A 57,671-nucleotide genomic window follows, 5' to 3' on the forward strand; every position below is an offset into this window, starting at 1 on the left:
GTCACACCCGTTCCCATGCCGAACACGGCCGTTAAGCTCTTCTGCGTCAATGGTAGTTGGGGGCTTCCCCCTGCGAGAGTAGAACGTTGCCGGGCTGTTATTATTCCACAGTAGCTCAGTGGTAGAGCAATCGGCTGTTAACCGATCGGTCGTAGGTTCGAGTCCTACCTGTGGAGCCATATCTGGAGAGCTGTCCGAGTTTGGCCGAAGGAGCACGATTGGAAATCGTGTAGGCGGTGTAGAACCGTCTCGAGGGTTCGAATCCCTCGCTCTCCGCCAGCTTACCTATATAAAGTGGCCCGTTGGTCAAGCGGTTAAGACACCGCCCTTTCACGGCGGTATCACGGGTTCGATTCCCGTACGGGTCACCAATAAACTTTTTATACATAACTATTACCCAGGAGGATTAGCTCAGCTGGGAGAGCATCTGCCTTACAAGCAGAGGGTCGGCGGTTCGAGCCCGTCATCCTCCACCATTTTTAAAAAGAATCATATAGTGACTTTATAACGACGCGGGGTGGAGCAGTTCGGTAGCTCGTCGGGCTCATAACCCGAAGGTCGGAGGTTCAAATCCTCCCCCCGCAATTACTATTGGTCTGGTAGTTCAGTTGGTTAGAATGCCTGCCTGTCACGCAGGAGGTCGCGGGTTCGAGTCCCGTCCAGACCGCCATTTTTATTTGAATAAGATAGTGTGGCTTAGTAGCTCAGTTGGTAGAGCAACGGACTGAAAATCCGTGTGTCGGCAGTTCGATTCTGTCCTGAGCCACCATTTGCCGGCCTAGCTCAATTGGTAGAGCAACTGACTTGTAATCAGTAGGTTGGGGGTTCAAGTCCTCTGGCCGGCACCACTACACATAGTCAAGTAGCTGTTGACTAAAAGATTGAACTTGTGTATCATTGTTATTGCTTTGGAGGGGTAGCGAAGTGGCTAAACGCGGCGGACTGTAAATCCGCTCCCTACGGGTTCGGCAGTTCGAATCTGCCCCCCTCCACCATTTAGGGGCATAGTTTAAAGGTAGAACAGAGGTCTCCAAAACCTCCGGTGTGGGTTCAATTCCTACTGCCCCTGCCAATTAAAACTTAAACGATATAAAAAATATGGCGATTGTGGCGAAGTGGTTAACGCACCGGATTGTGATTCCGGCATTCGTGGGTTCAATTCCCATCAGTCGCCCTTTTTGGGCTATAGCCAAGCGGTAAGGCAACGGATTTTGATTCCGTCATTCCCTGGTTCGATCCCAGGTAGCCCAGCCATTTTTTTTGCGGAAGTAGTTCAGTGGTAGAACATCACCTTGCCAAGGTGGGGGTCGCGAGTTCGAATCTCGTCTTCCGCTTTTCTTCTTTTTTTACGGCGGTATAGCCAAGTGGTAAGGCACGGGTCTGCAAAACCCTTATCCCCGGTTCAAATCCGGGTACCGCCTTTTTTATTTTTTTCTGCCTGCCGGGGTGGTGGAATGGGCAGACACACAGGACTTAAAATCCTGCGGTAAGTGATTACCGTGCCGGTTCAAGTCCGGCCCTCGGCATCATCTTTATATTTGCGCCCGTAGCTCAACTGGATAGAGTACTTGACTACGAATCAAGCGGTTAGAGGTTCGACTCCTCTCGGGCGCGCCATTTTTTGCCGGTGTGGCGGAATTGGCAGACGCGCACGACTCAAAATCGTGTTCCTCTGGAGTGCCGGTTCGACCCCGGCCACCGGTATTATATTGATAGCTAATAGGCTATTAAATCAACGTTTCTTACATTGTGTAGGAAGCGTTTTTTGTTTATTCTAAGACGATTGTTACTAAAAGATCGTATTCAAGAAATCGTGTGCGTTCCTGTCAAAACTTAAGGAGAGATCTAAAATGACGAGACGTTCAAATGAATTATCAGTAGAAGAGTTATCTGTTATTAAAACTGTAAAAGTAGTAAAAGATATAAATTTTAAAACCGCTCTTACTTTTTTTATTGATGATTGTGAAATAAGAAATTTAAGGCCACAAACTATTCAATATTATAAAAATGAGCTATCAGCATTGTACAAACTATTAAAAGAAAATGAAATTAATCCAGAACCAAGCCATGTTAATCGAGATGACATAAAAACAATAATCTTAACCATGAAAGAAAAAGGCTTACAAACAGTAACAATCAATACTAGGTTAAGGGCAGTAAGAGCATTCTTTAATTTTTTACATAGAGAGAGGCATATTAGCAGTAATCCTTTGAGTGAGATTAGCTTACTCAAAGATCGTAGAAAAGTAGTAGAGACATTTACAACGTCACAGTTAGATCAAATATTTAATCAGCCGAACTTACGATCATTTGTGGGTGTAAGGGATTATACTTTCATGCTCGTACTGCTAGAAACTGGTATACGAGTAAGTGAGCTTGAGGGGATATGTGTACAAGATATAATGTGGAATGAATCAAAACTTCATATTAGGAATACAAAAACATATAAAGAGAGGCTAGTACCAATCCAAAATAAAATGAAAACTCAATTACAGAAATATATTCAGGTTCGAGGGAGATTGGATAGTGATTCTTTGTTTGTAACACTTGATGGAAAGGCAATGTCTAAGAGGCAATATCAGAACAGAGTAACTTTCTATGGTAAGCAAGCTATAATAAAAGGCGTTAGATGCTCATGTCATACTTTTAGACATACCTTCGCTAAATTAAGCGTTAAGAACGGAGCTGGAATATTTGAACTTCAGCAGATCCTGGGTCATACATCTATGGATATGGTAAGAGTTTATGTTAATTTATTTAGCGATGATGTTATTGAAAAGCATAAGTCCTTCTCTCCACTAAAAAATATCCAACCTAGCAGGTAATTTCACTATCTATTAAAATTGGGGAAAAAGTAATTTATTGTTATATACCGGAGTAATATGTTAGTATATAGCTAATTAGTTGTTGTATTAGTAATGTTTTAAAATGATTCTAAATTCCTATGTTTGTATTTTTTATTTTTAAAGATTTAGAATACTTTACGGTGGTGAGCTAATAAATGGCGAGGATTACAGAAGCATTACTTAAAGATCAAAATCGATTCATATCAATTAATGATATTACTCCTGGCGAATATTCAGATCAATTTAAAGGTAACTTGTTTTGTACTACGCCAAGTTGTCCTGCTCAAGTGTCCTATGTTTATAAAGAGAATAATAGAAGCCACTTTAGAACATGGCCTGATAGTAAGCATTTAGAGCAATGTATGTTTTTCTTTGAAAAAGTTAATGAGCGTGCCAGTAATCGTAGAAATGGAACAATTGAAGGTACAGTTACAAGTACTCAAATAAAAAGATCTCTACAGGAAGCATTTGATAACGAAATTATGAGTGATATGGAGAGAGATTTAAGAAGACAAAAAGATAGAGAAAATAGAGCTCGTAGGCAAAGAGAACGTGTTGTTAGGGCAGAGACTCAGAGCCCTGAAGTAAGGGGAGTTACAGATCCTAACAGAATCAATGACGATACAAATAATGTAGGAACTCGTCTCTATATATGCTATGAGAGACAATGAAAACCAATAAAATACAGAAGGCGTAGTCTAGAAATAGATTACGTCTTTTTTATGAAAAATATAGACATAGAGCACTAAATTAAAAAAGAGAATGATATAAGTTAATATCAATTGCATTAAATGTATGTGCATCTAGACCATGATTTAAATGAACATATTATTATCTTTATATTTCGTTCAAATAAAGTTTAATTTATAATTAATGAACAAATTGCAAGTTACATTAAGGACTTTATATGAACATTATGGTAAAATATACTTAATTCTCAGAGGAGGCATGGCAATGCATAAAGGAAAGGTCATAAGCTATGTTAGGGTTTCAACAGTTGATCAAAATGATTTACGACAGATAAAAGCAATTGAAGAACGCTCCAATATAGACAAGTGGTTTATTGAGAAAGTAAGTGCAAAAGATAAGGGAAGAAAACAATTACAAGCAATGCTAGAGTATACTCGTGAAGGCGATACAGTTGTTATAAATGATTTCTCAAGACTAGCTAGAAGTACAAAAGATTTACTTGATTTAGTGGAGTTAATGAAAAAGAAAAATGTCACATTGATATCATTAAAAGAGAATATTAATACCTCAACACCACAAGGGAAATTAATGCTTACTATGATAGGAGCAATTAATGAGTTTGAAAGAATGAATATGTTAGAACGACAGCGTGAAGGAATTGCAATTGCTAAGAAGCAAGGTAAGTACAGAGGTAGAAAAGCAATCGTTATAGATGATAGATTCAAGGCATTACAGATAAAATATATGAACAGAGAAATTAATAAGACAAAGTTTGCTAAAGAATTAGGTGTTAGCAGGACGACTCTGTATAAGATGCTTAATGAGTATGAAGTAAGTGATTAACTTTAATAAAAGGATAATTTTATTCAATATACAGTGGTTAACTTTCTCTTATTACTATGATTACTCTTTTTGAAGGCAAATGTATATTGATACCTTTTTACACAAGCAATTGTAATTTGTTCGTACCTCAAAAATTAACAATTGTTGCGATGCAAAAAGGTAACGCCAAAAACATCGCTAACAGAGAGTTCTTGAATAAATTACTTAGAAAAATAATTTTTGAACAAAAATTGCTTCCTATTATATAATAGTATTCTTTTAATTATAGTAATCGATTCTTGTTCAAAAATAGTTAATAAAGGAATTGATAACTTGTTAAATAAAACACATATATATACCTTAGAAGAGGCTGTAAATAGTGCTTATAGTAATAGTGCACTAAGAAAACATTTTTATGAAAGAGAAGCTAAGAGTAAAAAAGGTAAAGGTAATTTAGGTGCAAATCAAACTAAACAGTTGCTCTTAAATTTAGATATTGATTGGACTGATGTTAAGATTTCAGGGAAAGGTGCAGATAGAATTATAAGCTGTAGTGGTAAAAGAGAACAGTCTATAAGAAAAAAAGATAATAGAAAAGATAATGGAAAAGGGCAAATCCTCTATGAAAGTGTTGTTAGAGATTTAGTTGTAATACATTTAAAACAAAACAATAAAACATTTTCCAACACAATTTCATCTTTTGCTCACAACCTTGAATTAACAAGTAATACGTTATATTACGCTAGCAAGGTTAAGGTCTCAACAGAGCAAAAAAAACATTACGATAATTTACTTTCGAAATATAAAATAGGCTACTCGATGTTTTGGCATATAGTTTCAAAAGAATCTAAAAGAATCCATGATAATTTAAATAGTATACTAAAAAGAATGTCTGAGGAAAATATAATTAGGTACAAAACTTTTTTGAATGCAGTTACCATGAATGCTAATAGAGAGCACTATGCACTAGATATTAAAATAGCTGATGAAATTAAAACTAAGATGAATGAGTTGCGAGAAAAACACGATGTGTTAATAGTCGACATCTTATTTAAACCTAACAAGTACAAAGTTTTACAGTACAGAAGAGAGGAACAAACCTATCTTAATTCAATAGGGATTATGTATGTGTATGAAACAAAAAAAATAGATCTAATTAGTGATGGTTATGAAGTTAAAGATGATATGAAGAGTAGCTTTATTAATGAATTTAAAGTGAAACATGTAGAAATTGTGAAGAACTTAGCTGAAAGAATACAGGATAATTTCAATAGTAAATTAATTAAACCTAAAGATAACTCTAAACTTCTTTTAGAACTTGGTGGCAAGAAGAAACCAGAACATGCAATATTTAAAGGAACAGAGTATCAATTAGTAATGGAGAATAGTACTAGACTTTTATACGATCGATTAGCACAAGCCAAAGTAGCCGGAACTTTTCCAACCGAGTACAGCGTTAACTTGAGGATTATTCAAGATATTAACTACGACTAGAAAATACAAGATACCTCTTAATATATTCTTAGAAGATCATTTTTTTGTCATAGCAATAAGAGCCTGTCACGAGATGGGTTCTTGTTTTTTATACTATTTTATATGGTATAATTGTAATAGTATTGAAAAAGAAATATGTTGTTTCACATATTACAAGCTCTGTAAAAGTAGCTATATATCTCACCTGCAAACGCTTATACTACATCTCAAATCAAAACTAAAAATGTAGGGGGTAGTTTTGACCTTATTAAAAAAGATACCCGTAATTATTCTTGTAAGCACTATCATCCGTCCAATCCATGTTAATTATACTACCGTGTGAATTAATAAATTATCTACTTAAAAGACAATAGTATGCGCGTGTATACATGCTATGATTATTTTTCTAAGTAATCTTATGAAATACGCTTTGAATAATATTACTATTTTTATTAAATTATTTGTACTTATGCATTAGGCATAATCTTAGGGTTTTGAAACTCTAAAATAGATAGGAGGTTTAATGATATATGAATGCAATTGAAACTTTAGAGGTTTCTAAGAACAACTTAAAAATGGCTATATCAGAGTATTTTAATAATGATGCTGACCCATTTAAAGAGACTGTCAAAGCTGATTCGTTATTTAAAGATTGTAGAAATATAATTAAAAGGTTAATACCACTTAAAGATAGCTTTTCCATGCCACTATTTCTAAGAACAAGCAGGAGTATTGAAGAAGCTGTAAATTACCTAACTTCAAATTTAGAATATGAGGAAAATCTTTATACAATTAATTCTCACATCATTCTTAGTTTTAATGAGTTCATAGACTATCTAGAAGAAGAACAAATAGATGTTAAAATTATTCATGTTGAATGTGAAGTACCTAAAGAATTAACCTTTATTCATATATTGGAATCTATCTCGAAGTGTGAAGATCGTATCAATATAGCAGATTATTCAGGGGCAGTTACAAGTGCTAAAACGTTAGTAGAAGGGGTTTGTAAAGAAATAATAAATAGGTTTCCTGAAGAAATAGACAAAAAAAAATATGATCTGCCTTCATTATTTACAGAGGTTAGAAAAAACTTGAATTTAAATCCACGTGACCCTCATTTAGATAAATCATTAAAAGAAGTATTAACTGGCCTTATAAAAATAGTTAATGGAATTTCTGAGATACGTAATATGCAAGGGGACTCGCATATACCGAAATATAAGATAGATAGACATCATGCATTATTAGTTGTTAATTCAGCCAAGACTTTGGTAACTTTCATATTCAATACATATGAATATCAATTTGAAAAAGGTAAGCTACTTAAAGCAGACTAATTTAACTTCAAAAATACGAATATAAAAATAATTAACTAGTTGGTTATGAAAGGGTGAAAAATAATGTATCTCAAAGAATTGGAAAAAGTTTTTGGTCATGGAGCAACTTATCGTAATGGTCAGGAAAAAGCAATAGATCGAATTGTCAAGGGGGAGCGTGTTCTTGTTGTCCAAAAAACAGGTTGGGGAAAGAGCTTAGTTTATTTTTTAGCCACTAAGATAATACGAGAGCGTGGAGATGGTGTCACCCTAATTATTAGTCCATTGTTGGCACTTACAAGAAATCAGATTGAAAGTACGGAGAAATATGGATTGAATGCAGAATGTATTAATTATCAATTTAACAAATCAATAAAGGCAAAGAAGGAAATTATAAATCGTTGTAATACTGGGGATTGTGATGTACTCTTTATTACCCCAGAACAGTTACAGAACAAGGGATTTGTTAACCTTCTATCAGAACTTAAAGTTGGTTTGTTTGTTGTTGATGAAGCTCATTGTATATCAGATTGGGGACATGATTTCCGTCCGGATTATAGACGTATCAAATCTCTTATTGATATTTTACCAATGAATATTCCTGTTTTAGCAACTACAGCAACAGCTAATGATCGAGTAGTTAATGATATAGTTACTCAGTTAGGAAGGTGTGAGGTTATTCGAGGCGATTTACAGCGAGATTCACTTTACTTGCACAAGCTAGAACTCCCAACATCAAAAGAAAAATACGCTTGGATTGTTAAGAATCTAAAAAATATGAATGGTTCTGGTATTATTTATGCTACGACAATTAAAGAGTGTGAGCGTCTCGCTATATGGCTTCGTTATAATGGATTTGATGCACATGCATATCACGGTAATCTTAAAGAAGAAGTAAAGATTGATTTAGAGAATCAGTTAATTAACAACAATCTTAAGGTTCTAGTGTCTACGATTGCACTTGGAATGGGGTTTGATAAAGAAGATATTGAATTTGTTTTCCATTATTACTCACCTAAATCGATTGTTGAACATTATCAGCAAATAGGTAGAGCCGGTCGAAATATAGAACAAGCGGTATGTGTTTTACTTTATGGTGGTGAAGATGAAAGTAAAATAAATGAGCATTTTATCTATAATTCTTTTCCAAAAGAAGTACATATTAATTTAATATTAGATTTCTTGAAAGAGAATGATGGTGTAAAATTATCGACAATTGAGGGAAATGTAAATATAAATTCTAGTATTATCAATCAAATTATAAAGTTATTATTAATTGATGGATTTATAGAAAAGGACTCTAAAAACAACTATTCTTGTAGTTTGAAGCTTTATAACTCACAACAAAATTATTATGAATCAGTTATTGAGAAAAAAATTCTAGAATATAACGAATTACTAGAGTTCCAAAGAACAGAGGAATGTCAAATGATGTTTCTTACAAGGGCACTTAATGATTCTAATTCTATTCGTTGTGGAAATTGTAGCACTTGTTTAGGGAGGGATTGGAGCTTTACTGAGGATAATCTAACGACAAATGAAATTAAAAATGTTTCCGATTTTTTTGAAATGAATTTTATTAAGATTGACCCTCGGATGAAAACATCTAAACAGGGTAAATTAGAATATACTTACCAAGTAGGACTAGCTTTAAGCTATTACCATGAGGAATTAGGTCGATTGGCTAGTGATGGTAAATACAGAACGGGTGAATTTTCAAATTTACTTGTGAAGGCTTCAGCAGATAAGCTAAAACGTTTCTTAAAAGAAAAGAATATTAATATAGAGAAATTAGTAATTGTGCCTATACCTTCGAATCGTAGACCACAACTAGTACCAGAGTTTGCAAATAGACTAGCAACCAAATTACAATGTTTTTATGCACATATACTAGCAAAGAGAGAGAATGAACCGGAACAGAAGACACTTTTAAATAGAACACTGCAAGAACAAAGTATTCGTGATTATTTATATATAAAAGAAGATATTGATCTAAGTAATTACCATGTACTTTTAGTTGATGATTTTGTAGATTCAAGATGGACTTTTACAGTAGCTACTGAACTTCTTTGTGAAAAATATGATATTATAACTGTTACACCGTTTGCGCTGGCAGACACTAGTGGTAGTGATTAATGTGAGGTGGTTTACATGAAGTTTTCAAATAATGAAATTGCTACATACTTATTTTGTGCGCAACTAGCTCAGACTAAAACAACACCTTTAACAATTATAGAGTGGAATACAGTTGTAAAATCATTAAGTGAGCAAGAAATGCAACCTGAAATACTGTTTAAAATAAATTCTAAAGAATTATTTACGTTACTAACACAAGCAACTGAGGCACAGAAAGATAGGATTATTAAAAAAGTTATTGCTCGTCAAAAGCTTGGACTTTCTATGATTGAGTTACAGGAAATTGTTAACCAAGGTTACGGTATTATGTTTCGTTCTCAAATGCCAGCTAGATTAAAAAAACTAACACAAAAATTTCTTCCATCTTTTTTCTATTATGCAGGTGATCCATCCATATTATTAGGTTCAACTATGGGTGTTGTTGGTGCTAGGGACGCTAATGAAACAGAATTGTTAAAAACAGTTGAAGTCGCAAAAGAATCTGCTCTAAATGGAATTGTAATTATATCAGGCGGAGCAAGAGGTATTGATACTACAGCTGTTGAAGCCAATTTGAAAAACGGTGGAAAGGCAGTGATTTTCCCTGCTGAGGGTTTAGCAAAATGGGTGAAAAAAAGTACGATACGTGATTATATCCTAAATGGAAAGTTACTTTTAATGTCTACTCAAAGGCTTAATGCTTCTTTTACAGGACATTATGCAATGCAAAGAAATAAATATATTCATGCACCGTCAGATGCATTACTAATTGCTTCTTCAAAGATATCTGGACAGAAGTTAAGTGGCACTTGGGAGGGTGTACTTGAGAATCTTAAATACAAATGGTCACCATTATTTGTCATAGGTAGTAGTGAAGGTGTAGTAAAACTAGAATATGAGGGAAAGGCGCGACGGTTCTCATCAATAAAAGAAATTTATAACGAGAAAAATAATGAATTTATTAATTCAGCGGACTTAGAAGACGAATTAGCTCAATTGGTTAAAAAATTTGTTTCGTTAGGTTTGGATAAAGAATCTTTAACAAAAAAATTCATGGAAGTCTCAGCACTTTACTATAAGGAAAATATCAATAGTAAAGTAAATGAAGAAAGAAATTTGACAAAAAATGCTTTGAAATATGAGCAATTGAAATTGGATTGATATCCAGTATATATGATGTTCATTTGATTTTTGAAAAAGAATATAGTAAATTTGTATGTTCAAACATGTAATTAATTTGAAACAAATAGTAGCTATGATGGAACTTAAACTAATAGGTCGTACGACACGATTTCAAGAGATTATTGATTAACAATATAATAGCAGTAGTTTTGGCTCTCAAAACTTCAAGCACGACTCAAAATCGTGTTCCTCTGGAGTGCCGGTTCGACCCCGGCCACCGGTATTATAGGTTAAAATGAAACGTTTCTCACTAAGTGAGAAACGTTTTTTTGATATTTAAATATTCCACTCTAAAGATTAAATATTAAAGACACAACACTTGTAGCAGCCGCAGCTAAGGCGATTATGAAATGGGCTGGGATCTCGACTATTGTTTCTTTTGTTCGATTGGTATTACCATCCTCCTTTTTAAAGTAGAACTTCATGAAGTCTGCTCCTCTCTAAATGGATTTTTGGTTCTTATTTTAGTTTCTCCATAAATGGGGTTGTCCTATTATATAAAATGAAAATTCACATGAAATTTTCAGGTGGAGAAGACTCTTATCAAGAGGGAATTATGTTATATCAAGGTAGATAGATGCTTTAGCAAGAGGGAGGCAATGTTATTAAGGGGTATTCAAGAATTAGTCAGACCGAATCAATATTTACTAAGGTCCTCTGCTGGTGACCAAGTGCTTTTCAATTATTAACAAGATAAAAGCAATGTTTAGCAAGACTAAGTTGCAGCATATCTTTAAGTTTCACTAACTATTACATTCATATTGTCTTCAACATCTTCTGTAATGTCTTTAAGAGCTTGTCTCAGGCTTGAACGTAAGAAAAGAGTGTCCAATTATCAATTGGACACTCTTTTTCCTGAGTACGCACTATTCATTCGTTTCTGCATCTACTAACTCTTCTACTTTCTCCATATCCTCTGATGTATGGTAAATCCTAATCTGGTCATTAGTCGCATCCTCCACAAGATATGCGTCGAGATTTTCTTTTACAGAATAGATCTCAGTTCCTTTCTCTAAATAATTCGAACTAAAATCGTCATCTGTATTTTCATCAATAGGTACGTTCCTTAAGACCTCACCAATTAATAGATCTTTTGTAAAAACTGATTCATCATTCGAGTACAGCGAGATATATGTCTTACCATTTATATTGAGGTAAGGCTGATAGTCTGTTTCATGTTGGTTGTTTGAGTTAAATGTTGTCATGTCTAAATTGCAGCCGCATAAAAAAAGAGCCAAGGTAAAGCAGGGCAACATTTTTCTCATCCATGCACCTCAATCAAATATTTATTTTCAAAATTATACCATGATCTCAACCGTTGATAGGATATAATTTAAGTATTAACTTAATCTAGAGGTGAAGCATGAGCTATTCATATTATGGAGATTCATCGAAACCAATTATGATGTTTATACATGGAGCGGGAGTAGGGGGATGGATGTGGGATAAACAGGTTGAGTATTTTAAGCAATCTTATTATTGTATCGTTCCAACCTATCAGTTTAGTGAGCAGCAATTAATAAGTTATTGGTCAGAAACATTTATTCAGGAGCTGCGTAAACAAATCTCAGAGGGGCAGCAGGTGATTCTTGTTGGGTTTTCTATGGGAGCTCAAATTTCTGTTGAGATGTGTGCGAGAGAGCCGGAGTTTTTTAGTCATGTGATGGTTAATAGTGGGTTAATTGATCCTAAACCAATTCTTCAAAAACTGGTTGTTCCGCTTTTACCTGTCTTTAATTTGCTTCCTAAAAGTAGATCTTTTTCGATGAAACAAGCGAAGGAGCTTTATATTAATGAGCAATACTTTGAAAGATATTATGAGGGAGCAAAACGGGTAACGAATGTTGAGCTTCGCATGATTATGAAGGAGAATTTGCAATTTGATCTACCTAAGGGATTAGACCGCTATCTAGGAAAAATGCTTATCACGATAGGGGAGAAAGAGGAGAAGCTCCTGAAAAGGTCTGTAGGGAAGCTTAAGCGGGCAGTACCTGAGGCGAGGCTAGCTATTATTCCTAATGTTAAGCATGGGTTTTCGCTTGCTGACCCTGCTTCATTTAATGATATGCTTGAGGAATGGGTAAAAGAGTAGGTTCGGGACATGGGAGCTTATAGTCTTGACATGCGAGCATTCAATTCTTACATGCGGCAGCTAGTTAAGACATGCAAGATAGCAAAACCGACATGCGAGAAGTTCCTTTCTACATGCAAGGCTTCTACCCAACACATATTTACAACCCAAAAATATAAAAAACAGTACGCACCTCACAAAAGGTACGTACTGGTTTTATCTTCCGTTATTCCGTTATTTCCTTCCAAACGTCCCACTCACCAGAGTTGTCCTTAGGGCTCTGGCCTTGAGTCCACCATTTGGCTTCGTATAGTTTGTCATCAAGCAGGGCGCGGTCGCCTGTTGTGTAGATGGCTGATGCATCCCATTCTTGGGGTCCTTCTGGTTCTGAGTCATTGATCTTTTTCCAGACTTCCCATGTTCCAGAGTTGTCTTGTGGATCTTGACCTTGAGTCCACCACTTGGCTTCATATACTTGGCCATCTACTGTGACCTGGTCTCCAGTGTCGTAGATGGTTTTTTCGTTCCATTCTTGTGGTCCTTCTGGTTGTTCATAGCAATCGGAGACTTTTTGCCAAACTTCCCAGTTACCAGAGTGGTCAGTAGGATTTTGGTTTTGAGTCCACCATTGTGCTTCGTAAAAGTTACCTTCGTACTCAATTTTATCTCCTGCTACATATGTGCTAGCAGCATCCCATGCTTCAAATTCGCAAATTGGAGCTTCAGGTTCTTCCGGTACTTCTGGCTCTTCTTCTACTTCAAATGTGAAGGTAGTAGGAGCTCTCATTCCTGGTGTGGAGAAGTATGCTTCAAGTGAACCTGTTACAGTGATTAATTTGCCAAGATTCTCAGGGTGTGAAGGTAGATTCAATCCATTACGGACAGCTGTTCCGTTCACAAGTTGAACAGGTAGCATTTTTGAACGATCTGTTTCGTCCGGTGAGTCAGCTAGTAAGAGGTTAGAAGGAGCGTGTGTGCCTTCACCAATTATAGGTGATGAATTGACAATGGAACCTACGATATAGCCTTTTACTTTTGCAGAACCGCTATTATTAGCAATGGCATCTGCTACTGATTTTGAACCAGTTGGATCTTCGCCAGAGCCTTCGCCATCAATCGTAATACGGCTTCCTTCTTCATGATTAATTGGAGCCTCTTGCTCTGTGATGTAATCCACTACAGAGGTCCATACAGGACCTAGATCAGACTCAATTGTTTCTGAATTTAAGTTATAGAAATTTGCTCCGTGCATGTAATCATTGTACGCAACGGTATAGGTTGCGTTAAGGTCAAATGTCTCTCCATTTTCAAGTGATATCTCAATATCCGTTACAGCGCCGTTATCAGTGATTAAGTTATATTCAAGTCCGGAAACTTGAACATCCACACCACGACGGTATTTCGCTTGTTCTAGAATGACTTCTTTAATTCTTGAACCTGGTGCTTCCACTGAAACAATGACATTCCCAAATCCATCTAATGATTCGATTTGCTGGTCAGTTATGGGACCAGGTAGGATTTCACCAGTGACAGAAGATCCGTTTAACAAACCAATATCTGTTCCGGCTTTTGCACGGATAGAGTCTGTGTATAGATTTCCTAGTCCTACATCATTTTTATTTTTGTTTGAAGAGAAGAGCCCAGTTTCTGTAGAACCAATGATCTCACCTGGTAATGGAGCCGTTGGATCAACAGATAGTCTAATGCGGCCTTCTCTTGAGTAATCAAGTGTTTGTCCTTCAGCTGTAAGCTTTAACGCATAGTTTTTCATAGCTTCTGTCATAAGTCCAACTGTTTCAGAGATAACGGTTCCTTCAAAATGATAGCCAGATCCGCCAGTTCCGATATAGTTGGCAACAGCAACTGTATAGGTTTCATCTAGATTAATCGGTTCATTATTAACAGTAAGTGTTGCATCTTGATAGCTTCCAGTTGGTCCGGTAAGAATATTGTAATTCATACCTGAAACTTGTAAGTCAATTTCATTACGATTATCACGAGAGTACGAATACTCAATTACATCTTTAATCGCTTGACCTGTCATTTCATAGACCATGATTTCGTTTGCAAATGGTTCAATTTGGTAGATGTTTCCTAGTGTAACGTCACCAGCATCAATACTGGCACGAATTCCACCATTGTTTGTTAATGAGATATCCGTATCCGACATATCGCGCATTGCATCCGTCCAGAAGTTACCTAGAGGAGCATCGCCATTAAAACGTCCATCTCTTGTTAAGCCATTCGTAGATGTTCCTACTACCTCACCAAGAAGGTCTTCCATGTCGTCGTTGTAGCCATCAATTACTGCTTGTACTTCTTCATCAATATCAGTTAAAGAAGAGACGGATACAAGACTACCAGATGTATTTGTAACAGCATCTGTTGATTGATCATACGTAAGTGTTACTTTTCCAACATTGTTTAGGTTTGATCCTGTTTGAACAATCGGGGTACCATTCACAACATTAGGTGCATTTAGTGTAGTATGTGAATGACCGCCAATGATCACATCAAAGTAATCAACTTGTTCAGCTAGTCGTCTATCATAATCAAATCCAATGTGAGTAAGGGCAACAATTACATCTGCTTGCTCTTCTAATTCACTTTGATAGCTTTTCGCTACTTCTGCATAATTACTGTCAAAGTCTAGTCCGACTGTATTAGCAGGAGCTGTTGCAGGTGGAGCTTGAGTAATGGCAAATATAGCTACTGACAAACCATCAACATCAAAAATTTCATATGGTTTTGGTTGCTCTACATCTGTCTCACCAACATCCATATTGGCAGCTAGCCATGGGAATTCAGATAAAGCAGCATTTGCTGAGAATGCTTCCTGACCAAAGTCGAACTCATGGTTTCCAAGAGTAAACGCATCAACACCAGCTAAATTAAAGACTTCATAAATTGGTTTGCCTAAATTTAAATCAACTACGGGATTACCACTAACAGCATCACCGGCATCAAGATAAAGGAAATGATCGGATGCTGCACGTTGCTGCTTTACATAAGCAGACACCTTTGCATATTCATCAAAGGTTGCATGAATATCATTTGTATGTAGAATGGTAAGATCCAATTCTTCATTTGCTTTCGCTTGATTCGAAAATGAAAAGATCAAAAACAATGCAGCAACAATCGAAAGGATGCTCGACGATCGCCATTTTGAGACGCTATCCATAAACTACCTCCATTGGTTTTTATTATAGTAGACAAGTAGATTGACTAATTGTCTCTATCTAAATGGTATCAAAAAAATGAGTGAATTCTACTAAAATTCTATAAAAATTATGTAAAGATTTCTGACCGCTTGTTTGAGTCCCTATAAATCAATTAGTATATTAAGGATACTTTGGCACCAAAAAGTGCGTACTTTTCTTTTTGGCTATGTTATAGCAAACTAGCAGATATTATTGTTGGAAAGGATTTGTTAAAAAATGAAAACTGAGATTGGATTACTTTTACTTAGAATTGTGGTTGGTATAACCTTTCTTATTCATGGATTGGATAAATTTAACGGAGGGATTGAAGGAACCGTCGCTTCATTTGTTGACATGGGATTCCCAGGTTTTCTTGCCTATGTTGTTACATTTGCTGAAGTTCTCGGTGGTTTGGCATTAATTATTGGTCTGTTTACACGGGTTGTGAGTATAGTATTTGCTATAATCATGGGCGTGGCCATCTATCAGGTGAAATTAAGTGCTGGATTTCTTGGAGGATATGAATTAGACCTAGTTTTACTTGCAAGCTCATTAATGCTTGCGTTAAGTGGTAGTCGATTAGTAGCTGTTAACCGCCTTTTACCAGGAGGCTTGAAAAAGTTATAGAGAAAGAATCTAAACAAAGCAAAAGATGAACAGTGCATACATTGGACTGTTCATCTTTTTTTATGTAGCGTCGCACCGGAGCTCTAAGATAAAGTACAATGTCTTCTTTTTTGTTTGAACTATTTCGCAATTTGGACAAATTCAATGATACCCTCTATACTTTATCTATACATATGCAAGAGACAACTAAACTATTGGAGTGAAGATATTGACTGATCATACGTATCCATATGCCTCAAAAAGAAATGTAGTATACGGGAAAAAAGGAATGGTAGCAACATCTCAACCTTTAGCTGCTCAAGCTGGTTTGGATATTATAAAAGCAGGGGGAAATGCCATTGATGCGGCAATTGCAACGGCTGCTTGTTTAACCGTAGTAGAACCAACCTCTAATGGGATTGGCTCAGATGCCTTTGCTTTGGTGTGGACAGATGGGAAGTTACATGGTCTAAATGCGAGCGGACAAGCGCCGATGGGATTAACTCCCGAAGCTGTAAAAGAAGCAGGTTATACAGAGGAGCTTCCAACTTACGGGGTACTTCCAGTTACTGTTCCAGGAACTCCTCGAGGATGGGCAGAGCTTTCAAGGAAGTTTGGGAAGCTTTCTTTAAAAGATGTGTTAGCACCAGCCATTGAGTACGCTGAAAATGGGTATCCGGTGTCACCAACTCTCGCAAAATATTGGGCGAAGGCAGCAGCTAGCTTCCGAAAAAAACTGACAGGTGACGAATTTAAACATTGGTTCGAAACGTTTACGCCGAATGGTCATGCACCAAAGGCAGGAGAGATTTGGAGGTCTCCTGGACATGCTAAAACATTGCGATTGATTGCTGAAACGAACGCTGAGGCTTTTTATACAGGAGAAATTGCAGATGAAATTGATGCTTTTTTTGCTAAGCACAAAGGTCATTTAACGAAGGAAGATCTTGCTGCTTACCAACCTGAATGGGTAGAGCCGATCAAGTCTGAATACAAAGGCTATGATGTCTGGGAGATCCCACCGAATGGACAAGGATTAATCGCTCTTGAAGCATTGAATATTCTTAAAGGCTTTGATTTTCAGGTAAAAGACTCTGTAGATACGTATCACAAACAAATTGAAGCTATGAAACTAGCATTTGTGGATGGTATGGCTTATATCACTGATTCAAGAGATATGAAAGTGTCTACGGAGGTTCTTCTATCAGAGGAGTATGCTGCTGAAAGAAGGTCTTTGATCGGTGAAGAAGCAATTATGCCTGAGCCTGGAACACCACCAAGTGGCGGAACCGTGTATTTAGCAACAGCGGATGGAGAAGGAAATATGGTTTCGTTTATTCAAAGTAACTATATGGGATTTGGATCGGGTATTGTTGTTCCGGGAACAGGGATCGGAATGCAGAATCGCGGACATAATTTCTCGCTTGATGAGAAACACCATAATTACTTAAAGCCAGGACGGAAAACCTATCATACGATTATTCCTGGTTTCCTCACAAAAGGAAACGACGCAGTGGGTCCATTCGGGGTAATGGGTGGTTTTATGCAACCACAGGGGCATGTGCAAGTGATCATGAATACGATTGACTTTGGATTAAACCCTCAAGCTGCATTAGATGCACCGAGATGGCTTTGGACAAAAGAGAAACAAGTTCAGGTGGAGTCAGGTTTCCCACTAGAAATTACTAGAGCACTTGCAGCTCGTGGACATGACGTTCAAATTGCCTTTGATGAGGGTGGATTTGGTCGCGGGCAAATTATTTGGAGAGACCCAGAAACAGGTGTCCTTTCCGGCGGAACAGAGCCAAGAACTGATGGTCAAGTAGCAGTCTGGTAACTAGAGATTATAAAAAGAGGTACGGCAGAATCGACATAGATTCTACTGTACCTCTTTTAGTTTGTTCGAACTTATAACCCGAATACGATCGGCATCCAAAAGTAAACGGCTAGTGTAATAACGATGACGGAGAAGATATTTAACCAAACTCCGGCTTTCGCCATATCGGAAATGTCGAGAACACCGGCACTAAATACAGCAGTATTAGGTGGTGTAGCTACTGGTAGCATGTAGCATGAGCCAGCAGATAATGCAGCGGCAGCCATTAATAATAATGGGTCCATTCCAACTGCAATTCCCAAACCTACAGATAAAGGTAATACAAGGTTTGCAACGGCTGTATTCGATAAAATTTCTGTTATCGCTAAAACAATGACAACCAAAAGCAAAATGATAATAAATGGAGTGAAAAGCTCTAACAGCTGTAAGGTTTCACCAATCCAAGTGTTTAGACCAGACTGACCGAAACTTGCAGCAAGCGCGAGTCCACCCCCAAAAAGGATCAGAACGCTCCAAGGTAGTTCTTTTAAATCACGCCATTCCAAGATGCGCTCTCCTCTTTTTGTACTCGGTATAAAAAAGAGGGCCACTGCACCAAATACAGAAATAGCTCCATCATGCATATTCGCTGCAATGTTTTCAGGGAAGACTAACGATTTGAATACCCATAGAAATACGGTAATTCCAAAGATAATTGCTACTGAGATTTCATCACGAGACATCTTACCAAGCTTTTTCTTATCTTCTTTAATGAAATCAATGGTTTGATCCTGGTTCCCAGCATCCACCTTAAATTTCATTTTTGTCAGATAGAAATAAAGAAAGACAAGGATAGTTAATGCGATTGGACCCGCAAATAAAAGCCATTCATAAAATGCAACCGTTCGGTCTAGCTCTCTTCTCGCAATCTCTGCGAACGCAGCATTTGGAACCGCTGCTACAAGAGTGGCTAGTCCACCAATTGTTGCCGCATAGGCAACAGCTAGCAAAATACTTTTAGAGAAATGGGTCATACTTTTCCCAGTTAAAATCTCTTTTTCTTTGACCTCAGAAATCAGTGCTAAGGCTACAGGTAACATCATTAAAGCGGTTGCGGCATTTGATACAAAAAGAGAGAGTAATGAAGTTGAAATGATAATTCCTAAAACAATTCTCTGACTCTGTGTACCAATTAAATCAATAATATTGAGTGCAATTCTTCTATGTAGATTCCATTTTTGCAACGCAATAGCAATGACAAATCCGCCACCATACATAAATATTGTTGGGCTACTATAAGAAGCTGCTACAGTATCAATATCTGCGGCTCCAACTAATGGTATAAAAATTAGCGGAATTAAAGATGTTGCTGCCATAGGGATGGCTTCTGTTACCCAAAAGGTAGCAATGAGTAATGTGATAGCTAGTACAAACCTAGGTGCATGCTCTAATTGACTAGATGGGATCAAAAAATATGCTAACAAAAAGAGTAGTGGGCCTAGTATTATGCCTACAATGGCTCGTGTTGGATAGGTAGGTTTATCCTGAGTTTCCTCTGTCATAGATTCATACCTTTCTATAAGTTGATATACGGAACTTTTCTATTCTCCCATAGTCAGGATTAGAAATGCAAATCTTGACGAATTTTTTTAAACAATCAAAATTGTTTTGACACTTAGTTTATCTCATGCTAAAGTAGATTCAATTCAACATAACATAATGAAATGCTCTTATAACGAGAGGCGGAGGGACTGGCCCTGTGAAGCTTCAGCAACCATTCAGAGATGAAAAGGTGCTAAATCCAGCAAGGTGGGAACACTTTGAAAGATAAGGGGTACGTAAATTGAGATTATTCAATGCCTCTTTCTTATTAGAAGGAGGCATTTTTCTTTTCCCTTAGAGTGATTCTGCTTAGGTGGTTTGTCATTAGAGTTTGTTACGTTGAGAGACTATATTTTAGGAGTGAGTGAGAACATGCCAAAGGTAAGAAGTTCAAACATTGGATATCCAAGAATTGGTGAAAAACGTGAATGGAAAAAAAGCCTTGAGAATTTTTGGGCTAACAACATCTCTGAGCAAGAATTACTTGATTCCCTAAAAGACATTCGACTTTCGAACCTGAGTAAGCAAAAGGAAGCAGGCATTGACTTAATTCCAGTAGGCGATTTCAGTTTGTATGATCATGTTCTTGATACAGCAGTATCATTTGGTCTTGTACCTGATCGCTTTAATTATGATGGAGGGAAAGTGGATGTCGATACGTATTTTGCTGTAGCTCGTGGAACAGATTCTGCTGTTGCCTCAGAAATGACCAAATGGTATAACACAAATTATCATTATATCGTTCCTGAAATCACATCTGCACCAACTACACTAGTACATAATCGTGTACTCGATCTATATAACGAGGCTAAATCTGAGCTTGGTATCGAAACCAAACCAGTGATCCTAGGACCGGTTAGTTTTGTAAAGCTTTCTAAAAATCAAACAGGACAATCAGAAAAAGACTTGATTCGTTCCTTTATCCCACTTTATGCTCAGCTTTTAGAAGAGCTTAATAATGCGGGGGCGGCATGGGTGCAAATTGATGAACCCTTCTTAAATGGTGAGGTATCTTCTTCAGACCTTGATTTCTTACAAGAAGTGTACGCGCAGTTAGATGTTGCGGCGCCTGAATTAAATATTTTGCTCCAAACATATTTTGAAGCTGTAGATGAGTATGAAGCAATTGTGAATCTTCCGGTGCAGGGTATCGGCTTAGACTTTGTGCATGATGATGGTGAATCACTTAAGCAGTTGATCAAATATGGTCTACCAACAGGTAAAATTCTTGCAGCAGGTATCATCGATGGGCGGAATGTTTGGCGGGCAGATCTGAAAGAGGTCAAAGACTTAGTCGATCAGCTGAGTGTCATTGTTGGAGAAGGACAGCTTATTCTTCAGCCGTCGTGTAGTTTGCTACATGTTCCGGTCAGCGTGAAGCTAGAGCAAGAACTTCCTGAGATCTTAAAAGCAGGTATTTCCTTTGCCGATGAGAAGCTTGAAGAACTTGTTGCTTTAACAAATGTTGCGAATGATGAGAGCGATGAAGAGAGCCTTGAAGCAAGTGCAATTGCCGTGAAAGCATTAAATGAGTCATCTAGTCGTAATAATGAAGAGGTTCGTGCGTTGCTCTCAGAGGTGGGTACGTCCGTTCCAACTCGTTCCATTGACGCGCCAGAACGATTGCGCTTACAACAGGAGAAATATCAACTGCCACTGTTACCAACAACAACGATTGGTAGTTTTCCACAAACAAAAGAAGTACGTCAGCAACGTTTGAAGTGGAGAAAAGGCGAACTTGAATCGGCACAGTATGAACAATTTATCCGTGATGAAATTGATAAATGGATTAAAATTCAAGAAGATCTTGATTTAGATGTCCTTGTTCATGGTGAGTTTGAACGAACAGATATGGTTGAATTCTTTGGTGAGAAGCTGGCTGGATTTCAATTTACAAAATTTGGTTGGGTCCAATCCTATGGATCACGCTGCGTGAAACCACCTGTTATCTATGGTGATGTAGCGTTTGTTGAACCAATGACTGTGAAGGAAACGGCATACGCTCAAAGACAAACAGATCGACCTGTTAAAGGAATGCTGACAGGACCTGTTACGATCTTTAATTGGTCGTTTCCACGTACAGATATTCCGGAAGGCCAAGTGGTGAACCAAATTGCCTTAGCTCTTCGTAAAGAAGTCGAGGAATTGGAGAAAGAAGGCATTAACTTAATTCAAGTCGATGAACCAGCTATCCGTGAAGGACTTCCATTGAAAGCAAGTAAATCTCAAGCTTACTTAACACAATCTGTTGATGCATTCCGTTTATCAACCATTACTGTAAAGCCAGAAACACAAATACACACGCATATGTGTTACTCGGATTTTGAAGCGATTATTGAATCCATTGATGCGTTAGATGCTGATGTAATTTCAATTGAAACGTCAAGAAGTCATGGCGAGCTCATCTCTGCCTTTGAAGACTTTACGTACAATAAAGGGATTGGCCTTGGGGTATATGATATTCATAGCCCGCGTGTTCCGGCTCAAGAAGAAATTGACCGTAACATTAGCCGTGCTTTATCGGTACTTGATCCACAATTATTTTGGATTAACCCAGATTGCGGTCTGAAGACTCGTAAAGAAAAGGAAACGATAGAAGCATTAAAAGTGATGGTTGATGCTGCTAAGCAAGCGCGTAAACAATTTGTCACGTCACCTGAATAAGGATGTTTTGAGAACCCGCTGATATCAGCGGGTTCTTTCGCATAGACTTCTATAAAAACTAAAAAGGAAGTGTATGCATGAACACCTCTATTCTACCTGTGCAAATTGCAGTACGACATATGTTGTCTCCAAGACTTGATATTTATTATCCGGAACTAGCGGGATTACCAACACCAATGATTCAGCATGACTTGAATCAAGCGATTAATCAACAAGTTCATCGTATGATTAAAGATTCAGGTTATTACGACCCACCTCAGGATACTACACTTACAGGTGGGTTTGAGATTAAAAACAATCAACGAAATATTCTTAGCCTAATGAATCGTCTGTATTACTATAGTGGTGGTGCGCACGGTATGACGGTTCAAGAGACACTAACAATGAATACCTCAACAGGTAAGATCTATAGTCTGGGTGACTTATTTAAAGGAGGCATTTATTATACAGAAACATTAAATAAAATCATTGAAGCGCAAATAAAGCAAAGGCAGTTAGATTTATTAAATCCTTTTACGGGAATAACTGCTAATCAAAAATGGTATATCGCTGATAAGTCTTTGGTTCTTTATTTTGACTTATATGATCTACAGGCTTATGTGTACGGATTTACGTACTTCCCAATTTCAGTTTATGAGCTACAATCGATTATCCGTGATGATGGTCCGCTAGGTGAGATGCTCTATTAAATGGTTTATATTTATTTAAAAACAGGAACAGTAAAGGAGAGATAAAATAAGGAGGATTCAAATCTTATGGAATTTTATATAAATGGTGAATGGACTGGCAATCAGTTAGAGAAGGTTGATGTGATTAATCCAGCAAATGGTGAAGTGGTTGATCAAGTACCTAAAGGTGGGGAAAGGGAAGCCACGGCTGCGGTCGATGCAGCCCATGCTGCTTTTCCTGAATGGTCACAGAGAACAGCCTATGAACGTGGAGCATTACTTGAAAAATGGTACGCGTTAATAGAAGAGAATCAAGAAGAACTGGCACGAACGATGACAGAGGAGCAAGGAAAACCATTAAAAGAAGCCTCAGGTGAGATTGGGTATGCAAACTCCTTTATAAAATGGTACGCAGAAGAAGGAAAACGTGTCTATGGTGAGACCATCCCTGCATCAGCTTCAGATAAGCGGTTATTTGTGGTGAAGCAGCCAGTTGGCGTTGTGGCAGCTATCACTCCTTGGAACTTCCCAGCAGCGATGATTACAAGAAAGCTTGCGCCGGCACTTGCAGTTGGTTGTACAACGGTATTAAAGCCTTCAGGTCAAACTCCACTTACCGCCTTAAAGTTAGTGGAACTAGCAGAGAAAGCAGGAATTCCGAAGGGTGTCATTAATGTCATTACAGGAAGCTCCAGTGAGATCTCTGAGGCCTGGCAGAAAGATAGTCGCGTACGTAAGCTCACATTCACCGGTTCAACGGAAATTGGTAAACAATTGATGAATGGAGCATCAGAAACAATGAAGAAATTATCGCTTGAGTTAGGTGGGCATGCGCCTTTAATCGTAACGAGCGATGCAGATCTTGATAATGCGGTGGAGCAAGCAGTGGCGTCAAAATTCAGAAATGGTGGACAGACCTGCGTGTGCGCCAACCGGATTTTAGTAGCTGAGGAAATTGAAGAGGTCTTTTTAGAAAAGTTTGCTGACGCTGTTTCAAAACTAGTTGTCGGCGAAGGGCTAGATGAAAAAACAGATATCGGTCCTCTAATTGATGACGATGCTGTTGATAAAGTACTTGAACATATCAAAGATGCAAAAGATAAAGGTGCACGTGTCGTATATGGTGGAAATCGCAAGGATGGCCAATTCGTTGAGCCTACGATCATTTCTGGCGTAACTGATAACATGGTGTGTATGGTTGAAGAAACATTTGGCCCACTGGCTCCTGTATCGACGTTTAAAACAGAAGAAGAAGCGATTGAACGAGCTAACGCGACACCATACGGTTTAGCAGCTTATTTATTTACACAAAACCTTAGCCGTGCCATCAAACTGGCTGAAAAACTTGAGTATGGCATAGTCGGAATTAATGATGGAGGACCATCTGCTGCCCAATCACCATTTGGTGGATGGAAAGAAAGTGGCCTTGGACGCGAAGGTGGACACCAAGGGATAGAGGAATATCTTGAGACAAAATATATCTCAGTGAAATTAATCTAAACGGTTTAAAGTAGTGTCAGGAGTCACGATTGTTGTGGCTTCTGGGGCTATTTTTTTGTGTGTGGGGGTGGATTGATTTTAAGAGGGTTGGGAATCAGTGAAGAGAGCTAGATATCATTAAAAAGAACTGAAAATCCGCAAACAAGACAACCAATCTCCACAACTAGAACTCCTACTAAATCAAAAAGGTTCATCATCAGCTATCGCTCTAAGATAGTTGAAACTTGCATGGCAAAGCGGTATCGTATACATGGAGTACATAAGGGAGGAATGAAGATGGCGCAAGATCGAATTTCAGAAACTGTTGATATAGTAAAGAAGCTTGTTACGATCCCGAGTCCTACGGGAAATACGTTTGAGGTGATTGAGTTTGTTCAGTCGTTTCTTACTGATTTAGGTGTTGAGAATAAACTGAACCGAAAAGGTGGCCTTCTGGCAACCATTCCTGGTAAGGACACGACACAGCATCGGATGCTGACAGCTCATGTTGATACACTGGGAGCGATTGTGAAAGAGGTTAAACCAAGTGGTCGGATACGTATGGATTTGATTGGTGGATTTCGTTATAACGCAATTGAAGGGGAATACTGTCAGATTGAAACGTCTTCTGGAAAGAAATATACGGGGACTATTCTTATGCATCAGACGTCTGTTCATGTGTATAAAGACGCTGGTACAGCAGAGCGAAATCAAACGAATATGGAAATCCGTTTAGATGAGCGAGTTCATTCTGCTGATGAAGTTCGGGAATTAGGTATTGAGGTAGGAGATTTTGTTTCGTTTGATCCGCGTGTTGAAGAGACATCAAGTGGGTACATCAAATCAAGACACTTAGATGATAAGGCAAGTGTGGCACTCCTTCTACAATTAATTAAGCAAATAAAGGAAGAAGAACTTACTTTACCTTATACGACTCATTTTCTAATTTCTAATAATGAGGAGATTGGCTATGGAGGAAATGCGAGCATTTCTCCGGAAACAGTCGAATACCTTGCTGTAGATATGGGAGCTATGGGAGATGGTCAGACAACCGATGAATATTCTGCGTCTATCTGTGTGAAAGATGCAAGCGGTCCTTATCATTATTTGCTCCGTAAGCATTTGGTCGAATTAGCGGAGAAGCATGGTATTGATTATAAGCTTGATATCTATCCTTTTTATGGATCAGACGCTTCTGCGGCAATTCGCTCTGGTCATGATATTGTTCATGGGTTAGTTGGTCCTGGAATTGATTCGTCTCACGCGTATGAGCGCACGCATCGTGACTCACTTGAGCACACAGGAAATCTTCTCTATCATTATGTTCAATCAATCTTAGTTATCTAAAAAAGCTGGCCCATTGAGGTCAGCTTTTTTGCGATACTTACCGTAAAAAGGATCGGAGCATCCAATTATGTTTTTCAAGTGATTGATGAATGGCCAAAAGCATATCTGCTGTTGTTTGATCACCAAGGTTATCGGCTGCTTCCATACCTTCTTTTAATTCTTCAATTAAGAGAGTAAAGTCACCTATGATGTCTTCTACCATCAATTCAGCAGAAAGCTCTTTTTCAGCTTCCTTTACAGATGCGGTTTCGAGGTGTTCTTTCATTGTTGCTAGTGGCTTACCTTTAAGTGCAAGCAGTCGTTCTGCAAGTTCATCAATATAACCAGATGCTTCATTATACAGCTCTTCAAACTTTTCATGGAGAGTGAAGAATTGTGGACCTTTTACATACCAGTGGTAGTTGTGTAGTTTTGTAAATAAAACACTCCAATTTGATACTTGGCTGTTTAAGATGAGAGATATTTTTTCTTGTGTCATGAATGGGACCTCCTATTGTAATGAATCACTAATAGCATCCCAAAATTGACTAGAATTAAACCTACTCACCAACAATTTTCCATTCGGCATGACCACCATGAACTTGTGTGAACATCTGTGCAGCTCGTTCGAGTAACTGGTTAGCCTCTTCATTATTCAGCGCAGGATTCAAATAAAAAATCTGGATCGCTTCTGTTGTGTCTGTACTGACAGAGGTACGAGTGGAGTCAACAATTGGGCTTCCAAATGCACCGGATTGATCTGTCGTTATAAGTTTGCCCTCAGCTGAAAAGCTACGACCATTTAAGCCGTCATAGGTTTCGCCAGGCTCTCCGATCTTAAATTCTACTGGTCCATCAATCTTCTCAGCATCATATATGCCAATTGGTATCTGATATTCAAGTGAGAAGAAATTATTCAGATCGATAGCAGAATGAGCCGCTTCTAAAAACCCTCCTTTTTTGATGCGACGATATAGGGCTTCCTGTGAAGGGCGATAGCGTGAAGGGGAGATACCCAATGTTTTAAAAATCTCTCTCCAGGCAGAAATCCCTTCAAAGTCAGTTAGTTCTTGTTCTTCTAAGTTAACAGCAAGTACCTCTTGAAAATACCTGATTCGACCTTGTATCATTTGTGGTGAAGCACCAATCGCGATATGATGATAAGAAATCATTCCAAAAGTAAGGTTCGGTATTTTGGTATGTATATGATTATGAATCGTAGCGTCTAACAAGGGACAAGTCCTCCTTTTTTAGTAAGCATAGCACGAATAATTCATGAGATTAACTGAAACGCTCTTTTTCTAAAGAGCTTGAGAGAAAGGTGATTCGGGCATGACAAACGCCCAGTTAAAACAAGAGCTCATTGCATACAGTAAAACCATCGGGATCGATAAAATAGGATTTGCTTCTGCGGATTCATTTTTAACACTTAAGGATCGATTACTAGTACAACAAGAGCTTGGATACCAATCTGGCTTTGAAGAACCAGATATTGAGAAGCGTGTAAACCCAGAGCTTAGTCTTCCCAAGGCAAGGTCGATTATTTCGATTGCACTGGCGTATCCTTCTAAAATGAAAAATCCGCCAAAGAGCAAAAAAGGCGATCGACGCGGTATGTTCTGCCGGGCATCCTGGGGCAAAGATTATCATGATATTTTGCGAGATCGCCTGAAAAAACTGGAGAATTTCTTAAATGAAAAAATCCCTGAGGCGCGTACGGTATCGATGGTTGATACAGGAGCACTTTCAGACCGTGCTGTCGCTGAACGAGCGGGAATTGGGTGGAGCGCTAAAAACTGCGCGATTATTACACCTGAATTTGGCAGCTATGTGTATTTAGGTGATTTGCTTACAACATTACCTTTCGAGCCGGATACACCTATTACCGATCAATGTGGGAGTTGTAACAAGTGCATAGATGCCTGTCCAACCGGAGCCCTAATACAAGGTGGGCAGCTTGATTCACATAAGTGTATCGCCTTCTTAACGCAGACCAAGGGGTTCCTACCGGAGCAATATCGACAGAAGATCGGTAATCGTATATATGGTTGTGACACATGTCAGCAAGTATGTCCGAAAAATAAAGGCATGGATGTTCATAATCACCCTGAGATGGAGCCAGATCCTGAAATCGCTAAACCACGTTTGCTTCCATTATTAACAATGAGCAATCGTGAATTTAAAGAACAGTTTGGAGAAATCTCTGGTTCTTGGAGAGGCAAAAAACCTATTCAACGTAATGCAATTATTGCTCTTGCTCATTTTAAGGAAGAATCTGCTTTGCCAGTGTTAAAAAAATTATTAACCGATGATCCGCGTCCAGTTATTAGAGGGACTGCTGCATGGGCGATTGGCAAAATTGGTCGTACTACGGAGGAAGAAATAGCGCTAAAAGACGCGGAAATAAAAGAAAAAGACGAGGAAGTGCTGCTTGAGATCAAGAAAGGACTGGATTTGTTGGAAACAAACGTAACAAGGAGCTAGCTTGTCCGAATGACCTAGGGTAGAATGATAGAGACCTAGTATGATGAGAGGAGGAGTATGGGATGAACAATCGCTCCGCTTGTTTTGTGGACGAAATGAATAGTCCAATTGGACCATTAACCATTGTTGCATCAGAGCAAGGTGTTTGCCATCTGCATTTTGGATCCATTGAAAGTATTCATGCATCACTGAGAGCAAAACTCTTAAAGCTTGGCATGAGTGGGGAGTGGCAGCAATGTTCAGAGACTCTTTCACAGGCTAAAGAACAATTAGAAGAGTACTTCTCTGGTCATCGCCTAACGTTTGATGTACCTGTTGATTTAACAGGAACTCTTTTTCAGAAGCGAGTTTGGGATGCACTAAAAGAAATTAAGTTTGGTGAAACCCGATCCTACAAACAAATTGCTGAGGCAATTGGTGCTCCAAAGGCAGTGCGGGCAATTGGTGGTGCGAATAACCGAAACCCTGTTCCAATTATTATTCCTTGTCACCGTGTAATTGGCAGCAATGGCTCTATGGTTGGCTACGGTGGAGGACTTGATAAAAAGGAAATGCTTCTTATTCATGAAGGATCAAGAGAGCATCTATTAACTCATTAAACAGATAAGACGGCATCACCTCAACTGCTAAGTTAAGAGGAAATGCACGTCTTTTTTTTGTTTATGGAAGGAATGGTTTTTTTGCATTTCAAGACGGCCGTAGAAGTTGTCGATTCTGGATGCCATTCAGTATCTTCTATGTAGCCATTTTTCTGATAGAACAGTAGATTTTGAGTTACATTTTTTCGAACCTTACATGTTAGTGTAGAAATTTCTTGCTTAGTCGCGTATGTTTCTAACCAGCGTAACAAGAGGCTTCCAATTCCTGAACCTTGACAGTCGGGGTGAACAGAAAAGCGGAAGAAAAAAAGCGATTCCTTTGTTTGAACAAAGCGAACCATGGCAAGAAGGCGACCCTGAACATTAAAAAGTAACGCAGCCTTTTCACCCTTTTGAAGCCGTGTATTTATAGATGCAATGGTCTCATCAAGTGCACTTGATGGTGGATTTGAGTAGGTAGCAAACGCTTGATGCATTAAGTCGCACATAGCAGGCACATCGGAGGAAGTAGCTAGGCGTGTGAAATACATTGAAGATCATCCTTCCACATTGTGTATATTTATAATTTTATATGAATTATTATACATTAATATATTTGAATGAGTCAAGCAGCTTCTGAATAGCCTGTATGAGGGGATATAAGGAGGCAGTTGCATGGATCAATCGATTGTAGAAGCTGTTCATTTATTAGCTAAACAACGAAATCAAGCATTTGTTGAGACTAGTTCGGATCAAAGTAATGGACTAGAACGTAGTAAAAATGTACAGAAACGACGTCATGTCGCACTTGTTCACTCAAAAGCATCAGGTACCATTACGCGAATGCATAAGGTGGATCAACAAACAATCGTTGACTATACGGTTTTTTTTGAGTGGTTGTATAAGCAACAAAATCAATTATACGTTGAAGAGAGACAGGAATTTAGGCGTGTTTTGTTTGAAAAGGGCAACCCTATAACGGACAAAGAGATCATTATACAGCCTCTTGATCTTGATCCAAAGGCTCCACTACCGATTGATCAGCAAGGAGAGGATGCGTCTTCTCTGCGAACAAAAAATCGATATAACCGCAGAGAAGCTGTTCGGTATGCAGAAAGATGGTGGAATGATTATAATCCCACATATAATAAATTCACTGATAACTGTACGAACTTTATTTCTCAATGCCTTCATGCTGGAGGAGCACCGATGAATAGGAGTGGACAAAAAAGCAAAGGGTGGTGGACGGAAGGGGCAAGCTGGAGTTTGAGCTGGACAGTTGCGCATTCATTAAGATGGTATCTGAGCGGTTCAACATCTGGACTAAGAGGAGAAGAGAAGGCAACAGCACAGGAGTTACAGCTAGGAGATGTGATTTGCTATGACTTTACAGGGGATGGCAGGTGGCAGCATACAACAATGGTTGTCGCTAAAGATGAAAATAATGAACCACTTGTGAATGCACAAACGGTAAACAGTCGGATGAGGTATTGGACATATGAGGATTCGACGGCTTGGACACCTGAAATTAAATATAAATTTTTCAGAATTATGGTCACATAGGAACTCTGTATATTTTGTTTTGACTTGATCGTGGTATACTAACGTTTGTAGTTTACATTTAAAACGAGGTGTACCGATTGGGTTTAAATATTGTTTTGTATCAACCAGAGATTCCTGCAAATACAGGAAACATTGCTAGAACATGTGCAGGAACGAATACATCACTGCACTTAATTAGACCTCTTGGATTTTCAACAGACGATCGAATGCTTAAGCGTGCTGGATGCGATTATTGGCCAAATGTGAAGATTCATTATTATGATTCGTTTGCTGAACTTACAGAACGTTTCCCTCAATCATCTATTTATTTGATCGAAACAGTAGGGACCAAAACGTATTGTGATTTTGATTATTCTAATCCAGATGAGGAAATCTTTTTTGTGTTTGGCCGTGAAACGACTGGCTTACCAGAAGAGATTATCGATCAATATAAGGAGAACTGTCTTCGAATTCCACAGACGGATAAGGTTCGTTCCTTAAACCTGTCGAATACAGCTGCCATTGTGATATACGAAGCAATAAGACAGCAAGGTTTCCAGGGGATTTAACACATCAAAAAAGCGTAGTGCCATCAATCGATGGTCACTACGCTTTTTTGTTATAAGCTCTTGTCTAGAAGGGAATACTCTGAATAAAGCTATTATACAAACGTAGGCTTGTGTATCCTACAGCCAATATGAAGGCGCCCCAAAAGACCACATGAAAAAAGACAAATCCTATTAAACTAAGAATACTAAGTGAATCGTAGATTTTGTACACAAAAAACATAAAATAGATGATACACGCAGCAACAAAAATAACAACGATAAAAAAGATTTCTTGCATAAGTAAAAGAGAAAGTAAACTTGCTCCTAAGAAGATCCACGAACCTGCACGAACCTTGTTTAGCTCTGAGCCATCCTCATCCTTTGAAAAAAACAGCATAGATAACTGAATTGTTGTATCTGCAATTAGCTTTAACGCTGAGAAAATCATAAAGAAGATAAGAAGGAATAAAAAAAGGATCGCTAATTTGATGCCACCTTCAGTGAAAAACTCAAGCATTCCTTCATAAACTCCGAAATTCTCAAGCTGAGATAAAATAAAGCTTTGACCATAAAAAGAAAGCGATAAACTAAATAATATGATGGATATTAGAGCAAAATGCCCAGTAAGGTAACGATTCGACATTAGTGATAAACTCCTGTTCTTCACGATTAAAAAGTACATTATGTATAGTTTTGATTGTACAGATACTGGGAGGAATAGGCAAGTACTACTTTCCAATGACCTAGTCTAACAGACCAAAGATAGAGGGTTAAATGATTGGTGAGCAATGGACTGATGACATGGTAAGCCTTTTCAAAAGGGTTTCATTCCAGTATAATATAAGTAATTACAGGTAGATTTCAGCAAGGAGGCAGAAAAGATGGGAACAGCTTTAATTTTAGGAGTATGTGCGGTTTTTCTAGTAGCCATTTTCTCAGCAGGTTATGACAGCAATCCTCATAAAAAATGAGAAAAAGGATCCCCTTGGGATCCTTTTTTTAGTTCATGATGTCATTAAATATTTGTTGATGTGGGTTTGATCTAGAGAAACCTTCGATACTTTTAGGACCACCTGATGTTTGGTCACGGCCAATAAGAATAGCAGATGTATATTGATCGGTAAGTCCTGCAAACCAAATTTCATTATAATTGGATGTTGTGCCTGTTTTTCCTCCGACATAAGGAGCAGAAACATTGATCGAACGACCTGTTCCGTTAGTAACTACCGCAGCAAGCATTTGCCTCATCTTATCGTTGGTCGCTTTACTCCAGACTTGAGTTTCAGGTTGATCCCAGCTATAAAGCACATTTCCAGCACCGTCCTTTACCTCTGTAATACCGTGTGCAGGACTATAGACACCGTCGTGTGCAAAGGTTGTATAAGCTCTTGTTAGTTCAAGTGGAGATACCCCGGTACGAAAACCACCTAAAACGGATGCGAAGTTCTGCTTGTCGATATCTCCTACTTTTTCAAAGTTAAATTTGTCGAGGTAAGAGTAGGATGTTTCCAGTCCTGTTTTATTTATTAGGGCAACGGCTGCCGTGTTATAAGAGCTTGCTAAAGCTTGGTTTAATGTAACCATCCCAATCTCTTTATTATCATAGTTTTTAGGGCACCAGTCTTCTGGACCATTTGGGTAGCATTTATTCTTACCATCAATCTTTGCTGATGGCCCGACACCTGTTTCTTCAACGTATGGTGCAAAGGCAAGTAATGGCTTAATCGATGAACCGGGTTGTCTAAAATCTTGATAGCCACGGTTAAAGTTAAACTTCTCGTAGCCTTTTCCTCCAGTTAACGCAACGAGCTGATTGGTTTCATTGTCAATGACTGTTAATGAACCTTGGATCGTTTCATCCGGAATACGTTGACTAATCGATTGCACTGCTTTTTTCTGCAGTAAAGGTTTGAGCGCAGTATGAATGGCAATGCCTTCATCAAGTAAAGATTGGACCTTTGCATCTAACTCTTCGTTTAATGTATCTTTTTCTTCGGATGTTGTAGCTTTTGCAATTAAATTAGAGAAGCCTTCTTCTTCTGCAACTAAATCTCTGAATTCATCTCGAATATACGTCACATAGTCAGGGAACATATCCGTTCGTTCTTGAACAGCAAGCTCAATGGATTCCTCCAATGCTTCCTCATATTCTTCTTCTGTAATTTTCTCTTCATCAAGCATTTTCTTTAATACCCAGCCTTTACGATCCTCGGTTCTTTCCTGATGATCAATCGGATCAAAAAAGCTCGGGTTATTCGGAATGGCCGTCAAAAATGCAACTTGTGCGAGGGATAGGTCAGCACTACTTTTACTAAAGTAATATTGGCTTGCTGCCTCAATTCCGTAAGCTTGGTGACCAAAAAAAATGGAATTTAAGTAGAGTTCAAGAATATCATCTTTCGTATAACGTTTTTCTACTTCACGAGAATACAAGATTTCGCTTAATTTACGTTGGTAGGTCTGGTCATGGCTTAAGTAAATATTACGAACAAGTTGCTGTGTAATCGTACTACCACCTTGTTCTAATTCACTGCTTTGTGCATTGGCCACAAAGGCTCTTGCAATTCCTGCCGTATCATAGCCATCATGTTCGTAAAATCGGCGATCCTCTGTGGCAACAAAAGAATCTATAAAAAGTTGAGGAATCTGGTCATATGATTTGTAGATCCGATTAGTGTCTCGGTACACTTCAGAAATCAACCGTCCCTCTGAATCAAGAATATAACTATTGGAGGAGAGAAATAGCTCTTCTAATTCAATGTTTTGGTCAAACGCCTCTGATAACGTCTCAACGTCATTCACTTCTGCCCCAACTCTAGTTAACAAAAGGACAAATGAAGCACATAAAACAGCGATGAGCAGCCAGCCTGTACTTTGTCTCATACTAATCTCACTTTCTTTGTAAGCTATTTTCCTAAAGTATACCATTGAAATGCTGGAATTTACAGGTGATCAGTCAATTTTACTGCGACTTTATTCGTGAGTCGACTTCAAAAGCTATCAAACAAAAAAGGGCATGTTCGACTCCTTACGTGCATAGAATTTACTAATCTCGGATCGACGAGGATGGAGGGGTATTGTGAGTATACTTAAAAAAATTGAACGTTTTCGGGAAGAAGAAGAGCGCCTAAAGTGGGAAGGAACATTTGAGGATTACCTGGAGCTAATTAAGGAAAAACCTTATGTGACACAAACCGCTCATTCCAGGGTGTACAATATGATTCATGATGCTGGAGTGGAGGAAAAGGATGGAAAGAAGACGTTCTCTTTTTTTAAGGAACAGATTTATGGTTTAGAAGAATCCATTGAACAGCTAGTAGAAGAATATTTCCATTCTGCTGCGAAACGATTAGATGTTAGAAAAAGAATTCTTCTTCTAATGGGTCCTGTAAGTGGTGGTAAATCAACATTGGTTACCATGTTGAAGCGCGGTTTAGAGCAGTATTCAAGGACAGATCGTGGGGCGGTTTATGCGATCAAAGGATGCCCCATGCATGAAGATCCACTGCATTTAATTCCGCAACATCTGCGTGCAGATTTTCAAAAGGAGTATGGAGCAAAAATTGAAGGGCATTTATCCCCATTAAATATGATGAGGCTAGAAGAAGAGTATGGAGGTCGCATTGAAGATGTGCTCGTGGAACGTATATTCTTCTCAGAGGATAAGCGAACAGGAATTGGTACCTTTAGCCCATCAGATCCGAAATCACAGGATATTGCAGATTTAACTGGAAGCATTGATTTTTCCACAATTGCTGAATACGGATCTGAGTCTGATCCACGAGCCTATCGCTTTGATGGAGAATTAAACAAGGCAAACCGTGGGATGATGGAGTTTCAGGAGATGTTAAAGTGTGATGAAAAATTCTTATGGCACTTACTTTCCTTAACCCAAGAAGGAAATTTTAAAGCGGGACGATTCGCCTTAATTTCTGCAGATGAACTCATTGTGGCGCATACCAATGAATCTGAGTATAAAACCTTTATTTCCAATAAGAAAAACGAGGCTTTGCACTCTCGGATTATTGTGATGAAAATTCCATACAATTTAAAGGTAAGTGAAGAAGAGAGAATCTACAAAAAAATGATTGATGACAGTGACCTGTCTCATGTTCATATTGCTCCGCATGCATTAAGGGTAGCTGCTATTTTCACCATTTTAACTAGACTAAAAGACACCAATAAAGCAGGCATCGATTTAATTAAGAAGCTTAGGCTTTATGATGGAGAGAGTGTCGAAGGGTTTAACTCTCAAGATTTAGCGGAACTCAAAAATGAGCACACGGATGAGGGAATGGGCGGTATTGATCCAAGGTATGTAATCAACCGGATCTCTTCGGCTATTATAAGAAAACAACTGACGTCAATTAATGCTTTAGATGTTCTTCGTTCAATTAAAGATGGCTTGGATCAGCATGCATCCATTTCAAAAGAAGAACGCGAGCGCTTTATGGACTTTATCTCAACGGCTAGAAAAGAATACGATAATATTGCCAAAAAAGAAGTGCAAAAGGCATTTGTGTATTCATACGATGAGTCCGCGAAAACATTAATGGATAATTATCTAGATAATGTTGAAGCGTATTGCAATAAGAATAAATTGCGTGATCCACTAACAGGAGAAGAAATGACACCTGATGAGAAATTGATGCGCTCCATTGAAGAGCAAATCGGCATTTCAGAGAATGCCAAAAAGGCGTTTAGAGAAGAGATTCTTATCCGTATTTCGGCGTATGCCCGAAAAGGCAAAAAGTTTGATTACAATTCACATGAACGTTTAAGAGAAGCAATTCAGAAAAAGCTGTTTGCGGATCTAAAGGACATTGTGAAAATCACAACATCCGTAAAAACACCGGATGAATCGCAACTCAAAAAAGTGAATGAAGTCATCGCCAGACTAATCGACGAACATGGCTATAACTCTACATCTGCAAATGAGCTACTTCGCTATGTTGGAAGTTTACTCAATCGTTAAAAATGAAGAGGCTTGGAAAGAACTCTTTCATCTATAAAAAACTCGAATTATTATGCTAGTTAGACTGCATAGTGGTTCGGGTTTTTTCAATCAAATAAGAGTGTTAGGCCGCTCCGGACATACACTCCACTTTCCGTGGGCGGCTGGTGAGCCTACTTGTGCTGGCGCACTTCGAAGTCTCACCCAGGCCTTTCCTCCCACAGGAGTTTCCGTGTATGTCCTACGCTGGTTTAAGCTAATTAGAAGTAATTAGAGTTGAATTACTTCTAGGTTATATAAGTGTGCGTCATTCAATTTATTCGCCTTTTCTTTCATATATTGTTATATCCAATACTCTTTCCATTTAAATGTGGATATCAAATGAAAAATCGATAATTTTACATAAGCTTTTAAAGCTCTTGTTTTAGATGGGGTGGTATGAGCGTAAGTGAAACAACCGATTAGGCTTCAACACTGATAAGGTTGTTCTCTTTGTTTAAAAGTGGTAAATTGAAAAGAAACGAATGGCGGAGGAACCTTGTGAGTAGAACGAAGAGTGAGCTTTTAGGTTGGGTAAAAGCAATTATTATTGCTATTGTACTGGCAGTCATTATTCGTACCTTTCTTTTTACGAGTTACGAAGTTCGAGGAGAATCAATGCTGCCAACAGCTCATGAGGGAGAGCTGTTTATCATTAATAAGTTGAACTATCAATTTAGTGAACCGAGCCATGACGATCTGATTGTCTTTCATGCCACGCAAAATGAAGACTATATTAAGAGAGTCATTGGACTTCCTGGAGATACGGTTAGAGTTGAAAGTGATGTACTCTATATCAACGATGAAGCAGTAGATGAGCCTTATCTAGATGAGGTTAAACCTGGTCCTGGAACGTATACGCAGGATTTTGATGAGGTAACGGTACCTGAAGGTCATGTTTTTGTGATGGGTGATAACCGTCCAAGTAGTCTAGATAGTCGCCGGATTGGCGCTGTTAGTGAAGATCAAATTGTCGGCAAGGTGGACTTACGATTCTGGCCATTATCTGAATTTACGTATATGGGTAATAAATAAGCAAAAAGGCGATCCGCGTGGATCGCCTTTTTTTATTTAGTGAGAATGATTACAACCTGAATGATCGGAATCTTCTTCCCCTGGTGGCATATCTATGCCTCCTGGATGGAATGGATGGCATTTTACCATTCTTTTTATAATCAGCCATGTTCCTTTAGCTGCACCAAAGCGACTAACAACCGTCATGCCATACTGTGAACAGGTTGGATAGAATCGGCAAGAAGGGGGAGTCCAGCTTGAGATGAAACGTCGATAAAAACGAATGATACCCAAAATCAATGTCTTCAGTACACTCAATCCTCCTATTCACGTACATACATAATGAAGAGAAGCCTACAAAAAATACTAGAGCGACTCTTTATGCTTAAATTTCTCTTACCAAATCAAAAAATTCTTCTAGTACTAATTCACTTTCATACATTTCGATCGCTGATTCACCAACATATCGTAAGTGCCAAGGCTCATATCCATAGCCGGTGATATCTTCTTTATCCTTCTGATAACGGATGATAAAGCCAAAGTGGTGGGCATTATCTGCAAGCCACTGTCCCTCTTTTGTATTCTCGTATTCCTGGACCAAGCCATAGTTCACGCTGGAACTCGATACATCCATTGCAAGACCGGATTGGTGTTCACTACTCCCTGGGTGAGCAACAAACTCCTGATCAGCACCTGATCTAGCTACCGCTTGATCATATAATTCCTGTTGTCGGTCATAAGATCGATAACCAGAAACAGCCGCTAATTCAATGTTTTCCTCTCCAGCTGCGCCAAACAATGCTTCAAGAGCACCTGCGGCTTCCTCACGCATATAGCTTTTTGGTATATCTTGAAAGCCGTATGAGAATTTCACATCAGGGATGACCAGGTCATCGGGTACATAATCACTAGGGAGTAGATAATCATGATTAACAAACGTCAGGATATTATCTGGATTTTGAATAACAGCCTGTCCATCTACTTCTTCAATGTCATTAAAGTATTCTGAAGGAAGAGAGAGTGTGTCTTCATCCACTTGTTCATCTGTATCTGACTGATCGGTTTCATTTGGATCTTCTTCAGGTATGTCTTCATTTGGTTCGTTAGCTTCATTTTCTTCTTGCTCTTCATCAGTTGGAGTAGAGTCATTCACTGTAGAATCCTGATTATCAGAGCTATCATTTGTAGGCTCTTGGTTATATTGTGAGCAGCTGCTTAAAACAAGTGCACTAATGGCCACAATAAACCATCTATTTTTCTTCATGATTAAATTACCTGCCTAACTTATTTTCATTCCTTAATATATAAAACTATAACATACTGTCGATCTGTGCAACATGCAATTCCCCATCCAAAAGCTAGTTATAAAAGCATAACCAGCTTTGGTAGCGATTAACCGTGCTTATGCTTCTTTTTGCTGGACAGGTAGGACAGATAAAATACGATCAACTGAAAAACGTCGGATCTGCTTACGTTGATGACAATAACCAGTAAGAAGTCCATTTGAAAGTTTATCGGCTGTTATAATTCGGTGGGTCATTTGATTTGACTTAGAAAGATAGATTAATTCAATTAAATTTTTCTGTAGACAGCTTTTTGTGAGGAATGACGTAAACATCTCAAGGCCCCCTTTTTTTTATAGTATATGCGAACATTTGTTCCTTATCAACAGAAAATAACAGTTTAGAAAAAATTACCTTAGCTTCTCATCTTGGACAGGAAATTGTTATTTGAATTATACTTATCACTAAGTGAGGTGGATTGTATGAAGGAAATAAAGGTATCCCAAAAAATCTTATCAAAATACAAACATCTTCAGAGTGCGCTTGATGTAGCACAGGAGGGTGATTCCATCCTTTTAGAGGAAGGAACATACAAAGGAATATTCATAATTGACAAGTCTATTACGATTACCGGTATCGGCGAGAAGGATGCTGTGATTGTAGAAGGCTCGATACATATAAAAAACCAAGCCAATGTAACCGTAGGAAATATAACGTTACAGGACGGAGAAATAGGTTTTCTTGTCGCAGAAGGCTCGTTGAAGCTTGATCACTGTGATGTGAATAGAATGAGTCATTCGGCTATCTCCGTATCAGAACAAGGCAAAGCCACTTTGCGTGAAGTCATCATGCAGAAAAATGAGCACGCAATCATTACAGAAGGGTACATGTCGCTATTATATTGTGCACTTTCCAAACAAAAAGCAGTTCAAATTCGTATGAGTCAACATGCTAGAATGGTGCTAAAGCATACGCATATCTTCCAAGGTATGGAGGAAGCGGTGATCTTAACTGATAAAAGCCAAATGGTGATGGAGGATTGCTCTGTCTATGGACATGCTGGTTCTAGAGCTCAGGTGTTTTTGCAAGATGACGTCACACTCTCTTTAGTCTCTAGCAGGATATATGAAGGGAAGTTTGGAGGCATCGAAGCAATTGGTGGCAAACTTTCATTAAAAAATACGGTTCTTTCACGGAATGATGGCCATCAGATTTTACTCAGCGAGAGTACATCTGTGATCAGTCACTCCTATATTCATAGTGGAGATATTGGTTGCCTAGTGAAGGAAGGTGCAAGCTTACGTTTAGAACACACACGCATGGTTGCTCATTTGCAGGCACAAGTCAATGTCCAGGGTGGACAGCTTAAAGTTAAGCACTGCTCAATTTTAAGTGGCAAAGGGAATGCCATACTGATTGCTGCAAGTGGTGAGGCTGTAATTAGTGATAGCGAAGTGGCCGGGCATGTCCTCCCACAAATTTGTGTATCAGAGCAAGGGAATACAATAATAGAACGATCTTCGATTCATCATGGTGAGCATTATGGAGTATGGCTAACTGAACAATCATCTGCAGCGATTTTTCAGACAAATATCTATAGCCATAAACAAATTCAATTAGTCGTTGCCGAACAAAGTTTCTTGGAGATGGATACAACCTCTATTTATGAAGGTGATGAGAATGGGCTTCACTTCTTAGAAGAAAGCAGAGGACATCTTAGCCATTGCGAGATCTATCGACATGGAGAAGATTATCCACAAGTGATCGTTCGTGGAGCGGCCGATCCTGTTTTTACAAACTGTATCGTATCAGAGAGTCCATCTAATGCGATGTGGTTTGTAGAAGCAGCAAAAGGTCGTATCGAAAACTGCCGATTTGTTCAACATGGGTTACCGCAACTTGAAATTACAGAAGGAAGTGCACCAGTTATTGTCGCGACATCTATTATTGAGGGTGGTGATTGTGCCATTCATATTCGTGAAGCCGGACCTCATATTGAAGATTGTACGTTTACCGATAACGCAGCCTCCATTGTCATGGAAGGAAATTGTCCTGCAGAAATAATTGGGGATGGGGCAGAGGTTCTTCTGCATTATGCTGAACATAAGAGAAACGAAGAGGAACGCTTGTCCAATCTTGATGAGAAGACGCTAGAACGTATTCAGAAGTCACAACTCCTTGCTGAAAAAGAAGCTAGAACAGCAGAAATTGTAGGTTTAGTTGAGGAACTAGAACGTAGATTAGGTAAGGGATATTAACCACGAGAGTTGTGCTCTTGTGGTTTTTTTGTCGTAGAGGAGGTTGTCCTTGCATACACTAAATAACAACGTGAAACAAGATGAGAGTGATTCATCTGAATTTTTTGGCAACTCTTTCACTTGTCTGCATAAGATAAGGTAATCACTATAATGAGGCTTTCACATAGTGAACCAACTCCACCATACTATATGCAAAAAAGTCTGAAGTTGTGCATATCCAGGCAAAGCTGTTTACGCATAAATAAACAGGGAGGGAAACATGTGAAAAAAGACGAGTATCAAGGATTCGCTGTGTCACAGGAGAATTGGTCCCTCCATCGAAAAGGTTACCAGGACCAACGACGGCATCAAGAAAAGGTTCAGGAAGCTATTAAAAGAAATTTGCCTGACTTGGTGAGTGAAGAAAGCATCGTCATGTCTAATGGAAAAGATGTGATTCGGATTCCAATCCGATCACTGGATGAATACAAAATTCGCTACAATTATGATAAGAATAAGCATGTAGGGCAAGGAAAAGGCGACACAAAAATTGGAGATGTTGTGGCTAGAGACCCGAATGGACAGCAGCAAGCTGGACCTGGAAAAGGTCAAGGTGCGGGTGACAAAGCAGGCGAAGATTATTACGAAGCAGAAGTATCCATTGCAGAACTACAAGAGCTATTGTTCTCAGAGCTTGAGCTACCTAATCTTCAGAAAAAAGAAGAGAATGAAATTATTCTTGAGGACATTTCCTTTAATGATATCCGTAAAAAAGGATTGATGGGTAATGTTGATAAGCGCCGGACCATTCTATCAGCTATTAAACGAAATGCTCTTACAGGTAAACCAGGTATAAATCCAATCTCTAATGATGATCTCCGTTTTAAAACATGGAATGAAATTACTCGTCCTGAATCAAAAGCTGTCGTTATTGCCATGATGGATACAAGTGGATCAATGGGCCGTTTTGAAAAATATATGGCACGAAGCTTTTTCTTTTGGATGTCTCGTTTTCTAAGAACAAAATACGAAACGGTTGACATAGAATTTATTGCACACCACACAGAAGCGAAGCAAGTGACGGAGGAAGATTTTTTCTCTAAAGGTGAAAGTGGAGGAACGATCTGCTCTTCTGCATATCTAAAAGCATTAGAGATCATTGATGCAAAATATGAGCCTAGTAAGTATAATATCTACCCCTTTCATTTTTCTGACGGTGATAATCTTACAAGCGATAACGCTCGTTGCGTGAAGTTAGTGAACCAGCTAATGAGTGTATCTAGCATGTTTGGATATGGAGAAGTCAATCAATACTCTAGACACTCTACACTGATGAGTGCGTACAAAAATATTGAGGACCCTCGCTTCCGCCACTATATACTTAAAGAACAAGGCGACGTGTATCATGCGATGAAGCAATTCTTTAAGAAAGAACAGGAAGAAGCAATCGTGTGATAATACAGGAAAACCCGGCGGATGCCGGGTTTTTTTAATCTAGGTTATATGGTTCAAAGAGTATGTCCTCTAAATAAAAAAGACAATAAACATTATCGTACTAAAAAACAAAACCCATGTAAGTCCTAGTCCAATGAGTAGTCCTAGTATGGAGTTTCGCACAAAAGATCCTTGCAACTCTTCGGTGCTTTTTTCCTCTGTTTTCTTAAAAGAATATAGCTGTGAGACATTCATTAGAATGATAAAAATCAGAAGGATAATGAGAGAAAAGCCAACAAGAGGACCAGTCTGTAAAGATTCATTGGTTTCTTGTTCTGTAATGAAAGGGACATTCGTCCAAACTAAAATGATTCCTAAGCATATAGAAATCACTCCGCTCCCGATTCGCTGTTTATTCCATTCTGGTCCAAGCTTATCTTTGGTATATTCGGCTAATTGTCGAGACCAAGGGAAGAGATGAGTGGTTTTTTTGTACGTAAGGATATCATAAACCCCTGTGAGGAAAACGAATAAGCCCACTCCTGCAAGTACTATTTCTAAAGGATAATATGCGATTAACAGCAAGTAGATACTTCCTAAGAATAACATCAGCACATTCCATGATATCAAGGTCTTTTTTTTGAGCTTGGTTAACGTCGCTGTGTCCATGTTTTGATCTACTCCCTTCTAGTCTCTATCGTAACAAATAGTTATAAAGAAAAGGTAAAGAATGTAGGAATTTCTAGTACTGATGTCGAATTGTGAGATAAAGCCTAAGTGAAGAGAAGAGGGTATGTAATGAGACTAAGATTTTTCATCTTAGGGTTTTTCGTTGTGACTAGTGCTGGATGTGGAACACTGGCTAATCAAGAGGAGGAAAAGCCTCAAGCACCTGATCCTAGCCCAGAGGAAGTAAAGTATGAACCTGCTTCTGCGCAATCCACTTTTGGTGTAGAGCTTTTCCAAGAGGTTTATCAGAATAGCCTAGAAGAAAATATGTTGATTTCTCCTTATAGTGTTCAACTTGCGTTATTGATGACAGCCAATGGTCTTGCTGATGAGGAAAGAAAGACCCTGCTTGAGTCGCTACAACTGGGTGATCGTAACCTGGATGAGTTAAATAGAGAGGTTCAAAAGATAACGGAGTCATTTGACAGCCTACCACACGCTGAACTAAAAACAGCTCATTCTGTTTGGCATAAAAAGGGGTTGGATGTGGAAGATGACTATCAGGAGCTATTACATACATTTTATAATGGAGAAATACGTGAGATATCAGAGTCCGAACCAGCGAAAGAGATCAATGATTGGGTGAATGATAATACAGATGGCTATATTAGTGAATTATTAGATGAAGTTCCTATGGATACTGTTGCCTATTTAATCAATGCAGTGTATTTTGATGCCAATTGGAAAGAGCCCTTTGAGGAGAACTTGACTAAACCTGGGCCCTTTCACTTACTTAATGGAGAAACAATAGAGCACCCCATGATGAATCAAACAGGTGAATTTGCTTTGTTCGAAGAGTCTACCTTTCGTGCATTAAAACTTCCATATGAAGATGATGGCTTTTCCATGGCGATTATCTTGCCAGGTGAAGATGAATTTGAAGAGGTTGCACATTCATTTAGTCCTGCCGTTTTTTGGACCGATTTGTGGAGGGATGTTGAAGTAGATGTAAGTCTGCCCACATTTACATTTTCGGCCGATTATTCATTAGTTCCAGCATTATCTGAGCTAGGAATGGGGTCGTTGTTTAATGGTGGTCTTGATTTTTCACCAATGTTCGGATCCGGTTTTTCATACGCTATCAATGATGTCATTCACAAGACTTTTATCAATGTAGATGAAGAAGGTACGGAGGCAGCAGCTGTAACAGCAGTAGATTTAAGAGAATCTGCAACCATGATAGAGAATAGCTTTATTGTAAATCGACCGTTTATCTTTGCGATTATAGATGAAAATACAGAAACGATCTTATTTATTGGAAGTGTGGAACGGCCCGTTCTGGAATAATAACAGAGGGTCAAACGAGTTCTTGCTTACTTATCTAATAAAACAGGAGATTATTATGATAAAAATAGTCTTAACGGTGCTTCTCATCCTCTCTGCTATGGGGTTTGGATTCTGCCATATGTTAGCCAATGATACACCGCCTTATAGTAGTATGGGAAACATCGCCATTTTATTTATGATTGCTTTAATCCCTCTTTTTATTGGTGTCGTATACTGTTGGTATGTGTTAATTCAACCCACCACTCGGAAATGGCGCAAGTGGCTAATTTTTATTTTGCCGGTTCATATTTTTGTAGCAATTATTTATCAATACCGTTCATTGGATGATTATCGAGAGCTATTAGTCGAAAACTATAACACGTATGACCAAACGACGGATCAAGCCTCCACGGAAGAATATATAGAAATGATCACCCAAGGCCTAAATAGTCAAATGAACAGTCAATACTTTAACTTGAACACGTGGTTGGCTTTTGTATCGTTAACCATATGGGTGGCATTCATTTTTCGTTTATTGATACAAAAAAAGAAAAATCGAGTATGTAAATGAACTGGTCTATGAACCAGTTTTTTTATTTTTAAATAGGCTTAAGTCAGAATTATATGTGTTTATTTCAATGTAATCGCATACAAAGTAATTAATCCTTTAATTCTGTGACGGAGAAGAGTATTATTGTGTAGTAGAATCAAGGTTTCCAACTAAATAGGAGTAGTCAATTGGTTGAGATCCTGATAGAATCATTAAAAAAGATCGATATAGTCGGATTTAAAAGGAGTGGTCCTATGTTAACAGTTAAGGTCGGACCAGGGTATTATCAGTGCGAGCAAGGTGTACTTGAGTCATTAGAAGAGAAACTTATAGAACGCCATGTTAAAAAAGCATATGTGCTGCATGGAAATCGTTCATTAGAAGCAATCAAGCCTTTTCTACCAACATTTACTCAAATTGAGTTATTGTACGAACCATACAGTGGACATTGTACTGATGCAGAGGTACAGAGACATCAGCAAGCTGCGTCCACATTTGGCGCAGATTGTATCATCGGTATCGGTGGTGGTACAGCTATGGATCTTGCGAAAGCATGTGCCAATGTAATTGATAAAGAGGCGATATTGCTTCCGACACTGGCCTCAACCTGTGCGCCATGGTCCACGTTAAGTGTTATTTATAATGAGTTAGGCGAATACCTACGTTATGATACCTTTCCTAAGGGGATAGGTATGGTACTGATTGAACCAGAAGTCCTGGCGCATTCTCCTGCTGCATACTTACGAGCTGGTATTGGTGATACCTTAGCGAAATGGTATGAGGCTGACGCATTAACACGGGACAAAACTCAATTGCGAGTACCTGTTCAATTAGCACTAGCAGCAGCTAAGACATGTAGAGATACACTACTTGAACATGGTGTGTTGGCCCTTGATGCACTAAGCCAAAAAAAGGTAACCAACGACTTGATTCAAGTTGTGGAAACGAACATCGCAGCTGGTGGTTTAGTTGGAGGACTAGGGGATCATTATGGACGCATTGCAGCGGCACATTCCATTCATAACGGTTTAACGATATTTCCAGAAACAAAAACCAGGTTGCATGGAGAGAAAGTGGCCTATGGAATTTTGGTGCAGCTTGGACTTGAACAGAATTGGGATGAAATGAATAAACTCATTCCCTTTTTTCAAGTAATGGGTTTGCCAATGACTTTACGTGATGTTGGTTTATCAGCACATGAACACGTAATAGAAGCTGTGGCGGCTCGAGCTTTGGCTGAAGGTGAATCGATTCATTTTATGGAAGAATCGTTTACATCGGATGATCTAAAAGAAGTCATACTAAAAATAGAAACATTACTAGGTAGTGGAGAGGACGTTTTAAGATGAAAAAGATAGTAGGTTTTGGTGCAGCGGCACTTACAGCAGGGATATTAACAGCATGTGGATCTGGCGATGAATTTGGTCCACTAGCAGAAGATGAGATTTCAGTAGGTGTAACAGCAGGCCCGCATGAGCAAATCATGGAGAAAGTAAAAGAAGTGGCAGAAGATAATGGCTTAACCGTTGAATTAAGGGTATTCTCGGATTATAACGCTCCAAATACAGCAGTAAGTGAAGGAGAATTGGACGCTAACAGTTATCAGCATAAACCATTTCTTGATAATTATAATGACGGCCAAGGGGATAGTTTAGTTGATGTAGCAACAACGGTTAACTATCCGATGGGTATTTATTCAAATGATTTGGATAATCCTACTGAGGTTGAAGAGGGATCAAAGGTTGCCCTTCCAAATGATACAACAAATGGAGCTCGTGCATTAATGTTGTTTGAGGATGCGGGACTGATTACTTTAGATGAGAGTGCCGGTACAAATGCATCTGTTCTAGATGTAGTGGATAATCCATATGATTTGGAATTCTTTGAAGTGGAAGCACCTCAAATTCCAAGACAGTTAGACGAAGTTGCATTGGCTGCAATTAACACAAACTTTGCAACGGAAGCAGGGTTGGATCCAACGGAAGATTCAATTTATATTGAACCAGAAGACTCCCCATGGGTGAATACGATTGTCGTTCGTGATGAAAATAAAGATGATCCAGTTGTGCAAAAGTTAATTGATGCGTATCAATCTGATGAAGTAAAACAGTTTATTGAAGAAGAATTCCAAGGATCTGTTATCGCTTCTTGGTAAGATGGTAAGTAAAGATTAAGTAGTTGCCCTGCTCGCATTGAGTGGGGCTTTCGTTAGGAGAGGAACGACATAATGATTGAGATAAAGTCAGTATCTAAAACATTCAATTCAAAAAAAGGAAAAGTTGAAGCGTTAAAGGATGTCTCCTTAACCGTAAAAAAAGGTGAAATTTTTGGTGTAGTTGGCTATAGTGGAGCTGGGAAAAGTACCCTTATTCGGGCTGTAAACCAATTAGAGCAGGTCGATAAAGGAAATGTAATCATCGATGGATCTGATCTAACAAAAATGAGCAGAACAGAGTTGCGGTCTGCGCGCAAAGGCATTGGGATGATTTTTCAAGGGTTTAACCTATTAAGAACAGCAACTGTGTATCAAAATATCGCCATCCCACTTAAACTAGCAGGAGTTCCCTCTGAAGAAATTGATGAACGTGTGAAACGATATTTACAGATCGTAGGTCTAGAAGGAAAACATGATTCATTTCCGGCACAGCTCTCTGGTGGTCAAAAACAGCGTGTGGCCATTGCAAGAGCTCTTTCTCATGAGCCGGATGTCTTGTTAAGTGATGAGGCAACAAGCGCATTAGATCCAGAAACAACGGAATCGATTTTAAATCTTTTATTAAAAATTAATCGTGAATTTGGAATTACCATCTTGTTAATCACGCATGAGATGCATGTTATCCAAAAGATTTGTGATCAGGTCGCTGTTATGGAAAATGGAGAAATTATTGAACAGGGTAAAGTCGTTGAGTTATTCTCTAATGCCAAGCAGCAAACGACAAAGAAGTTTATCAATAGCTTGTTCCCTGACGATATTCCAGGAGAACTCATTCAATCCTTAAGTCAAACAGGTCCGATTGTTAGCCTTTCATTTGTTGGGCATTCGACGGGGAAACCTGCTCTATCTCTAGCATCGAAGCAGTTTGATGTTCATTCCAACATCCTTTCGGGAAACATTGTACAGTTAAAGGATGAACCATACGGACGTTTAGTCACACATTTGCAGGGATCAGATGAAGAAACAAGCAAAACCATCGAATTCTTGCGTGCAGAAGGGGTACGTGTTGAGGAGGTAAGTAACCGTGAACTTTGATATAGGAACATTTCTAAGCACGAGAGGACCTGCTATTTGGGATGCAACGCAGCAAACATTTGTGATGGTTAGCATTTCCTTTGTAGTGGCATTATTAATTGGTTTACCACTTAGTATTATTTTGGTCTTAACTAGACCAGGTCAACCTGGTGAAAATCGATTTGTTTACCAAACGTTTAATGCCATTATTAATATCTTTAGGTCTCTTCCTTTTATTATCTTGTTGTTTTTTATTCTACCATTTACAAGGTTTGTTATGGGCACAACAATTGGAGTTCAAGGGGTAATCGTTCCACTCGTTGTATATACAGCTCCTTATATTGCGAGGCTAATGGAATCGGCTTTACTTGAAGTGGACAAAGGTGTGCTGGAAGCTTATGAAGCCATGGGTTTTAAACGGTATCAGATCATCTGGCATGTCATGGTACGAGAAGCGAGACCGTCAATTATTCTTGGCATGACCATTGCGATGATTGGATTAATAGGAGCAACAGCAATGGCCGGCCTAGTCGGAGCAGGTGGACTTGGTGACCTTGCCTATCGTTTCGGACATCTCCGCTATGAAGTAGATGTAATGTACGTTACCGTCATCTTATTAATTATTATCGTTCAAGGTGTCCAGTCCATTGGAAACCGTTGGGCTGCAAGAGTGAAAAAGGATTAGTGAGAACAACAAAAAGACAACTTCATTAGAAGTTGTCTTTTTGTATTAGGTTTCAATGCTGAATAAAACGCACAGCTACAGAAATGAGTAAGTAACTCAACTCTGCTTACCGATTAGCTTACCAGCCAGCCCGCGGGTGCGGAGTGTATGTCCGGAGCGGCAGCCTCACTCTCGTATTTGGGTTTCATGAAAATAAAACAATTCTGTTCCAGGCACACTGTTTAATAGGGTTGCTTAGAAGAAACCTTGCGCATCTTCACTATAGCTGACCAGTAGATTCTTGGTTTGCTGATAGTGATTCAACATCATTTTATGGTTCTCACGTCCAATACCAGACTGTTTGTAGCCTCCGAAGGCTGCATGTGCCGGGTATACATGATAACAATTTGTCCATACTCGTCCAGCTTGGATTTCACGTCCGAATTTGTAGGCTGTATTAATGTTTCGAGACCAAATACCAGCACCTAGCCCGTACAGTGTATCGTTTGCAATGGCTAATGCTTCATTGTCATCCTTAAACGTTGTGACTGATAGGACAGGGCCAAAGATTTCTTCTTGGAAAATACGCATCTCGTTTGTTCCTTTAAAGATTGTTGGCTCAATATAAAACCCGTTATCCATTCCATCAACTTTACGTGTCCCACCACCAATTAAGCATTCAGCACCTTCTTGTTTTCCTATTTCAAGATAGGAAGTGATCTTCTCATGCTGTTCTTGAGAAGCCTGAGCACCAATCATTGTGTTCGGATCCAATGGATTTCCAGACGTGATTTCCTTCACTCGTTTTAATGCTCGCTCGATAAATTCATCGTAGATCGATTCATGTATTAGTGTCCGAGAAGGGCATGTACACACTTCACCTTGGTTTAATGCAAACATTACAAACCCTTCAATGGCTTTATCAAGGAAGGCATCATCTTTGTCCATAACATCTTTAAAGAAGATATTTGGTGATTTTCCACCAAGCTCTAGTGTGACCGGAATCAGGTTTTCTGTTGCGTATTGCATAATTAACTTACCTGTAGATGTCTCGCCCGTAAATGCAATTTTTGCAATTCGTTTGTTGGAGGCGAGAGGTTTCCCAGCTTCTTCTCCAAATCCATTTACAATATTCACAACACCAGCGGGTAGTAAGTCTTCGATGAGTTCGATCAGGACGAGGATAGAAGCTGGCGTTTGTTCAGCAGGTTTTAAAACAACGCAGTTTCCAGCCGCTAAAGCAGGAGCAAGCTTCCACACCGCCATTAATATAGGGAAATTCCATGGAATTATTTGACCAACTACACCTAGTGGCTCATGGAAATGGTAGGCAACCGTCTGCTCATCAATTTGGCTAAGCGTACCTTCCTGAGCACGAATGACCCCAGCAAAATAACGAAAGTGATCAACGGCAAGAGGAATATCTGCATTTAATGTTTCACGAACAGCCTTTCCATTATCCCATGTTTCAGCTACTGCTAATGTCTCTAGGTTTTCTTCAATTCGATCGGCAATCTTGTTAAGCAAAATGGCTCGCTCAGTCGGAGTGGTTTTTCCCCAACTACCTTTCGCATCATGAGCTGCGTCCAGTGCCAATTCAATATCTTTAGAGGAAGATCGGGCAATCTCACAAAAAACGTCTCCAGTTACTGGTGTTACATTTTCAAAATAACGACCATCCACAGGGGCTGTCCATTTCCCACCAATAAAATTGTCATAGCGTTCCTTAAACGTGACCACTGAATCGGTTGTTCCAGGTTGCTGATACACCATGAAAATCCCTCCAAAATAAGTATTTTTAGAATCCCTTTTATTGTATACCCTAGAGAGAATATATGTAAGCGCTTTATTTGTATTGTTTAAGTGATTAGGAAAAGAAATGGTTAAATGGTGGGTGAGGTGGGTGGAAATCAGTGAAGAGAGCAGGAAATCTGTAGAGAGTAGTCGGTATCAGTAAAGAGAAGTAGAAATCAGTAAAGAGAGCTGCATATCAGCAAAGAGCCACAGAAATCAGTAAAGCCAGCGTGTCCCAGAAAAGCACAAAATACGTCTCAAATTTATAAATCGTAATAATTACGCTTTACAACCTCTCAATCTAGATGTATAATTCGTAATAATTACGATTTACATAAAGTAGAGGAGGAAACAAATGTGTCGACGATACCAGTTACAGTGTTAAGTGGGTATTTGGGTGCGGGGAAAACAACGTTGCTTAATCATGTGTTGTCTAATAGAGAGGGCCTGCGGGTTGCCGTTATAGTAAATGACATGAGTGAAATTAATGTGGATGCAGATCTCATTGAGCAGGGGGGATTTAATCGTACGGAAGAAAAGTTGGTGGAGATGTCTAATGGGTGTATTTGCTGCACGCTGAGGGAGGATCTTTTAATAGAGGTAGAGAGGTTAGCCAAGCAAGGAAATATTGATTATATCCTCATTGAGTCGACGGGAATCTCAGAACCCGTACCTGTGGCTCAGACGTTCTCATACATTGATGAGGAAACAGGGATTAATCATGGGGAGTATTGTCATCTCGATACGATGGTGACAGTCGTGGATGCCAATCGATTTTGGCATGATTTTAATTCTGGAGAGACGCTGCTTGATCGTAAGCAAGCATTAAGTGAGGAAGATGATCGTGATATTGTTGATCTTTTAATTGATCAGATTGAATTTTGTGATGTGCTCATTTTGAATAAGGTTGACATGCTTGAGGAAGAGCATTTAAAGCTATTAAAAGGAGTAGTGAAAAAGCTTCAGCCAGAGGCGAAATTAATTGAAACAAATCACAGTATTGTAGATCCAAAAGATATTCTGAATACAGGATTATTTAATTTTGAGTCGGCAAGTACGGAGGCTGGCTGGATAAAAGAGCTTGAGGCAGAGGAGCATACACCAGAAACAGAGGAATATGGGATTAACTCTTTTGTCTATAAGAGGCGCAGACCTTTTCATTCGGAGCGCTTTGAGAAATGGTCAGATTACTTCCCGAAAGAAGTGGTTCGTGCGAAAGGAACCGTCTGGTGTGCGACTCGAAATGATTTAGTATTAATGCTTTCTCAAGCAGGTCCATCTGCAACGCTGGAGCCTGTTGCTTATTGGGTTGCCTCCTTGCCTAAGGCTGAGCAGGTTTATTATAAGCAAATGAACCCAGATACACTCTCAGATTGGGACGCGGTATGGGGCGATCGAAAAACAGAGGTTGTCTTTATTGGGATCGGCTTAGATCAAGAGATGATTAGTCGAGAGCTTGATTACTGTCTTTTGACAGATGATGAAATGAAAGCGGATTGGTCTCAATTCAGAGATCCATATCCGTGGCAAGTGACTCGTAGTGAGCAAACAACTTAACTAACTGGAGGAAACAAATATGGCTAAAAAATCTAAAATCGCAAAAGAACGCAAACGGCAAGAACTAGTTAAAAAGTATGCTGTTCTTCGAAAGGAATTAAAGGAAAAAGGAGATTATGTTGCACTTAGAAAGTTACCTCGTGACTCTTCCCCTACAAGATTAACTACTCGTTGCGAGGTGACAGGCAGACCTCGTGGAGTTCTAAAGAAGTTTAAATTATCAAGAATTAAATTCCGTGAGATGGCACATAAAGGGCAAATTCCGGGAGTGAAAAAAGCAAGTTGGTAATAGAGTTGGCAGAAGTTGGTTCAATCCTTCTTCTGCTTTTTTACGTTTAAAAAATGAATGTACGTGGGTAAACAAGATAATAGAGTATCAATATTGGAGGCGGATAATCATGGATTTACACAATCATTTAACGAATGGAATTCCAAAACAAAGACAAGAAAAGCAACCTGGTGATGAGCACGTCATGGATCCTTTACCGATTTTTGAAGATGATCAGTACAAAGGGTCCGATAAATTAAAGGGAAAAGTCGCTCTAATCACAGGTGGAGATTCAGGTATTGGACGAGCGGTGGCTGTAGGATACGCGAAGGAAGGGGCACATATTGCGATTGTCTACCTCGATGAGCATGAGGATGCTGAGGCTACGAAGCAGCGTGTTGAAAAAGAAGGGGTAAGCTGTATTACAATTTCAGGTGACGTAGCCGATGAAACATTTTGTAAAGAAGCGGTTGAGCGGACGGTAACAGAGCTTGATGGGTTAGATATCCTTGTAAATAATGCGGCTGAACAACATCCTGTGGATAGTTTAAAAGAGATCTCAGCTGAACAGCTTCATCGCACGTTTGCGACTAATTTTTACTCGTATGTGTATTTTACAAAGGCAGCGCTAGATTATTTGAAGCCAGGTAGTAGTATTATTAACACCTCTTCAATTAATCCGTATCGCGGAAACCCTTCTTTAATTGATTATACGAGTACAAAAGGGGCGGTTAATGCATTTACTCGCTCGATGTCTCAATCCCTCGTTCAAGAGGGAATCCGTGTAAATGGCGTTGCACCAGGTCCAATCTGGACACCACTTATTCCAGCATCCTTTTCTGAAGAGAAAGTTTCTGAGTTTGGCCAGAATAATGCAATGGGACGGCCAGGACAACCAGTTGAACACGTTGGAGTCTATGTATTGCTAGCATCAAATGACTCTTCCTATATGACAGGTCAAACGATTCACATAAACGGTGGAGATTTCGTACACACATGATTCATACAAGCCTCAGTTTCTTTGATGAAACTGAGGTTTTTTTGAATAGTGCTTGCACTTTTTTTGACTTTCATGAATGATAAGATTGAGTATATTTGAAATGGAGGAACTTTTTTGTATAAACAACCTATTTTTTTAAAACCGGTTTTCAAAGAGCGAATTTGGGGAGGCACAAAGCTAAAGGATGTTTTTGATTACGATATTCCTTCGTCACAAACTGGGGAATGTTGGGGGATATCTGCTCATCCCAATGGACCATCGATCATTCGAAATGGACCACTTGAAGGAAAGACATTAATGGAAGCATGGGATCAAAACCGCGAATTGTTTGGTGGAGAAGAAGGAGACCGTTTTCCTCTGCTCATTAAAATTTTAGATGCGGATGCTGACTTATCTGTTCAAGTTCACCCTGACGATACATATGCTAAGGTGCATGAAAATGGTGAATTAGGAAAAACAGAATGTTGGTATGTGATTGACTGTGAGCCGGGAGCTGAATTAATTTATGGGCATACAGCTGATACCAAAGAGACACTCGCTAAAGCCATTGAAGACGGGGAATGGGACACATTACTAAAACGAGTGCCTATCCAAAAAGGTGATTTTTTCTATGTTCCAAGCGGCACGATTCATGCTTTGGGAAAAGGAACCCTTATCCTCGAGACGCAACAAAGCTCTGACACAACGTATCGAGTATATGACTTTGATCGTACGGATGATAACGGCAATAAAAGGGAGCTTCATGTTAAACCTTCTATCGAGGTAACGACAGTGCCGCATCGCGATTTTCCGACTACTCGTGTTTGTCAGGAAGTTGAAGGTCTGAAGAATACACAGCTTGTTGCAGAAACGTTTTTTAGCGTATATGAATGGAAGCTTTGCGGAACAGTCGAACGACCGGCACCAGAAAAGTATTTACTAGCAAGCGTATTAGAGGGATCGGGGAATATCGTTGTTGATGGTATTGCTCACCCTTTTGAAAAAGGTTCTCACTTTATTATTCCTGCTACGATTGGAACGTACTCTATATCAGGTGGAGCCACATTAATTGTGTCTCATACGCCATAATGCAAAAAACAGGAGCTCCTAAGCAGAGGCTCCTGTTTTTCTTATTTTTTAAGTTTAGGCAATTGCATGTAAGTCCCTGCACGCCAGATCCATTCAAGTGGACCCATTCTGAAGTATGAAAGCCAGACTTTACTTAAAATCAACTGGATAACAAACACTGCAACAGCAATCAAAGCACCTGCAAATATTCCAATCGAATCAAAGAGACCGAATCCATACTGATAAAATAGAGTCGTCATAATGAGTGATTGGAATAAGTAATTTGTAAATGCCATGCGACCAGCGTAAGCAAATGGCTGAAGCAGTTTCTTGCCACGTTCAGTGGTGACCGCTAAAACAAAGGCTGAAACAAAAAATGCCGTTAGAAATGGTCCTCCAACAAACGTTTGTAACTTGACTAGCTGCATACTTTCTGTGAATAAGGCAACGGGGATTTTTGTTAACAGAGCTATTCCGAGACCAATCCACATAATGACCTTCCATTTCTTCTTATGAGTCAGTGGGTCTTTAATCCAACCCTTTCTCATCACATAAGCACCAAGCAAAATGAGCCCAATCACACCTATAACTTGAGTGGAAACAAACAAGAAACTACCTATTGCACCAGGCATCACTGGATTCTCTGTCTGTCTAAACTCTACAACGTCAGCGTAAGAACCCTCTGCTAATACGTCTATTTCTTTTTCGCTATATCCAATCGAAGGATCTACAGCTCTAATCTCTTCTTCAGTCATGCCCTTTGTTGTTAGATCATAAAGTGAATCTGGCACTAGCGAGCAGGAGCCAAGTAGTCCAATCAGGATAAGTCCTGTAATAACAAGCCCTCTAGCTGGCATCATTAGACAGAAGAATAATAAAACAGAAGCTAATGCATAAGGAAGAAGAATATCACCATTCCATAAATAGATTGCATGCAAATAGCCAACAAGACCAAGGATTACAGTTCTACGCCAAAATACAGCGTTAAAGTTTAGGCCTTTTTCTAGCAGTCTATGTTTCTGAAGAGCCATTCCGTAACCAAATAAGAAAGAGAATAATGGATAAAAGCTAGCTTGCACAAAGATAAAAATTAAACTTTCCGTAAAACGATCGATGCCACCATTAGGGTAGGGGTTTGTGTTACTTGGATCATAGAGTAACCCAAATTGGAAATGAATGCTGTTAGCAAGAATAATACCAAGTAAAGCGAAGCCTCTTAACATATCCAGGCTAATGATTCGATCCTGTTCAAGTGTAGGTACGGAACGGTTGTTCACTTATTCAACTCCTTTAGTATGTATGACAAGTGTGGAAAGGTTTCGATCTTAGCTTTGTCGTGATAAAGTAGAAGATAGAATACATTCATTAATTAGTTTACACCAATTTCATCCATGTGTGTATAACAATAGGTAAGGGCAAGCATTATGATTTTTCCTTGAAGAGGTGGTAAAAACATGACAAATGAATTGATTCAAACGATGAGTGCTCATCGCTCTATTCGGAAGTTTACAGATCAAGAGATTAGCGATGCACAAGTGAGTCTGTTGACGGATGCAGCGAGATGGGCGCCAAGCTCTCATCATGTTCAAGCGTACAGTATCATTGTTATTCGTAACAAAGAAAAAAAAGAAACACTTTCTTCATTAACCGGAGGACAACGTTGGGTGGAAGAATGTCCAGTATTTTTAGTGATTTGTGCAGATTACCATCGCATTGGAGAAGCAAGCAAACGGCATGATCAACCTCTTGAAATAGGTGGAGCGGAACAGCTGCTTGTTGGTGCTGTGGATGCAGCCCTAGTTGCCCAAAATATATTGTTAGCTGCTGAGTCACTTGGACTTGGAGGAGTCATGATTGGTGGAATTAGGAATCAACCTGAAGAGGTGACGAAGCTACTTCACTTACCAGCCAATACGTTTCCAGTGATGGGGATGTGCCTAGGCTACCCAGACCAAGATATTGAGCAGAAACCTAGATTACCTAAAGAAGCGTCTGTGTTCTTTGAAACATATCAGAGTGCTTCTATACCTCAAGCATTGGAAGATTATAATGAAATCATGCAAACCTATTACGGATCTCGTCAAACGAATGCGAAACAACAAACATGGTCAGAGCAAATGGCAAGTTATATGGGAAAAGCAAATCGCCCCCATATGAATGACTATTTACGAAAACAAGGCTTTCTAACAAATTTATAATACGCGTTGATTTGATATAGATAGGTAAGAGATGAGGGATAAAGAGTGAAATTCAAACATAGCGAAGCTCTAGAGCGGTTACCAAAACAGTTTTTTGCTGAATTGGTTCGAAAAACAGTAGAACTAAAAAAATCGCATGATGATGTAATCAATCTAGGTCAAGGCAATCCAGATCAGCCCACACCTGCTCATATTATTGAGCAGTTAAAAGAAGCTTCAGCTAATCCGTTGTACCATAAATATGCTCCATTCAGCGGATATGGATTTTTAAAAGAAGCGGTAGCTGAATACTATAAGCGAGAATGTAATGTGGAGATCGATCCAGAAACAGAAGTAGCAATTCTCTCAGGAACAAAAACGGGTTTGGTTGAGGTTAGCCAATGTTTGTTGAATGCTGGTGATACAGCTCTTGTGCCTGATCCAGGGTATCCGGATTACTGGTCAGGTATTGCGTTGGCAGGTGCGCATATGCAAAGCATGCCTCTGCTTAAGGAAAATGGATTTCATCCAGACTTCTCAATCCTTTCAGATCATGTATTGAACCAAGCGAAATTAATGTTTCTTAATTACCCGAATAACCCAACTGGCGCAGTAGCTACTCCTGAATTATTCACAAGAACAGTTGAATTAGCCCAGAAGCATGAGATTTGTATTGTTCATGATTATGCGTATGGTGCAATTGGGTTTGATGGAGAAAGACCAAAAAGCTTTTTGGAGACACCCGGAGCAAAAGACGTAGGAATTGAGATGATGACTCTTTCCAAGACCTATAATATGGCAGGTTGGAGAGTTGGATTCGCGGTTGGTAATAGTAGTGTAATTGAGGCAATTAATCTGATTCAAGATCATTATTACTGCAGCCTTTTTGGCGGGGTACAGGAGGCGGCAGCCCATGCTTTAACTGCTGATCAATCATGTGTACATGAATTAGTGGCTACATATGAATCAAGACGAAATGTATTGGTAGAGGAAGCGGCACGAATCGGTTGGAATGTATCCGCTCCAGCCGGATCCTTTTTTGCTTGGTTTCCCGTACCAGAAGGATATACATCAGAAGCATTTGCGGACCTGCTTCTTTATAAGGCGAGAGTCGTTGTCGCACCAGGCAATGGTTTTGGAGAATACGGTGAGGGATTTGTCCGACTTGGTCTATTATGTGAAGAGGATGAGCTCAGAGACGCAATGAGTAGAATAGGGGACTTACACCTATTTTAAAGGAGTTAAGAGTCAAACGAACATAAGATAAAGGGGAGAAGAATTTTGAGTATACAAGACATTCAAAACATATTCTGTATTGGCCGTAATTACGCTCAGCATGCAAAGGAACTAGGTAATGAGATACCAAAGTCTCCGATTCTTTTCACGAAGCCAACCGGCGCT

Annotated in this window: 50 protein-coding genes, 17 tRNA genes, 1 rRNA gene and 1 riboswitch (1 of these 69 running past the window's edge); of the genes, 53 read left to right on the forward strand and 15 right to left on the reverse strand. The window is 39.0% G+C overall.

The genetic code is table 11. The annotated features are described in order from the left end of the window. From rrf to J2S05_RS00125, 25 genes are all read left to right on the forward strand, one after another. A 5S ribosomal RNA gene (rrf, locus tag J2S05_RS00005) occupies positions 1-95 on the forward strand; the annotation flags it as partial. Positions 96-104: 9 nt separating this feature from the next. Continuing rightward, positions 105-179, forward strand: a tRNA-Asn gene (locus J2S05_RS00010). A 5-nt stretch (positions 180-184) separates the two neighbouring features. Beyond that, positions 185-279: transfer RNA gene (locus tag J2S05_RS00015), tRNA-Ser, on the forward strand. Between the two features lie 17 nt (positions 280-296). After that, positions 297-371 (forward strand) — tRNA-Glu (locus J2S05_RS00020). Positions 372-400: 29 nt separating this feature from the next. Further along, positions 401-476 (forward strand) — tRNA-Val (locus J2S05_RS00025). A 35-nt stretch (positions 477-511) separates the two neighbouring features. Then, a tRNA-Met gene (locus tag J2S05_RS00030) sits at positions 512-585 on the forward strand. Between the two features lie 8 nt (positions 586-593). Continuing rightward, positions 594-670: transfer RNA gene (locus tag J2S05_RS00035), tRNA-Asp, on the forward strand. Between the two features lie 23 nt (positions 671-693). Then, a tRNA-Phe gene (locus J2S05_RS00040) sits at positions 694-769 on the forward strand. 3 nt (positions 770-772) lie between these two features. Continuing rightward, positions 773-848 (forward strand) — tRNA-Thr (locus tag J2S05_RS00045). A gap of 62 nt (positions 849-910) precedes the next feature. Then, positions 911-995, forward strand: a tRNA-Tyr gene (locus J2S05_RS00050). Positions 996-998: 3 nt separating this feature from the next. Beyond that, a tRNA-Trp gene (locus J2S05_RS00055) sits at positions 999-1,072 on the forward strand. A gap of 29 nt (positions 1,073-1,101) precedes the next feature. After that, positions 1,102-1,174 (forward strand) — tRNA-His (locus J2S05_RS00060). 5 nt (positions 1,175-1,179) lie between these two features. After that, positions 1,180-1,254, forward strand: a tRNA-Gln gene (locus J2S05_RS00065). Positions 1,255-1,262: 8 nt separating this feature from the next. Continuing rightward, positions 1,263-1,334 (forward strand) — tRNA-Gly (locus J2S05_RS00070). 16 nt (positions 1,335-1,350) lie between these two features. Further along, positions 1,351-1,421, forward strand: a tRNA-Cys gene (locus J2S05_RS00075). A gap of 19 nt (positions 1,422-1,440) precedes the next feature. After that, positions 1,441-1,526, forward strand: a tRNA-Leu gene (locus J2S05_RS00080). A 14-nt stretch (positions 1,527-1,540) separates the two neighbouring features. Continuing rightward, positions 1,541-1,617 (forward strand) — tRNA-Arg (locus J2S05_RS00085). A gap of 6 nt (positions 1,618-1,623) precedes the next feature. Then, positions 1,624-1,704, forward strand: a tRNA-Leu gene (locus tag J2S05_RS00090). A 146-nt stretch (positions 1,705-1,850) separates the two neighbouring features. Further along, positions 1,851-2,825, forward strand: a complete 975-nt coding sequence (locus J2S05_RS00095; protein WP_306978761.1) for a tyrosine-type recombinase/integrase — start codon at positions 1,851-1,853, stop codon at positions 2,823-2,825. A gap of 176 nt (positions 2,826-3,001) precedes the next feature. Further along, positions 3,002-3,517 carry a hypothetical protein gene (locus tag J2S05_RS00100; RefSeq protein ID WP_306978762.1) on the forward strand — a complete coding sequence of 172 codons (516 nt, stop codon included), beginning with the start codon at positions 3,002-3,004 and terminating at the stop codon, positions 3,515-3,517. Positions 3,518-3,800: 283 nt separating this feature from the next. Beyond that, positions 3,801-4,379, forward strand: a complete 579-nt coding sequence (locus tag J2S05_RS00105; RefSeq protein ID WP_306978764.1) for a recombinase family protein — start codon at positions 3,801-3,803, stop codon at positions 4,377-4,379. Positions 4,380-4,691: 312 nt separating this feature from the next. After that, positions 4,692-5,852 (forward strand): hypothetical protein, encoded by a 1,161-nt coding sequence (locus J2S05_RS00110; RefSeq protein WP_306978766.1) that lies wholly within the window; start codon positions 4,692-4,694, stop codon positions 5,850-5,852. 509 nt (positions 5,853-6,361) lie between these two features. Then, a complete protein-coding gene (locus J2S05_RS00115) occupies positions 6,362-7,168 on the forward strand; it encodes an abortive infection family protein (RefSeq protein WP_306978767.1) in 807 nt (268 codons plus the stop codon). A gap of 63 nt (positions 7,169-7,231) precedes the next feature. Next, entirely contained in the window at positions 7,232-9,283 is a 2,052-nt protein-coding gene (locus J2S05_RS00120; protein WP_306978769.1) for a RecQ family ATP-dependent DNA helicase, read from the forward strand. Between the two features lie 15 nt (positions 9,284-9,298). Continuing rightward, positions 9,299-10,423, forward strand: a complete 1,125-nt coding sequence (locus tag J2S05_RS00125; protein WP_306978771.1) for a DNA-processing protein DprA — start codon at positions 9,299-9,301, stop codon at positions 10,421-10,423. A gap of 311 nt (positions 10,424-10,734) precedes the next feature. On the opposite strand, the gene J2S05_RS00130 is transcribed toward J2S05_RS00125, so the two are convergent. Continuing rightward, on the reverse strand, positions 10,735-10,869 hold the full coding sequence (locus J2S05_RS00130; protein WP_306978773.1) for a hypothetical protein: 135 nt from the start codon (positions 10,867-10,869) through the stop codon (positions 10,735-10,737). A gap of 441 nt (positions 10,870-11,310) precedes the next feature. Next, the gene (locus J2S05_RS00135) at positions 11,311-11,709 is read right to left on the reverse strand and encodes a hypothetical protein (RefSeq protein WP_306978775.1); all 399 of its coding nucleotides are present in this window, start codon (positions 11,707-11,709) and stop codon (positions 11,311-11,313) included. Between the two features lie 98 nt (positions 11,710-11,807). On the opposite strand from J2S05_RS00135, the gene J2S05_RS00140 reads away from it, so the two are divergent. Continuing rightward, complete coding sequence (locus J2S05_RS00140) at positions 11,808-12,536, forward strand: alpha/beta fold hydrolase (protein ID WP_306978777.1); 729 nt, start codon at positions 11,808-11,810, stop codon at positions 12,534-12,536. Between the two features lie 205 nt (positions 12,537-12,741). On the opposite strand, the gene J2S05_RS00145 is transcribed toward J2S05_RS00140, so the two are convergent. Beyond that, entirely contained in the window at positions 12,742-15,696 is a 2,955-nt protein-coding gene (locus J2S05_RS00145) for a 5'-nucleotidase C-terminal domain-containing protein (protein WP_306978778.1), read from the reverse strand. Between the two features lie 256 nt (positions 15,697-15,952). Between J2S05_RS00145 and J2S05_RS00150 the strand changes: the two genes are divergently transcribed. Together J2S05_RS00150 and J2S05_RS00155 are read left to right on the forward strand one after the other, a co-directional pair. Next, positions 15,953-16,342: a DoxX family protein gene (locus J2S05_RS00150; RefSeq protein WP_306978780.1), complete on the forward strand. Its 390-nt coding sequence runs from the start codon at positions 15,953-15,955 to the stop codon at positions 16,340-16,342. Positions 16,343-16,610: 268 nt separating this feature from the next. After that, complete coding sequence (locus tag J2S05_RS00155; RefSeq protein ID WP_306981015.1) at positions 16,611-18,158, forward strand: gamma-glutamyltransferase family protein; 1,548 nt, start codon at positions 16,611-16,613, stop codon at positions 18,156-18,158. Between the two features lie 71 nt (positions 18,159-18,229). Here J2S05_RS00155 and J2S05_RS00160 read toward each other — a convergent pair whose 3' ends face one another. Next, positions 18,230-19,699 (reverse strand): DASS family sodium-coupled anion symporter, encoded by a 1,470-nt coding sequence (locus J2S05_RS00160; protein WP_306978782.1) that lies wholly within the window; start codon positions 19,697-19,699, stop codon positions 18,230-18,232. A 165-nt stretch (positions 19,700-19,864) separates the two neighbouring features. After that, a riboswitch (SAM riboswitch) is annotated at positions 19,865-19,971 on the forward strand. A 140-nt stretch (positions 19,972-20,111) separates the two neighbouring features. Here J2S05_RS00160 and metE point away from each other — a divergent pair. The 4 genes from metE to J2S05_RS00180 all read left to right on the forward strand — a co-directional run bounded on the left by metE (position 20,112) and on the right by J2S05_RS00180 (position 25,897). Continuing rightward, positions 20,112-22,403, forward strand: coding sequence for a 5-methyltetrahydropteroyltriglutamate--homocysteine S-methyltransferase (gene metE / locus J2S05_RS00165; RefSeq protein WP_306978784.1), 2,292 nt, complete (start codon positions 20,112-20,114; stop codon positions 22,401-22,403). Positions 22,404-22,480: 77 nt separating this feature from the next. Further along, on the forward strand, positions 22,481-23,092 hold the full coding sequence (locus tag J2S05_RS00170) for a DUF3298 and DUF4163 domain-containing protein (protein WP_306978785.1): 612 nt from the start codon (positions 22,481-22,483) through the stop codon (positions 23,090-23,092). Positions 23,093-23,158: 66 nt separating this feature from the next. Beyond that, positions 23,159-24,571 carry an NAD-dependent succinate-semialdehyde dehydrogenase gene (locus J2S05_RS00175; RefSeq protein WP_306978787.1) on the forward strand — a complete coding sequence of 471 codons (1,413 nt, stop codon included), beginning with the start codon at positions 23,159-23,161 and terminating at the stop codon, positions 24,569-24,571. 276 nt (positions 24,572-24,847) lie between these two features. Then, complete coding sequence (locus J2S05_RS00180) at positions 24,848-25,897, forward strand: M42 family metallopeptidase (RefSeq protein ID WP_306978789.1); 1,050 nt, start codon at positions 24,848-24,850, stop codon at positions 25,895-25,897. A 37-nt stretch (positions 25,898-25,934) separates the two neighbouring features. Here the strand turns inward: J2S05_RS00180 and J2S05_RS00185 are convergent, their stop codons facing one another. Next, positions 25,935-26,375 carry a Dps family protein gene (locus J2S05_RS00185; protein WP_306978790.1) on the reverse strand — a complete coding sequence of 147 codons (441 nt, stop codon included), beginning with the start codon at positions 26,373-26,375 and terminating at the stop codon, positions 25,935-25,937. A gap of 61 nt (positions 26,376-26,436) precedes the next feature. Further along, on the reverse strand, positions 26,437-27,108 hold the full coding sequence (locus J2S05_RS00190) for a B3/B4 domain-containing protein (protein WP_306978792.1): 672 nt from the start codon (positions 27,106-27,108) through the stop codon (positions 26,437-26,439). 100 nt (positions 27,109-27,208) lie between these two features. Here J2S05_RS00190 and queG point away from each other — a divergent pair, with 100 nt between their 5' ends. Both queG and J2S05_RS00200 read left to right on the forward strand, forming a co-directional pair. Then, entirely contained in the window at positions 27,209-28,360 is a 1,152-nt protein-coding gene (queG, locus tag J2S05_RS00195; protein ID WP_306978794.1) for a tRNA epoxyqueuosine(34) reductase QueG, read from the forward strand. A gap of 62 nt (positions 28,361-28,422) precedes the next feature. After that, the gene (locus J2S05_RS00200) at positions 28,423-28,959 is read left to right on the forward strand and encodes a methylated-DNA--[protein]-cysteine S-methyltransferase (RefSeq protein ID WP_306978796.1); all 537 of its coding nucleotides are present in this window, start codon (positions 28,423-28,425) and stop codon (positions 28,957-28,959) included. 32 nt (positions 28,960-28,991) lie between these two features. On the opposite strand, the gene J2S05_RS00205 is transcribed toward J2S05_RS00200, so the two are convergent. Further along, the gene (locus tag J2S05_RS00205; protein WP_306978799.1) at positions 28,992-29,489 is read right to left on the reverse strand and encodes a GNAT family N-acetyltransferase; all 498 of its coding nucleotides are present in this window, start codon (positions 29,487-29,489) and stop codon (positions 28,992-28,994) included. A gap of 124 nt (positions 29,490-29,613) precedes the next feature. Between J2S05_RS00205 and J2S05_RS00210 the strand changes: the two genes are divergently transcribed. Together J2S05_RS00210 and trmL are read left to right on the forward strand one after the other, a co-directional pair. Continuing rightward, positions 29,614-30,501: an amidase domain-containing protein gene (locus J2S05_RS00210; RefSeq protein ID WP_306978801.1), complete on the forward strand. Its 888-nt coding sequence runs from the start codon at positions 29,614-29,616 to the stop codon at positions 30,499-30,501. 77 nt (positions 30,502-30,578) lie between these two features. Then, entirely contained in the window at positions 30,579-31,049 is a 471-nt protein-coding gene (trmL, locus tag J2S05_RS00215) for a tRNA (uridine(34)/cytosine(34)/5-carboxymethylaminomethyluridine(34)-2'-O)-methyltransferase TrmL (RefSeq protein WP_306978803.1), read from the forward strand. A 64-nt stretch (positions 31,050-31,113) separates the two neighbouring features. Here trmL and J2S05_RS00220 read toward each other — a convergent pair whose 3' ends face one another. Beyond that, positions 31,114-31,671 (reverse strand): DUF5366 family protein, encoded by a 558-nt coding sequence (locus tag J2S05_RS00220; RefSeq protein ID WP_306978805.1) that lies wholly within the window; start codon positions 31,669-31,671, stop codon positions 31,114-31,116. 356 nt (positions 31,672-32,027) lie between these two features. Beyond that, on the reverse strand, positions 32,028-33,911 hold the full coding sequence (locus J2S05_RS00225; protein ID WP_306978807.1) for a transglycosylase domain-containing protein: 1,884 nt from the start codon (positions 33,909-33,911) through the stop codon (positions 32,028-32,030). 196 nt (positions 33,912-34,107) lie between these two features. Here J2S05_RS00225 and J2S05_RS00230 point away from each other — a divergent pair, with 196 nt between their 5' ends. Together J2S05_RS00230 and lepB are read left to right on the forward strand one after the other, a co-directional pair. Next, positions 34,108-36,003 (forward strand): PrkA family serine protein kinase, encoded by a 1,896-nt coding sequence (locus J2S05_RS00230; RefSeq protein WP_306978809.1) that lies wholly within the window; start codon positions 34,108-34,110, stop codon positions 36,001-36,003. Between the two features lie 519 nt (positions 36,004-36,522). Continuing rightward, entirely contained in the window at positions 36,523-37,056 is a 534-nt protein-coding gene (gene lepB / locus J2S05_RS00235) for a signal peptidase I (protein WP_306978811.1), read from the forward strand. A gap of 36 nt (positions 37,057-37,092) precedes the next feature. Here lepB and yidD read toward each other — a convergent pair whose 3' ends face one another. From yidD to J2S05_RS00250, 3 genes are all read right to left on the reverse strand, one after another. Further along, positions 37,093-37,344: a membrane protein insertion efficiency factor YidD gene (gene yidD / locus J2S05_RS00240; RefSeq protein WP_306981017.1), complete on the reverse strand. Its 252-nt coding sequence runs from the start codon at positions 37,342-37,344 to the stop codon at positions 37,093-37,095. A 76-nt stretch (positions 37,345-37,420) separates the two neighbouring features. Further along, entirely contained in the window at positions 37,421-38,299 is an 879-nt protein-coding gene (locus J2S05_RS00245) for a M15 family metallopeptidase (RefSeq protein ID WP_306978813.1), read from the reverse strand. A gap of 138 nt (positions 38,300-38,437) precedes the next feature. Then, complete coding sequence (locus J2S05_RS00250) at positions 38,438-38,653, reverse strand: WYL domain-containing protein (RefSeq protein WP_306978815.1); 216 nt, start codon at positions 38,651-38,653, stop codon at positions 38,438-38,440. 147 nt (positions 38,654-38,800) lie between these two features. On the opposite strand from J2S05_RS00250, the gene J2S05_RS00255 reads away from it, so the two are divergent. Continuing rightward, a complete protein-coding gene (locus J2S05_RS00255; protein ID WP_306978817.1) occupies positions 38,801-40,576 on the forward strand; it encodes a right-handed parallel beta-helix repeat-containing protein in 1,776 nt (591 codons plus the stop codon). Between the two features lie 261 nt (positions 40,577-40,837). Then, positions 40,838-42,010, forward strand: coding sequence for a sporulation protein YhbH (yhbH, locus tag J2S05_RS00260; RefSeq protein ID WP_306978819.1), 1,173 nt, complete (start codon positions 40,838-40,840; stop codon positions 42,008-42,010). Between the two features lie 69 nt (positions 42,011-42,079). On the opposite strand, the gene J2S05_RS00265 is transcribed toward yhbH, so the two are convergent. After that, the gene (locus J2S05_RS00265) at positions 42,080-42,658 is read right to left on the reverse strand and encodes a hypothetical protein (protein ID WP_306978821.1); all 579 of its coding nucleotides are present in this window, start codon (positions 42,656-42,658) and stop codon (positions 42,080-42,082) included. Positions 42,659-42,787: 129 nt separating this feature from the next. Between J2S05_RS00265 and J2S05_RS00270 the strand changes: the two genes are divergently transcribed. From J2S05_RS00270 to J2S05_RS00295, 6 genes are all read left to right on the forward strand, one after another. Then, on the forward strand, positions 42,788-44,005 hold the full coding sequence (locus tag J2S05_RS00270) for a serpin family protein (protein WP_306978823.1): 1,218 nt from the start codon (positions 42,788-42,790) through the stop codon (positions 44,003-44,005). 55 nt (positions 44,006-44,060) lie between these two features. Further along, on the forward strand, positions 44,061-44,555 hold the full coding sequence (locus J2S05_RS00275) for a hypothetical protein (RefSeq protein WP_306978824.1): 495 nt from the start codon (positions 44,061-44,063) through the stop codon (positions 44,553-44,555). A gap of 233 nt (positions 44,556-44,788) precedes the next feature. Then, on the forward strand, positions 44,789-45,883 hold the full coding sequence (locus J2S05_RS00280; RefSeq protein ID WP_306978826.1) for an iron-containing alcohol dehydrogenase family protein: 1,095 nt from the start codon (positions 44,789-44,791) through the stop codon (positions 45,881-45,883). Next, complete coding sequence (locus J2S05_RS00285; RefSeq protein ID WP_306978829.1) at positions 45,880-46,689, forward strand: MetQ/NlpA family ABC transporter substrate-binding protein; 810 nt, start codon at positions 45,880-45,882, stop codon at positions 46,687-46,689. The genes J2S05_RS00280 and J2S05_RS00285 overlap by 4 nt, the downstream gene beginning before the upstream one ends. A gap of 72 nt (positions 46,690-46,761) precedes the next feature. Beyond that, on the forward strand, positions 46,762-47,784 hold the full coding sequence (locus tag J2S05_RS00290) for a methionine ABC transporter ATP-binding protein (protein WP_306978830.1): 1,023 nt from the start codon (positions 46,762-46,764) through the stop codon (positions 47,782-47,784). Positions 47,785-47,848: 64 nt separating this feature from the next. Beyond that, a complete protein-coding gene (locus J2S05_RS00295; RefSeq protein WP_306981020.1) occupies positions 47,849-48,448 on the forward strand; it encodes a methionine ABC transporter permease in 600 nt (199 codons plus the stop codon). Positions 48,449-48,682: 234 nt separating this feature from the next. On the opposite strand, the gene exaC is transcribed toward J2S05_RS00295, so the two are convergent. After that, positions 48,683-50,200 carry an acetaldehyde dehydrogenase ExaC gene (gene exaC, locus J2S05_RS00300; protein ID WP_306978832.1) on the reverse strand — a complete coding sequence of 506 codons (1,518 nt, stop codon included), beginning with the start codon at positions 50,198-50,200 and terminating at the stop codon, positions 48,683-48,685. 378 nt (positions 50,201-50,578) lie between these two features. Here exaC and J2S05_RS00305 point away from each other — a divergent pair, with 378 nt between their 5' ends. From J2S05_RS00305 to manA, 4 genes are all read left to right on the forward strand, one after another. Further along, complete coding sequence (locus tag J2S05_RS00305; protein WP_306978834.1) at positions 50,579-51,778, forward strand: GTP-binding protein; 1,200 nt, start codon at positions 50,579-50,581, stop codon at positions 51,776-51,778. Between the two features lie 19 nt (positions 51,779-51,797). Continuing rightward, positions 51,798-52,067, forward strand: coding sequence for a 30S ribosomal protein S14 (gene rpsN / locus J2S05_RS00310; RefSeq protein ID WP_306978836.1), 270 nt, complete (start codon positions 51,798-51,800; stop codon positions 52,065-52,067). 109 nt (positions 52,068-52,176) lie between these two features. Then, positions 52,177-53,046, forward strand: a complete 870-nt coding sequence (locus J2S05_RS00315; protein WP_306978837.1) for an SDR family oxidoreductase — start codon at positions 52,177-52,179, stop codon at positions 53,044-53,046. Between the two features lie 114 nt (positions 53,047-53,160). Further along, the gene (gene manA / locus J2S05_RS00320) at positions 53,161-54,114 is read left to right on the forward strand and encodes a mannose-6-phosphate isomerase, class I (protein WP_306978839.1); all 954 of its coding nucleotides are present in this window, start codon (positions 53,161-53,163) and stop codon (positions 54,112-54,114) included. Positions 54,115-54,155: 41 nt separating this feature from the next. Here manA and J2S05_RS00325 read toward each other — a convergent pair whose 3' ends face one another. Beyond that, on the reverse strand, positions 54,156-55,370 hold the full coding sequence (locus J2S05_RS00325) for a DUF418 domain-containing protein (RefSeq protein WP_306978841.1): 1,215 nt from the start codon (positions 55,368-55,370) through the stop codon (positions 54,156-54,158). 177 nt (positions 55,371-55,547) lie between these two features. Between J2S05_RS00325 and nfsA the strand changes: the two genes are divergently transcribed. The 3 genes in view from nfsA to J2S05_RS00340 are tightly spaced (at most 51 nt apart) and all read left to right on the forward strand, a layout consistent with a single transcriptional unit that may run on beyond the window. After that, positions 55,548-56,291 carry an oxygen-insensitive NADPH nitroreductase gene (gene nfsA, locus J2S05_RS00330; RefSeq protein ID WP_306978843.1) on the forward strand — a complete coding sequence of 248 codons (744 nt, stop codon included), beginning with the start codon at positions 55,548-55,550 and terminating at the stop codon, positions 56,289-56,291. 45 nt (positions 56,292-56,336) lie between these two features. Continuing rightward, on the forward strand, positions 56,337-57,506 hold the full coding sequence (locus tag J2S05_RS00335) for a pyridoxal phosphate-dependent aminotransferase (RefSeq protein ID WP_306978845.1): 1,170 nt from the start codon (positions 56,337-56,339) through the stop codon (positions 57,504-57,506). A gap of 51 nt (positions 57,507-57,557) precedes the next feature. Continuing rightward, positions 57,558-57,671: the 5' end (the start) of a fumarylacetoacetate hydrolase family protein gene (locus J2S05_RS00340; protein WP_306981022.1), read on the forward strand. It continues 507 nt past the right edge of the window; 114 of the gene's 621 nt are visible here — the first part of the coding sequence; the start codon lies at positions 57,558-57,560; its stop codon lies off the right edge, out of view.

It is taken from the genome of Alkalicoccobacillus murimartini (genome assembly GCF_030813245.1).
GTDB classification, from domain to species: domain Bacteria; phylum Bacillota; class Bacilli; order Bacillales; family Bacillaceae_D; genus Alkalicoccobacillus; species Alkalicoccobacillus murimartini.

What these genes read in the sequence shown, in the direction of transcription:
- J2S05_RS00120 (WP_306978769.1), top strand. Translation starts at nt 7,232, where the DNA reads ATGTATCTCAAAGAATTGGAAAAAGTTTTTGGTCATGGAGCAACTTAT.
- J2S05_RS00095 (WP_306978761.1), top strand. Translation starts at nt 1,851, where the DNA reads ATGACGAGACGTTCAAATGAATTATCAGTAGAAGAGTTATCTGTTATT.
- J2S05_RS00185 (WP_306978790.1), bottom strand. Translation starts at nt 26,375, where the DNA reads ATGACACAAGAAAAAATATCTCTCATCTTAAACAGCCAAGTATCAAAT.
- J2S05_RS00140 (WP_306978777.1), top strand. Translation starts at nt 11,808, where the DNA reads ATGAGCTATTCATATTATGGAGATTCATCGAAACCAATTATGATGTTT.
- J2S05_RS00290 (WP_306978830.1), top strand. Translation starts at nt 46,762, where the DNA reads ATGATTGAGATAAAGTCAGTATCTAAAACATTCAATTCAAAAAAAGGA.
- J2S05_RS00275 (WP_306978824.1), top strand. Translation starts at nt 44,061, where the DNA reads ATGATAAAAATAGTCTTAACGGTGCTTCTCATCCTCTCTGCTATGGGG.
- J2S05_RS00285 (WP_306978829.1), top strand. Translation starts at nt 45,880, where the DNA reads ATGAAAAAGATAGTAGGTTTTGGTGCAGCGGCACTTACAGCAGGGATA.
- J2S05_RS00170 (WP_306978785.1), top strand. Translation starts at nt 22,481, where the DNA reads ATGAACACCTCTATTCTACCTGTGCAAATTGCAGTACGACATATGTTG.
- J2S05_RS00295 (WP_306981020.1), top strand. Translation starts at nt 47,849, where the DNA reads ATGGTTAGCATTTCCTTTGTAGTGGCATTATTAATTGGTTTACCACTT.
- J2S05_RS00115 (WP_306978767.1), top strand. Translation starts at nt 6,362, where the DNA reads ATGAATGCAATTGAAACTTTAGAGGTTTCTAAGAACAACTTAAAAATG.
- J2S05_RS00180 (WP_306978789.1), top strand. Translation starts at nt 24,848, where the DNA reads ATGGCGCAAGATCGAATTTCAGAAACTGTTGATATAGTAAAGAAGCTT.
- J2S05_RS00175 (WP_306978787.1), top strand. Translation starts at nt 23,159, where the DNA reads ATGGAATTTTATATAAATGGTGAATGGACTGGCAATCAGTTAGAGAAG.
- J2S05_RS00130 (WP_306978773.1), bottom strand. Translation starts at nt 10,869, where the DNA reads ATGAAGTTCTACTTTAAAAAGGAGGATGGTAATACCAATCGAACAAAA.
- J2S05_RS00250 (WP_306978815.1), bottom strand. Translation starts at nt 38,653, where the DNA reads ATGTTTACGTCATTCCTCACAAAAAGCTGTCTACAGAAAAATTTAATT.
- J2S05_RS00225 (WP_306978807.1), bottom strand. Translation starts at nt 33,911, where the DNA reads ATGAGACAAAGTACAGGCTGGCTGCTCATCGCTGTTTTATGTGCTTCA.
- J2S05_RS00265 (WP_306978821.1), bottom strand. Translation starts at nt 42,658, where the DNA reads ATGGACACAGCGACGTTAACCAAGCTCAAAAAAAAGACCTTGATATCA.
- J2S05_RS00210 (WP_306978801.1), top strand. Translation starts at nt 29,614, where the DNA reads ATGGATCAATCGATTGTAGAAGCTGTTCATTTATTAGCTAAACAACGA.
- rpsN (WP_306978836.1), top strand. Translation starts at nt 51,798, where the DNA reads ATGGCTAAAAAATCTAAAATCGCAAAAGAACGCAAACGGCAAGAACTA.
- J2S05_RS00270 (WP_306978823.1), top strand. Translation starts at nt 42,788, where the DNA reads ATGAGACTAAGATTTTTCATCTTAGGGTTTTTCGTTGTGACTAGTGCT.
- J2S05_RS00200 (WP_306978796.1), top strand. Translation starts at nt 28,423, where the DNA reads ATGAACAATCGCTCCGCTTGTTTTGTGGACGAAATGAATAGTCCAATT.
- queG (WP_306978794.1), top strand. Translation starts at nt 27,209, where the DNA reads ATGACAAACGCCCAGTTAAAACAAGAGCTCATTGCATACAGTAAAACC.
- J2S05_RS00150 (WP_306978780.1), top strand. Translation starts at nt 15,953, where the DNA reads ATGAAAACTGAGATTGGATTACTTTTACTTAGAATTGTGGTTGGTATA.
- J2S05_RS00125 (WP_306978771.1), top strand. Translation starts at nt 9,299, where the DNA reads ATGAAGTTTTCAAATAATGAAATTGCTACATACTTATTTTGTGCGCAA.
- J2S05_RS00220 (WP_306978805.1), bottom strand. Translation starts at nt 31,671, where the DNA reads ATGTCGAATCGTTACCTTACTGGGCATTTTGCTCTAATATCCATCATA.
- J2S05_RS00145 (WP_306978778.1), bottom strand. Translation starts at nt 15,696, where the DNA reads ATGGATAGCGTCTCAAAATGGCGATCGTCGAGCATCCTTTCGATTGTT.
- exaC (WP_306978832.1), bottom strand. Translation starts at nt 50,200, where the DNA reads ATGGTGTATCAGCAACCTGGAACAACCGATTCAGTGGTCACGTTTAAG.
- J2S05_RS00315 (WP_306978837.1), top strand. Translation starts at nt 52,177, where the DNA reads ATGGATTTACACAATCATTTAACGAATGGAATTCCAAAACAAAGACAA.
- metE (WP_306978784.1), top strand. Translation starts at nt 20,112, where the DNA reads ATGCCAAAGGTAAGAAGTTCAAACATTGGATATCCAAGAATTGGTGAA.
- nfsA (WP_306978843.1), top strand. Translation starts at nt 55,548, where the DNA reads ATGACAAATGAATTGATTCAAACGATGAGTGCTCATCGCTCTATTCGG.
- J2S05_RS00160 (WP_306978782.1), bottom strand. Translation starts at nt 19,699, where the DNA reads ATGACAGAGGAAACTCAGGATAAACCTACCTATCCAACACGAGCCATT.
- J2S05_RS00245 (WP_306978813.1), bottom strand. Translation starts at nt 38,299, where the DNA reads ATGAAGAAAAATAGATGGTTTATTGTGGCCATTAGTGCACTTGTTTTA.
- J2S05_RS00205 (WP_306978799.1), bottom strand. Translation starts at nt 29,489, where the DNA reads ATGTATTTCACACGCCTAGCTACTTCCTCCGATGTGCCTGCTATGTGC.
- J2S05_RS00280 (WP_306978826.1), top strand. Translation starts at nt 44,789, where the DNA reads ATGTTAACAGTTAAGGTCGGACCAGGGTATTATCAGTGCGAGCAAGGT.
- J2S05_RS00135 (WP_306978775.1), bottom strand. Translation starts at nt 11,709, where the DNA reads ATGAGAAAAATGTTGCCCTGCTTTACCTTGGCTCTTTTTTTATGCGGC.
- J2S05_RS00100 (WP_306978762.1), top strand. Translation starts at nt 3,002, where the DNA reads ATGGCGAGGATTACAGAAGCATTACTTAAAGATCAAAATCGATTCATA.
- J2S05_RS00255 (WP_306978817.1), top strand. Translation starts at nt 38,801, where the DNA reads ATGAAGGAAATAAAGGTATCCCAAAAAATCTTATCAAAATACAAACAT.
- J2S05_RS00155 (WP_306981015.1), top strand. Translation starts at nt 16,611, where the DNA reads ATGGTAGCAACATCTCAACCTTTAGCTGCTCAAGCTGGTTTGGATATT.
- J2S05_RS00105 (WP_306978764.1), top strand. Translation starts at nt 3,801, where the DNA reads ATGCATAAAGGAAAGGTCATAAGCTATGTTAGGGTTTCAACAGTTGAT.